A 48,933-nucleotide genomic window follows, 5' to 3' on the forward strand; every position below is an offset into this window, starting at 1 on the left:
AGGTCGTAGATGAGCTGCGCCAGATCCTCGATAGAATAGATGTCGTGGTGCGGCGGCGGCGAAATCAGACCGACGCCCGGCGTCGAGTGACGGGTCTTGGCGATCGTCGCATCGACCTTGTGGCCGGGAAGCTGGCCGCCCTCGCCAGGCTTGGCGCCCTGCGCAACCTTGATCTGCATCATGTCGGAGTTGACGAGATATTCGGTCGTAACGCCGAACCGGCCGGAAGCAACCTGCTTGATCGCCGAGCGCTCGGGGTTCGCCCCACCGCCGGGCAGCGGCAGATAGCGATCCGGCTCTTCGCCGCCCTCGCCGGTGTTCGACTTGCCGCCGATCCGGTTCATCGCAACGGCCAGCGTCGTATGCGCCTCGCGGCTGATCGAGCCGAAGGACATGGCACCTGTCGAGAAGCGCTTGACGATGTCGGCAGCCGGCATGACGTCATCGAGCGATACCGGCTTGCGGCCGGTATCTTCGGCCAGCTTGATCTTGAACAGCCCGCGAATGCCCTGCGCGCGTGCCGTCTCGCTGTCGATCTGCGCGGAAAACTCCTTGAAAGTTTCCCACGAGCCCTTGCGCACGGCGTGCTGGAGGCTGGCCACCGCATCCGGCGACCAGATATGAGCCTCGCCGCGCATGCGATACATATATTCGCCGCCCACTTCGAGCGCGTTGCGCAGCACGGGGTCGTCGCCGAAGGCATCGGCATGGCGGCTGACCGTCTCGGTCGCGACTTCGTCCAGCCCGACGCCCTCGATGAGGGTGGCAGTGCCAGTGAAATACTGCTCCACGAAGTCCGACCTAAGCCCGATGGCGTCGAATATCTGTGCGCCGCAATAGGACTGATAGGTCGAGATGCCCATCTTGGACATGACCTTGAGGATGCCCTTGCCGATCGACTTGATGTAGCGCGTCACGACCTCGGAAGCGTCCACTTCCGCCGGCATGTCGCCACGCTTGTGCATATCGAGCAGCGTATCGAAAGCGAGATACGGGTTGATCGCCTCAGCACCATAACCGGCCAGGCAGCAGAAGTGATGCACTTCGCGCGGCTCGCCCGATTCCACCACGAGGCCGACCGAGGTGCGCAGACCCTTGCGAATGAGGTGGTGGTGCACGGCCGCCGTCGCCAGCAGCGCGGGTATGGCGATGCGGTCCGGCCCGACCTGACGGTCGGACAGTATGATGATGTTGTAGCCGCCGGCAACTGCCGCCTCGGCACGCTCGCACAGCCGCTCGATGGCGCCCTGCATGCCGGCGGCATCCTCGGCAGAGCCGTAGGTCATGTCGATCGTCTTGGTGTCGAAACGATCCTCGGTGTGGCCGATGGAGCGAATCTTTTCCAGGTCGCCATTGGTCAGGATCGGCTGGCGCACTTCCAGCCGCTTCTTGCGCGACGAGCCCACGAGATCGAAGATGTTCGGCCGCGGCCCGATGAAGGAGACGAGGCTCATCACCAGCTCCTCGCGGATCGGGTCGATCGGCGGGTTAGTGACCTGCGCGAAGTTCTGCTTGAAATAGGTGTAGAGCAGCTTCGACTTGTCCGACATGGCCGAGATCGGCGTGTCAGTGCCCATCGAGCCGACGGCTTCCTGACCCGTCGTCGCCATTGGCGACATCAGGAGCTTGGTGTCTTCCTGCGTATAGCCGAAGGACTGCTGGCGATCGAGCAGCGAAACATCCTTGCGCAGCGCGCGCGGCTCGACCGGCTTCAGCTCTTCGAGGATGAGCTGGGTGTTATGCAGCCAGGTCTTGTAGGGATGCTTGGTCGCAATCTCGGACTTGATTTCCTCGTCCGAGATGATGCGGCCCTTTTCAAGGTCGATCAGCAGCATCTTGCCGGGCTGGAGCCGCCACTTCTTGACGATCTTTTCTTCCGGCACGGTGAACGCGCCGGCCTCCGACGCCAGGATGACGCGGTCATCGTCGGTGACGACATAGCGCGCCGGACGCAGGCCGTTGCGGTCCAGCGTCGCGCCAATCTGGCGGCCATCGGTGAAGGCGACTGCTGCGGGACCGTCCCACGGCTCCATCAGGGCCGCGTGATACTCGTAGAATGCCTTGCGGTCGGCATCCATCAGCTTGTTGCCGGCCCAGGCTTCCGGGATCAGCATCATCATCGCGTGCGCCAGCTTGTAGCCGCCCTGGAACAGGAACTCGAGCGCGTTGTCGAAGCAGGCCGTATCCGACTGGCCTTCGTATGAGATCGGCCACAGCTTCGAGATGTTGTTGCCGAACAGCTCACTGTCGACCGACGCCTGACGCGCCGCCATCCAGTTGTTGTTGCCGCGCACCGTGTTGATCTCGCCATTATGCGCGACCATGCGGTAGGGATGCGCCAGCTTCCACGACGGGAAGGTGTTGGTCGAGAAACGCTGGTGAACGAGTACCAGCGCCGTCTCGAAACGCGGATCGGCAAGGTCCTTGTAATAGGCACCGACCTGATAGGCGAGGAACATGCCCTTGTAGACGATGGTGCGCGCCGACAGCGACACGCAGTACGCGCCGATGTCCTTGTTGTCGTTCTCGGCATAGATGCGGCCGGAGATGACCTTGCGCAGCAGATAGAGCCTCGCCTCATACTCCTCGTCGTCTTCGATGTCGGGCGTGCGCCCGATGAAAACCTGGCAGTGATAGGGCTCGGCAGCGGAAATATCCGGCGCCTTGGAAAGCGACGAATTGTCGACCGGCACGTCGCGGAAGCCGATCAGCGGCAATCCTTCGGACTGCGCCGACTCGCGGATGACATCATAGATATGCGCGCGCAGATCGGCATCCTGCGGCATGAACCAGTGGCCAACGCCATATTGTCCCGGAACCGGCAGCTCGATGTCCTGCCTGGCCATCTCTTCACGAAAGAAACGATCCGGAATCTGCACCAGCAGGCCGGCGCCATCGCCCATCAGCGGGTCTGCGCCCACCGCACCGCGATGCGTCAGGTTCTCGAGCATGAACAGCCCGTCCTTGACGATCTGGTGCGACTTCACGCCCTTCATGTTGGCGATGAAGCCGACGCCGCAGGCGTCGTGCTCGTTGCGCGGATCGTAGAGGCCCTGCGCGGCCATGCCGTTGGGAGTTCGCAAGTTGGCGCGTTTGACGGCAACGGCTTTCGTCTGCACGGGCGCCTGGAATTGCGTCGTCACAGATGTCGTCATGTCCGTCATCGTCCTTCCCTTCCGTTTCCAGCCCTTTCGGGCGTCTCTCCATTGTCTGGCAGCCTTGCGGCACATCCATCAAATCGCCTGCACGTCTTGTCGAATTTCCGCGGAAAAGCATACTGCCCGGGCGGTATACAGTCCTTGGGGTGCGCGAGTCACTGCCACTTTCGCGGCATTCCCGGCATCGGTCGCAGTGATAGCCGGACAGGCGTCGATCATACGCCAAATCCGGCACACATTGCGCAGATAAAATAAGACAGCACTACTGTCCTAATTTTCTTATTGCAGAATTTTAGGAGCCGCACAAGACCGATTCACAAAAAAACGGCACAAAGCGCGTAATAATCTTGCGCCACATTGTCGCGATGCGAAACTTTCAACCTCCTGGTGTTTTCGGTCAACGTGCCGAGCGCAGAAGATTTTTTCTCACTGGCCCTTGATGCTGCCCATCAAAACCGGCCAAGGTCGCGCGCTTTCAACGCGTATCCTGCGGAACCGAAACATGTTTTTTGCTTCAGACAATTGGGCCGGCGCCCATCCCAAGATCGCCGCCTCGCTTTCCACACACGCATCAGGTTTCAGCACCGCCTATGGTGACGGCGACCTCGACCGCGCCGTCTACGAAAAATTCAGCGAAATTTTCGAGCGCGAGGTCGCCGTCTTCTTCGTCGCTACCGGAACGGCGGCGAATTCGCTGTCATTGGCCGCCTATAACCGCCCAGGCGGCGTCTCCTTCTGCCATCGTGAGGCGCATGTGATGGAGGACGAATGCGGCGCGCCGGAGTATTTTTCCGGCGGTGCCCGTCTGCGTGCTGTTGACGGGCCGCTCGGGCGGATGACGCCTAACAATCTCGAAAAGGCGATTTCCCATTTCGAGCCGGAATTCGTCCATGCCGGCCAGCCTATCGCCGTGACGATCACGCAAGCCACGGAGGTCGGCGCCGTCTACAGCCTGGCCGAAATCGATGCGATCTCGGCCGTTGCTAGGAAGCGTAACCTGCCGCTTCACATGGACGGCGCGCGCTTTGCCAACGCGCTGGCATCGCTTGAGACGACGCCCGCCGAAATGACCTGGAAGCGCGGCGTCGATATCGTCTCCTTCGGCGGCACCAAGAACGGCTGCTGGTGCGCCGAAGCGGTCGTGCTGTTCGATACCGGCAAGGCCCGCGAATTCGGCTTCCTGCGCAAGCGCGCCGCTCAGCTTTTTTCGAAGTCGCGCTTCATCGCCGCCCAGTTCGATGCCTATTTCACCGACGGCCTCTGGCTCGAAACGGCCCGACACTCCAACGCCATGGCCGCGCGGCTGGGCAAGGTCATCGAAGCGTCCAGCAAGGCCCGTCTCGGCTGGCAGCCGCAGGCCAACGAGGTTTTCGCGATCATGGGCAAGGACACGATGAAAGCGGCAACCGACGCAGGCGCGGTCTTCTATCCTTGGAACGCGCCGCATGGATTCGCCGAGCCCATCTCCGAAAACGAAACGCTATGCCGGTTCGTCACCAGCTTTGCGACAACGGTAGAGGATGTCGACCGATTCGGCGATTTGATCGCCTGACCGTCCAGGCAGAATCTGTCGCGCAATAAAAAACGGCGCCCGAAGGCGCCGTTTTCGCTCGGGAGGAGCGTGAGTTTAGTTCGCAGTCTTGGCTTCGATCTGCTTGGCGGATTTGTCCGAGGGGGCCGAAATCGCGATCTTGCGCGGCTTGAGCTCTTCGGGAATGGTCCGCTTGAGATCGATGTGCAGCAGGCCATTCTTCAGATTGGCGCCGGTGACATCGACATGGTCGGCAAGCTGGAATCGGCGCTCGAAAGCACGCGAGGCAATGCCGCGATAGAGCAACTCGGAGCCTTCGCCGGTGCCCTCGTCCTTGCGCTCACCCTTGATGCTCAAGACGTTGCGGTGGGCTTCGATGGCGATATCGCTATCGGAAAAACCCGCTACCGCCATGGAGATGCGATAGGAATCCTCGCCGGTCCGTTCGATGTTGTAGGGTGGATAGGTCTGCGCGCCTTCCGGCTGGGCAAGGGAATCGAGCATCGTGAAAAGTCGGTCGAAGCCGACGGTAGAGCGATAGAGCGGGGAAAAATCAACATGACGCATGGTTCTGTTCTCCAGTTGAGCAACATTGTTCGCGTGTGACCTGCCTTACCCATGATGGCGTTTCGGCGTGATCAGCGGCCCCATTCCGTGGCGACCGCAAGAAGTCATTTGGGTGCCCCCTTCGGGCATTTCAAGACTTTTCCCAACGCGAAAAAATCCGCGCCGATGAACGCAGGATGAACCGGCGCTTCGGTTAGCGTTCAGAACCGCCCTGCTAGATTGGCCTCAATGTGAAAGTTAGCGGTGCGTATCCTGCCGCAACGGGGCCGAACCGGGTGTAACGTCCCTTCCACTCGGATCGACAAAGGGCCGGAAGTCAGCGAAAGCTGCTTCCGGCCTTGCTTCTTTTACCGCTGCCGGCGGTCTAAATTTATTTGCATTTCATCGCTACGCTTTTATCAGTTTCAGGGCCGGCCTTCGGCGCGCATGAGAAAAAGCCGAAGATGACCGACTATTTCTACGACATTCCCGGAAACCCGAAGCCTGAACGGGCGACCTCCGGCTACATCACCGCCTTCGACCAGAAAAAACTGCGCTATGCGCTTTTCCCGGCAACGTCGCGTCCGCTCAAGGGCACGGTCATAATCCTGCCCGGCCGCAACGAGTGCATCGAAAAATACTTCGAAACCGCCCGCGACCTCGCAGCGCGCGGCCTAGGTTCGGCCAGCCTTGATTGGCGCGGCCAGGGCGCTTCCGACCGGCTGATTCGTGACGCAGGCCGCGGCCACGTCCGCGGCTTCTTCGACTACACGCGCGATCTCGAGCAGTTCTTTGCCGAAATCGTCCTGCCGGACTGCCGCGGCCCCTATTACATCCTTGCCCATTCGATGGGCGCTTTGATCGCGCTTCTGGGCACGCCGGCGATGGTCAACCGCGTGCGGCGAATGGTGCTGATCGCCCCGTTTTTCGCCCTGCACAAGTCACCGCTGTCGATGCCCGCGATCAGGCGCATGGGCAACGCGCTTTATTATAGCGGGCTCGGCCAGCTATATGTCTCGGGCGGGCGTCAGGGCCAGATCGAACCCTTCGCCACGAACAAGCTTACGACCGATCCTGAACGCTACCGGCGCAATTGCCTGCTCTATGAGACCTATCCGCATCTCGGCCTCGGCGGCCCCACCGTCGCCTGGATTCGTGCAGCCGCCGAAGCCGCTGCTACCGTGCAGAACCCGGAATTCATGGCGAAGGTCCAGATCCCGACGCTTTTCATCGTCGCCGGGGCCGACGAAGTCGTTTCGAACCGCGCGATCGAGGATTATTCCAGACGCTTGCGCATCGGCTCGCTGCTCACCATCGACGGTGCCCGCCACGAAATTCTTCAGGAAGCCGACATCTACCGCGAACAGTTCCTCGCCGCCTTCGACGCATTCATTCCCGGTAGCGATGCGCCGGTGATATAGCGCGGTCGGCTTCAGCCGTTGAGAATTTCCATCGCCGCAGCATGAAGCTCGGGCGTGGCTGCAGCCAGTATGTCGCCGCCGTTCTCCGCCGGCCCCCCGCTGAAGGTGGTGACCACGCCGCCCGCCTTCTCGATGATCGGGATCAGCGCGACGATGTCGTAAGGCTGCAGGCCAGGATCGGCCACGATATCGGCATTGCCCGACGCCACCATGGCAAACGCATAGCAATCGGTACCGTAGCGGGCGAGCCGGACCTGGCTTTCCAGCCGGTCGTAGAGCGCACGTTTTTCACCCTTGAACAGCGCCGGCGTGGTGGTGAACAGCGTCGCGTCGGCCAGTGCCGTCGTCTTGCGGGTCGAGAGTTTTCGCGAACCTCCCGGACCTTCGTAATGCGAGCCCGACGCGTTGGCGTAGTACAATTCGCCGGTGAAAGGCTGGGACATCAGCCCGGCGACTGAGTCGCCATCGACAGTCAATCCGACCAGCGTTCCCCAGACCGGAAGGCCCGAAATATAGGCTCGCGTGCCATCAATGGGATCAATCACCCAGACGTGACTGCTCGAAGCGTTCTCGATGCCGTGTTCCTCGCCGAGAATGCCGTGATCCGGAAATTCGGCACTGATCAGCGCGCGAATGGCGCGCTCGGCCTCGCGATCGGCCTCGGTTACCGGGTCGAATCCGCCGGAAAGCTTATTGGAAACAGCACCTTGCTGGCGGAAGCGTGGCAATGTCTCGGCCGCTGCGGCTTCAGCGATCCGCCGCATGAACTGAACGGTGACGGGCAATCGTATCTCCCGGATGTTGCGTGAATGGCACTAGCGTTTCCAAACGGGGAATTGCCACATCACTCTGAATTAAAAAAGCATAAAGTCGCTTGACATTTGTGCAGCGCACAATAACTTTGTTCACAGACGGGTTCGCCTGTCTATGCCCTCCTTGGGCGTTTCCTCCCTAGACTTCGACCGCGTTGTGCGAACAGCGCGGTTTTTTTTGAGAGGCCGCCGCAGGCGTTCGGAATTATTCGGCGGCAAGCGGCAGATCGCCGATATCGCTGTCCGGGATGGCCATCAGGTCGGCGCAGAACCGCGTCAGGTCGTCGGCGAGCGCATCGAAGCCGGCAGACTTCTGGAACGTCCTTTCATTCATATAAAGGCCGCGGTTGATCTCGATCTGCAGGGCGTGAAGATTGCGCGCCGGGCGACCGTAATGTTCGGTAATGAAGCCGCCGGCATAGGGCTTGTTGTGGGCAACCGTGTAGCCCATCGCGATCAGCAGCCCGATGGCATTTTCAGTCAGCGCCCGCGAAGCCGAAACGCCGAACCGGTCGCCGATGATGAAATCCGGCCGCATGCCGTTTTCACCGATGCGGATGCTGGCCGGCATCGAATGGCAATCGATCAGAACGCCAAAGCCGAAGCGCGCATGCGTGCTTGTCACAAGCCGCTTCAAGGTCGCGTGGTAAGGCTTGTACACCGCCTCTATGCGCGCGAGCGCCTCGGCGAGCGGCAGGCGGCTGGGATAGATGTCGAGCCCCTCGCCCACCAGCTTCGGCACCGTGCCGAGGCCGCCGGCGACGCGGGCAGAACGGATATTGGCGAAGGATGGCACCGGCTCGACGAACATGCGCGGGTCGAGTTCCCAGGGCTCGCGGTTCACGTCGAGATAGGCGCGCGGAAAATTGGCAGCCAGCATCGGCGCGCCCAGCGCCACCGCCCCGCCAAACAGCTCGTCGACATAGCAATCTTCGGAACGGCGGATGGCATTGCCGTCGAGCCGCGTCATGGCCAGGAAGCGCTCGGGATAGTGGCGGCCACTGTGGGGAGAGTTGAAGACGAAGGGAACCCGCTGCTCGGCGCTGGTGCGAACCTCAAACGGTGCGACCACCGAGAAATCATCGGCCGCTGTCATGAACTCTGTCCAACCCGCAAAACCCACTGCATCATGATCATGAAAGTGCCATCTGCCAGGCATTCTGTCCAGCGCCTCGCAGGTTGACGGTATGTCAGGATATCGCGATGGACATCGACATTCACTTGATGTTTACCCTCCAAGCTTCATATACAGAATGGTTAACGGGGCCGCATTATTGCGGTTCACGTGAAGTGATTCGGACGGGACACGATGGCACGCATTCTTCTGGCGGAAGACGACGACGATATGCGTCGGTTTCTGGTTAAGGCGCTGGAGCGCGCCGGTTATGACGTCAGCGATTTCGACAATGGCGCTAGCGCCTATGAGCGGCTGCGCGAAGAGCCCTTTTCGCTCCTCCTGACCGACATCGTCATGCCGGAAATGGACGGCATCGAGCTCGCCCGCCGCGCCACCGAGATCGACCCCGACCTGAAGGTCATGTTCATCACCGGTTTCGCCGCCGTTGCGCTGAACCCGGATTCCAAAGCGCCCAAGGATGCCAAGGTGCTTTCCAAGCCCTTCCATCTGCGCGATCTCGTCAACGAGGTCGAGAAAATGCTGCAGGCCGCCTGAGCGGCTTTTTGGCCGCCGGGAAAGATAACTGTAAAAGGCCGATCTTTCCCAATTCCCGCTATTGACGCCCCTGTCAATTATGTGGTGTATGCGCGTCGTCGGATGGGCGTGTAGCTCAGCGGGAGAGCACTGCATTGACATTGCAGGGGTCACAGGTTCAATCCCTGTCACGCCCACCATCCTTTCAAATACTTGGCTGATTCAGCGTTTGTTGCCGTACGAATACCGCGCGGGTATTGTCGGCGGATAGGGCTCCATCGATCTCCCGATGGCCAGCTAAGATGCAGGGGACAGTTTACTTTTTTGCCCCTTGCGCGAGATCGCAACCGCCGCGCCCTTCCGGGGCAAGAAAGTAAACTGTCCCCGGTGCACGCTTCATCATCGCCACGCCCGGTTTTCACCGTCTGGCCATTGTCAAAGAGCCGGGAAGCGGGGCGCATGGCCGTGCCTTCCTAGTGTTTAGTATGTGGCGCAGCTTCCGCGCCCCGCTCGGTAGTCACTCGAAAAGCCAAATCGTTGGCTTTTCGTCCGCTGCGCGGACCGCTCCTAACCTGTCCCGAAGTCGGCCGGTCACAACGCCCGCTCCATGTACATTCCATGGACAAGACGCCGCGGGTTCTCCGCATGGTTTTGGGCAGTGGCATTTGCGCCGTGCTCGTTCCACGCCGGCCTGTGTCGGGCCCTCGGGTCCCTGGCTACCACACCAGGGCGGGAGGTCACCGCCACTCCCCCTTGATCCCGGTTCCAGACCCGGTCCCGCAGGAGCGATGGGAGGATTATGGATGCGTGCGAAAGGGTGTGGAAAAATCGAGGGTGAAAAAATGTGCGGTGTGAGCGAAAACAATGGGTTGGCAGGAAATCGGGTGAAAATCTTTCCACACCTTCGCAAGCTTCACCTTCGATGCACCGCAGTGAACTTCATTGATATTCCGGCATGGATTCCCGACACTCTCCGCTCGTTCCTCGCTCACGAGGTCGAGAATGACGAGCTTGTTGTTTGCCCGGGCGGCAACCCGCCGACGTTGGAGATGAGCCGAGCTTGTTGGTTGCCTGGCAACTCACTAATGCCGAAGATTGGCGGCAAGCCTAATTCGTCATTCTCGACCTCGTGAGCGAGGAACGAGCGGAGAGTGTCGGGAATCCATGCCTGAACGCAGAAGAGCTTCAACGGTACAGAATGCGCGTCAACACTAGGGCCGGGCCGCGCCTGACGATGCTGCGGCCAATAAATCCCGGATAACCTGCGCTTCGCTCCGGTTTCCGGGATGACGACCGCATGTTGCGCCGGTGCCAAACTCCAACGCCGGCACACGGCAGGCACGTCACCGGCAGTGCCGTGCCCTAATGCAGCACCAGAACATCCCCGGCGGAGAAGCTGATTTCCGTCTCTTCGCCGACGACCGGCGGTGGGCTCGTCGGGCTGTTGAAGGTGTCGAGCGAGACGGCGTTCTTGCCGACGCCGACGCGCACGCGGATGACAGAACCCAAAAAGCTGACATCGGAAATCTTGCCGCCCAAGGTGGAATCCCGTCCGGCCTGTTTTCCCAGCACGATGGCTTCGGGGCGCAGCGCCAGAGAAAGCGTATCGCCGGCCTTGGCGCCGTTCAGAGCGCCCTTCTTCAACGTGATTTCACGATCGTTGACACGCACCGTTGCCGTTGCCGGGTTGGAAACGACGCCGTCGAGCACATTCAGCGTGCCGACGAAATTGGCGACGAACTTCGTCGACGGGCGATTGTAGATCTCGAAGGGCGAGCCGACCTGTTCGGCGCGGCCGTCATACATGACGACGATGCGGTCCGACATCGACAGCGCCTCTTCCTGGTCGTGGGTAACGAAGATGGTGGTGATGCCGAGTTTCTTCTGGATGGAGCGGATTTCCTCGCGCAGCGAGACGCGCACCTTGGCGTCCAGCGCCGACAGCGGCTCGTCGAGCAGCAGGAGCTTGGGCTTGGGCGCCAGCGCGCGGGCGAGTGCTACGCGCTGCTGCTGGCCGCCGGAGAGCTGGTAGGGATAGCGTTCTCCGAAATCCGGCAGCTTGATGATGGCAAGCATTTCGGCCACGCGCGCGTCGGCTTCGGCCTTGGGCATGCCGGCGACCTTGAGCCCGAAGGCGACGTTCTGCGCCACGGTCAGGTTCGGGAACAGCGCATAGGCCTGGAACACCATGCCGATGTTGCGCTGGTTGGGCTTGAGGTTGGTGACATCCTTGCCCCCGATCATGATGCGGCCGGCGCTCGGCTCCTCGAAGCCCGCCACCATGCGCAGCATCGTCGTCTTGCCGCAGCCGGAAGGCCCGAGGAAGGAGATGAATTCGCCGCGGTCCACGTCGAGGTTGAAATCCGTCACCACAGTGGTCTGGCCGAAAGCCTTGCGAACACCCTGGATGCTGAGAAATGTTTCGGACATGTGCGTCGTTTTCTTTCAGCTCAATTCGGGTTGTTTGCCGACTTCGGCGCGAAGCGGGACAGGACCTGTATGACCGACATGCAGCCCCATGTGATGGCGAAGGCGATGACGGCGAGTGCTGCCGGCTCATAGGCCCGGTTCGCGCCAATGTTCTGCAGATACGGGCCGAAGGCAGGCCGGTTGAGCAGGCTTGCCATGGTAAACTCGCCGATGACGATTGCAAAGGTAAGGAACGCGCCCGACAGTACCGCAATCAGCACATTGGGCAGGATGATGCGGGCGATGATCGTCGTCCAGCCGGCACCATGAACCTGCGCGGCCTCGGTCAGTGTACGCACGTCGATGGTTCGCAGGCCGGTGTCAACCGCGCGATACATGTAGGGCAGCGCCAGCGTGGCATAGCCGATGATGAGCAGGACGTCGGTGCCGCGCGTCGAACCGAGGAACGGTATCGGCGAGTTCGAGCCATACATGCGGATGTAGCCGAAGACGATGACGATGGCCGGGATGATCAGCGGCAGCAGGGTGATGAACTCGACCACGGGCCGAAGATGCGGCATGCGCAGCCTGATCCAGTAAGCGGTCGGCACCACCAGCACCACGCCGAGAACAATGGTGAAGCAGGCGATGATGACCGAATAGCCAAAAGTTTCCTGGAAACGGATATCGCCCAGAACGACCCTGTAGGCGTCGAAGGAATATTCGCCGCGCCGCATGCGCAGGGAAAATTCCAGCGTCGCGATCAGCGGGATGAAGAAATAGGCGGCACCGACGATGAAGGTCGCCCACGCCCAGAAGCGGCTTACCTTCATTTGAGCCACCTCTCACTGCGCGTCCGGAACCAGATGTAGAAGATGTTGGCGAGCCCGGTGATGAAGATCATGCCAAAGGCCAGCGCATAGCCGAGATGCGGATTGTGCAGCACGTCGCCGCGGATCTGCGCATAGAGCAGGATCGGCACAATGTTGAGCGACGAGCCGGTCAGCGCGTAGGCGGTGGCGATGGCCCCGAAGGCGTTGGCGAAGAGCAGGATGACCGTGCCGAGAAAGCTCGGCCACAGCACCGGAATGGCGACCATGCGCCAATACTGGAACTGGGTGGCGCCAAGCGTGGAGGCAGCCTCGCCCCATTCCTTCTTCAACCCGTCGATAGCCGGCGTGATGATGACCACCATCAGCGGGATCTGGAAGAACAGATATGTCAGCGTCAGGCCCCAGAAGGACAGGATGTTGAAGCCGAGCGCATAGATGTTGATGCCGAGCACGTCGCGCAGCAGGATCGTGACCAGACCGAGCCGGCCGAGGGTGGCCAGGAAGGCGAAGGCCAGAGGTACGCCGGCAAAGTTCGAGGCCACGCCCGAAAACGTCATGGTGGCGGAGCGCACCCAGCGCGGCAGCCCGCCGCGTACGATGGCAATCGAAATGGCAATGCCGATCAGCGCGCCGAGGATGGCCGAGGCGAAGCTCACCTTGATGGAAATCCAGTAAGCGGCGAGGATCGACGGCTGGAACAGCGAAGCAATGTTTTCAAGCGTGAACTGGCCCTGATCGTTCTGGAAGGCACCGACAACCAGATAGAAGGTCGGCAGGATCAGGAACATCAGCGCGAAGATGAAGAATGGTGCGACGCCCAGCCAATGAAGCGGCAGCCGCATGCCGCGCGCCTGCGCGGGCGGCCCGGATTGCCGGACAGCGGCGGGATCGGAAATGGTGGCGTCGGTCATGCAGCGGAACCCCGGAAGGGAAACCGGGCGGCTATTGCAGCCGCCCGGCATAGTGTTTCAAGCTTTACTGGACGTTGGCGCCGACGACCGCGTCCCAGCTCTTGGTGATGGCTTCCTTGGAGGCAGCCTGCTCGTCGAGCGTCGGGAAGACGGCGGCTTCATAGGCGGCTGCCGGCGGCAGCTTGTCGAGCAGGTCCTTCGGGATCGCGCCCTTCTTGGCGAGATCGTTGAAGCGGATCGGGTGGCAATAGCCCTTGAGCCAGCCGAGCTGACCTTCGTCGGAATAGAGATACTCCATCCACAGCTTGGCGGCGTTCGGATGCGGCGCATAGGCGCTGATCGCCTGGACATAGACGCCGGCGACGACGCCGGTCTTCGGCACGATGACTTCGACCGGCGGATTGCCGTTCAGCGTGTCGCGGCCCGCAAGGGCGTTGTAGTCCCAGGTGATGAGGATCGGGGTCTGGCCCTGCGCGAGCGTGGCCGACTTGCCGATGACCGGCACGAAATTGCCCTTGGCGTTGAGTTCCTTGAAGAACTCGAGGCCTGCTTCGCCAGCCTTGGCACCGGCTTCCGCACCCTTGGACAGGCCGGCGGCATAAACGCCCTGGATGGCCTGGTTGGAGGCGCGCGGATCACCCGCTAGGGCGACCGAGTTGGCGAATTCCGGCTTCAGGAGATCGGCCCAGTCGGCCGGGGCTTCCTTGACCAGATCCTTGTTCACCTCGAAGGCGAGCACGCCGTAGTAATCGCCGTACCAGTAGCCTTCGGCATCCTTGGCGCTGTCGGGGATCGAATCCCAGGTCGAGACCTTGTAGGGCTGGATCAGGCCATCGGCCTTGGCCTGCGGGCCATAGGAGAGGCCGACGTCGATGACGTCAGGCGCCTGCGGGCCCTTGTTGTCCTTGTTGGCCTTGATTGCCTCGACTTCGTCGCTGGAGCCGGCGTCGGGGTTGAGTTCGTTGACGGTGATTTCCGGATATTTCGCCTTGAAGCCGGCAATGACGGCGCCATAGCCGCACCAGTCATGCGGCAGCGCGATCGTGGTAAGCTGGCCTTCCTTCTTGGCCGCGGCGACCAGCTCGTCCATCGACTGTGCCGAGGCGATTGCCGACGTCACCATCAGTGACGCTGCGGTAAGGGAAAGCACTTTTCCCGTGAAACTGAACATGTGTTCTCTCCGTTGAACTGACGCCCAAGCGCGCCTGTGATGCGGTTACCGATACTCGATGACAGTCGTGTGAAAAGTAATGCCTCCCGACCCGTCCGCGATCTAAAAATCTAACTACTTTTACAAAGGGCTGGCAATCGCCGGCGTTCGTTTTCCGGCTAATGATTTCGATTGGTGTTTCCCCGTCTTTCGTTCTCCTTTCCTTATTCGACAAAGGCTGTTCCAGCCCCGCCCTGTCATGTCGCAAGATGATAGGGCGAGGCCGGGAATGCCTTTCAGAGCGTGCCTTCGATGGCGCTTTCGAGCAGCGCCAGTGCTGCCTTCTTCGTCAGCTTGACCGGGTTGCCGCCGGCGGTCGGATCGACGATCGCCATGTCGGCGATCAGGGTCTTGTGCTTCTTGTCCATGTCCAGCCCCTTGATGAGGCCCGGCAGCGTGTTCGGGACCTTCAGTTCCTTGCGCAGCTTGATGACGGCTTTGGCGAAGCCATCGAAGCCGCCCTTGATGCCGCAATAGGCGGAAAGGCGCGCGATCTTCTCCTCGATCGCATCGCGGTTGAAGGCGAGCACATAGGGCATGAAGACAGCGTTAGTCATGCCGTGATGGGTGTCGTAGAGCGCGCCGACCGGATGCGACAGCGAATGGATGGCGCCGAGGCCCTTCTGGAAAGCGGCAGCACCCATGGCGGCGGCGCTCATCATATGGGCGCGCGCTGTGAGATCCTTTCCATTGGCAAAGGCTTTCGGCAGGTTCTCGAAGACGAGCCGGATGCCCTCGACGGCGATGCCGTCGGCCATCGGGTGATAGCCCGGCGCGCAATAGGCTTCGAGGCAATGTGCGAGCGCGTCCATGCCGGTGCCGGCGGTGATGAAGGGCGGCATACCGACCGTCAGTTCGGGATCGGCAATCACGATCTCCGGCAGCAGCTTCGGATGGAAGATGACCTTCTTGGTGTGGGTCGCCTCATTGGTGACCACAGCGGCGCGGCCGACCTCCGAACCGGTGCCGGCAGTGGTGGGCACGGCGATGATCGGCGCGATCGTGTCGGAATTCGCCCGCGTCCACCAGTCGCCGATGTCTTCGAAATCCCAGACCGGGCGTGTCTGGCCGGCCTGGAAGGCGATCAGCTTGCCGAGGTCGAGGCCCGAGCCGCCGCCGAAGGCGATGACGCCGTCATGCTTGCCCTTCTTGAACACGGCGATGCCGGCGGTGAGGTTCGATTCCACCGGGTTCGGCTTGACGTCGGAGAAGACGCCATAGGGGATTTTAGCATCGTCAAGCAGCTTCAGCGTCTTGGCCACGACCGGCAGCTTGGCCAGCCCCGGATCGGTGACGAAGAGCGGCCGCTTGATGCCGGTCGCAGCCAGCACCTCCGGCAGCTCCGAGATGCGCCCTGCGCCAAAGCGGACGACGGTGGGGTAGTTCCATTTGGAGATGAGTTTGGACATGGAAGGGTCTTTCGAAAACGAGAACTTGTTGTAGTGCTGCGGAAAACGACGGCGTCATCCCGGAAACCGGAGCAAAGCGAAGGTTATCCGGGATCTATTGAGCAGCACGGCCGGTCTGCGGATACGTGCAACGCTTCTGACAGACGCAATATTAAGGACCGGGCCGCGCTCGTCGATTTTCGGGCCAATGGGTCCCGGATAACCTTCGCTTCGCTTCGCTCCGGTTTCCGGGATGACGCTCCTCAACAACATTGCGGCTCATCTTGACCTCTAAATCTGTTCACGCAGATGATAGCTCTTCGGCCTGGTCAGGTTGTCGTAGCCGATCTGCGACAGGCCGGCGCCCTTGCCGGTGTCCTTGACGCCGGTCCAGACGAGCGCCGGGTCGAGATAGTCGCAGCGGTTCATGAACACGGTGCCGGTCTGGACCCGGTCGCCGATGGCGATGGCGCGGTCGGTGTCGGCGGTCCAGATCGAGGCGGTGAGGCCGTAGGGGCTGTCGTTCATCAGCGCGATGGCGTCCTCGTCGCCGCGCACCTTCATGATGCCGACGATAGGCCCAAAGCTTTCCTCGCGCATGACACTCATCTGGTGGTCGACATTGGTCAGCACTTCCGGCGCCAGATAGGGCGAGCCGGCCTTGTCCTGATCGACCTTCATGTTGATATGCGCGGTGGCACCCTTGCGCAGGGCTTCCGCCTTCTGCTCGCGAATGAAGTCGGCAAAGCGTGCCTGCGCCATCGGCCCCATGGTGGTAGCCTGCTCCAGCGGATTGCCGACGACGTAGTTCTTGGTCTCGGCGATGAAGCCCTCGACGAAATCGTCATAGACCTTCTCGTGGACGTAGACGCGCTCGATGCCGCAGCAGCACTGGCCGGAATTGTAGAAGGCGCCGTCGACCAGATTGGCGATGGCGTGGTCGAGCTTAGCATCGGGCAGCACATAGGCCGGGTCCTTGCCGCCGAGTTCGAGGCCGAGCGTCATGAAGGTGCCGGCCGCAGCCTTCTCGATTGCCTTGCCGCCGGCAACCGAGCCAGTGAAATTGACATGGTCGATCTTGCCGGAGCCGAGCAGCTTCTCGGTCTGGGCGTGGTTGAGCACGATGTTCTGGAACACGCCCTTGGGCAGGCCGGCCTTCTCAAAAGCCTGGGCGAAGCGTTCGCCGACAAGGATCGTCTGGGCGGCGTGCTTGAGGATCACGGTGGAGCCGGCCATCAGCGCCGGGACGATGGTGTTGACCGCCGTGAGATAGGGATAGTTCCACGGCGCAACGACCATGACGACGCCGAGCGGCTCCTTCTTCACATAGCGGCGGAAACCATCCTTCGGATTGGAGGCCATCACCGGCTTCAAAGCCTGCTCGGCGATCTCGACCATGTAGTTGGTGCGTTCCCTGACGCCGCCGAACTCGCCGCCATAGCGCACGGGACGCCCCATCTGCCAGGCGATCTCCGGCACGATCTCGTCGCTCATGGCGACCAGCGCCTCGAGCATGGCCAGCATATACTTGCCGCGCTCGGCGATCGAAGTCTGCGCCCAGTCGACCTGCGCGGCACGTGCGCGTTCGACGGCAGCATTGACGGCCTGATCGGTCGCGATGGGCCGCTCGACATAGATCGAGCCATCGATGGGGGATATGAGTTTGACCGTCTCGGTCATGATGTCAGTCCTTTTTCAAAATAACATTCGAGGTCGCGTCGCCCCTCACCCTCCCTCTCCCCGTAAACGGGGAGAGGGTGCCGGCAGGCGGATGAGGGGCGACGCAAACGTTGCGGTCGAGCCTTAATACCGCTCAAATCCCCTGTGCAGCTCCCAGTCGGTGATGCGGCGGTCATATTCCATCTGTTCCCAGCGGGCGGTGTGGACGTAGTGCTCGACCACTTCCTCGCCCAGCGCCGTCTTCAGCATCTTCGATTTCGCCAGCGTCTCGGTCGCTTCACGCAAGGTCTTGGGAATCTCGGGAAGGCGCGAGGCCTGATAGGCGTCGCCGACGAAAGGTTTCTGCAGTTCCAGCTTCTCGTCGATCCCAGCAAGGCCCGCCGCGATCAACGCGGCAAAGGCGAGGTAGGGGTTGAGGTCGGCGCCGCCGATGCGGCACTCCATACGGATGCCCTTGGTGCCCTCGCCGCAAAGACGGAAGCCGGCGGTGCGGTTGTCCTCACTCCACATGATCTTGGTCGGCGCGAATGTGCCAGCCTGGAAGCGCTTGTAGGAGTTGATGTAGGGCGCCAGGAACCAGGTGAATTCCTTGGCATATTTGAGCTGGCCGGCGGCCCATTGCTGGCCGAGCTTGGAAAGCGTCCAGTCGGCGTTTTTATCGTAGAACAGCGGCGTCTTGCCGTCCTCGCTCCACAGCGAATTGTGGATGTGGCTGGAATTGCCGGCGAGGCCGTAATTGTACTTCGCCATGAAGGAGATGGACTTGCCCATGCTCTCGGCGATTTCCTTGGCGCCGTTCTTCAGGATGACATGGCGGTCGGCCATTTCGAGAACTTCCGCATAGCGGACGTTGATCTCTTCCTGGCCCGGACCCCATTCGCCCTTGGAGTTCTCGATCGGGATGCCGGCGGCTTCCATGTCGTTGCGCAGCCGGCGCATCACGCCCTCTTCCTTGGTGGTGATGCCAATCAGATAGTCGCCGATATAGGGCGAGGCGGTTTCGAGGTTCTGCCAGTGCTTGGCGCGGGCAGAATCGTAGGTCTCGTTGAAGAGATAGAATTCGAGCTCGGAGGCGAAATAGGCGAGATAGCCCCGCTCCTTCAGCCGGGCGACCTGCTTGCGCAGGATGGCGCGCGGCGAATGCGGAAGATCGCCATGGGTGTGATGGTCGAGCACGTCGCACAGGACCAGTGCTGTCTTTTCCAGCCACGGCACACGGCGCAGCGTGGAAAGGTCGGGCTTCATGACGAAGTCGCCATAGCCCTTCGACCAGCTTGCCGCCTTGTAGCCCGGCACCGGCTCCATATCGATGTCGTTCGCCAGCAGATAGTTGCAGCCATGCGTCTCGTCATAGGCGGATTCGACGAAGTATTTCGCCAGGAACCGCTTGCCGACGAGACGGCCCTGCATGTCGACTGAACATGCGAGAACCGTATCGATCTCGTCGCCTGCCACTGCTTTCTTCAACTGATCGAACGAGAAACTTACGGCCATTCTTTTCCTACTCCGGGTGGTGAATTCTCAGCAATGAGGTTGAGGATATAGACGAACCGTGGCCGGCGTGACGCCGGCCACGGCAGGATGAACAATGGCTCAGCGCCCGGTTTCGCCGACCGCGCGCTCGGCGGCAGCGATTTCGGCGGCGCGCTTTGCAACCTGATCACCGATCGGCGGACCCTGGAACCGGCCGCGCTCGAAGCCGAACCAGACAATGCCGGTGACGATCAGGAAGCCGACGGTGATGTACAGCGCCCAGTCATTCGGCGGCTGGATGCCGAGGATGAAGATCAGGATCATGGCGATGATCGACAGCACGGCAAAGAGCTTGAAGGTGCCTTCGCCGAGATTGAACGGACCCATCTTGTCCCACTTCGACGTTCCCCACGCGAACAGCCCGAGGGCAATTGGAATGGTGAAGGAGAAGAACAGGAAGATGACCGTGCAGGCGACGACGATGGTGTAGACGGGCGTCTCGCCGATCGAGACCAGCGACGAACCCCAGACGAACAGCACCGCAAGGACCGACCCGGTCCAGATTGCCGCCACCGGCGTGCGATAGGTCGGGCTGACCTTGGCCAGCGCCTTCGAACCGGGCAGGCCGCCGTCACGCGAGAAGGCGAAGATCATGCGCGACACCGACGTCACCGTCGCCAGGCCGCACAGCCACTGGCTGACGAAGATGGCGAAGTAGAGGATGTCCTTCACGACCGGATGGACCTGCGTGTCCATGGCCCAGAAGAAGACGTTCCAGCCCTGCTTTGCCGCTTCGTCCATGCTTGGCAGCATGAGCACGAAGGCGCACAGCATGATGTAGCCGAACAGAGCCGACCACAGCACCGAACCGATCATCGCCCGCGGCACCGAGTGCGCCGCCTTCAGCGTTTCTTCCGAGGTATGGGCCGATGCGTCATAGCCGGTGATCGTGTAGATCGGCAGGAGCAGGCCAAGCAGGAACACCCACATCGACGAGTTTGCCGGCCAGACATTGCCACCCGCCTCGCCCGAATAATTGGCGAAGGTGAAGAGGCGGCCGATCTCGTAGCTGTCGGCCGCAGCCAGGCAGACGAGCGCCAGCACGATCGCGGTCGCGAAGATGAGGTAGCCGGAGAAGTCGGTGAGCTTGGCGGTGAGGCCGATGCCCATATGGTTCACCAGCGCCTGCAGCCCGGTGATGATCGCGAGGAAGATGATCCGGGTCGTAGTCGTGTCCTCGAGCCCGAGATAGGTCGTGCCGAAGGCGCCCATGAAGAAGTAGTAGGTGCCGACATTGATGGCGCCGAGAACGGTGACGAGGCCGAGCAGGTTGAACCAGGCGGTCAGCCAGCCGGTGAACTTGTTGCCGAGGATCGAACCCCAGTGATAGAGGCCGCCCGCCGTCGGATAGGCCGAGCTGATCTGCGCCATGGCGACAGCGAAGACGAGTGATACGAAGCAGCCGAGCGGCCAGCCGATGCCGATCGCGGCACCGCCCGCTCCCGATGTCGCCTGTGCCAGCGAGTTGATGCCGCCGGAAAGGATGCAGATGATGGAAAAGGAAACCGCGAAATTGGAGAACTGGCTCATTCTCCGTTCGAGTTCCTGGGCGTAGCCCATGCCGTGGAGGACCTTCATGTCCTCGCTTTTGTCATTTTCGGAGTAACCAGGCGCAGTCATGTGAAAGTTCCCCTGTTTCAGCTAGACAACTTTTTAGCTAGACGACTTTCTGATTTACCTTCTCGGCCACATGGCTTTTTCCCAGCCGTGCGGACGCCTTGGTCCCCATCCCTGGTTCCAAGCCGGCAAAGATGCCGGCCAGGAGATCCGCCCATTTGCATTGCCCGGTTTCATCCCGGATCTCATCGTTGCGGATTTCGATCATGGCGCAGGCAAGCCCGCGCGCGCGGCCATGCCGTTCCAGCGTGAAATAGACGCGGTCGGCCGGCGAATAGGGTTCGTTGACGCCGACGGTCATGCCGTCGACCGCCTTCAGCGCATCGATCATCGGTCCGGCCAGGCTGTCGTCCTCGTCGTGGATGATGCCGATGTGCCAGGGCCGCGAAACGCCCTTGTAGACCGGCGTGAAGGAATGGACGGAAACGAGCCGCGTCTCCATGCCCCTCACCAGCCGCTCGGCAATGACTTCCTCGATGGTGTCGTGGAAGGGCTGCCAGGACAGCGCGATGCGCTCCTGCCGCTGTTCTTCGCTCAGGTTTTCATTGCCCGGCACCACTGTTGTCTCGCTGACCGCTGAGATCAGGTCGGGGGCGTCGAGCGACCGGTTGCAGTCGATGACAAGCCGCGAAACGCAGGATTCGACCAGCGTAGCGTCCAGCACTTCGGCCATGCGGCGAATGACCGGAAGCGCGCCGGGGTCCCAGGCGATGTGGCGCGAAAGCTCGGAGTTTTCGAGGCCGAGCGTGCCGAAACGAGCGGGAATGAAATTCGATGCGTGATCGCAGACCAGCAGATAGGGGCTGGCGCCATCCCGGCTGCTGACCCGGACGGCTTCATACGCCTCCTCTGCTGCGGAATACGCAGTCTCCATTCTCTTGCAGTCCCCTGAAAACGCCGTATCGTATGTTACGTATTTTGTTTCTTTGCGTCTCAATGAATGATTTCATACGCATTGCGAGACTTTGTCAAACGGCTTTGTGCAAGTGCCGGACGGCAGGGCGAAAAGGTTTGGGGACAAGCATCCCGCCAAGTGGCGGGATCGAAGCGGGAGTGGAAATGGCGCTAAGCATCGCGGAACTGATTTCGGATCGCATAGATACGATGCCGGCCGGCGAACGGCGTGCAGCACAGACGCTGATCGCCAACTATCCGCTGATCGGGCTGAAGACGGTGGCGGATTTTTCGCAGCAGGCCGGCGTCAGTTCGCCGACCATATTGCGCTTCGTTTCGCGCCTTGGCTTCCAGAATTACCCCGAGTTCCAGGCCACGCTTCAGGACGAACTGGCTGCCCAGCTTCAGTCGCCACTGACGCGAACCGTGGCGCGGCCGACACCCGAGAGCGGCAAGACCTCCCCGGTGCTGGAAGCGACGCTGGAGAATATCCGCGAGACCTTCCGCCACGTCTCCGACAAGCAGATCGCCGACATCGTCGCCCGCCTCGCCAACCCGCGCGCCAAGATATTCCTCATCGGCGGGCGCTTCACCGATCCCATTGCGCGCTATATGGCAGCCCATCTCACCATCGTGCGTCCGAACGTGTTCCACCTGACCGGCCAGGAAAGCACGTGGCGCGACCGGCTGATCGACATGGGCAAGCGCGACGTGCTGCTGGTCTTCGACATTCGCCGCTATCAGGAAAGCCTGATCCGCTTCGCCGAAAAGGCGCATGCGCGCGGCGTCGACGTCATGCTTTTCACCGACCAGTGGCTGTCGCCGATCGCCCGCGTCGCCCGCCATGTCATAGCAGGCCGCACCGCGGTGCCCTCTTCGTGGGATTCGTCGGCGGCCCTGTTCGTCGTCGCCGAGACGCTGATCGGCGAAATTACCCGCTCGATGGAAAAGGAGAGCGCAAGGCGCATCCGCGAGATGGAAGACCTGCGATAGCTGGCCTTGCCCAAACATTGGGCAGTGAACCCGAATGATTACCGATATTTAAGGTGCCAAGCCGTCCGCGAATTGACATAAAGGCGCGATACTGACTTTCGGGTGCTTTGCGCCTAAAATGCATGCCCATTTCGCTGTCTCGGGGACGGTGGAGAGCCGGGCAGATACGAAATCAAGTGGCGATGTATCGCCCCGACGCCCGGAGTGCCGATGGCCGCCTGGAAACAGATCGTCTTTACCCTGGTCATCCTCGTGGTGGCCGCTGCCGCTTGGGCTCGTTTTTATCCCGGCGCACCGGATATTCTGGCCCGCTGGGGCATCGACTGGGCCTATGGCGCAACAGCCAAGACCGAGGGAACCGCTTCGGCCGCCGGCGGCAACCGCCAGCGCGGCCCGCAGACGGCGGTCATCACGGCGCCTGTCACTTCCGCGACGATCAATGACCGGCTGCAGGCGATCGGCACCGGCCGCGCCAACGCCTCGGTTGCAATCAATCCCTATTCTTCCGGCCGCCTTACCGAACTTGTGGTAACGCCGGGAAGCAAGGTCGAAGCCGGAGCGGTGATCGCAAGGCTCGATTCGGACGGCGAGAAGATCGCCGTCGACCGCGCGAAGGTCGCGGTGGCCGACGCACAGTCCAAATCCGATCGGGCCAAGACGCTGCGCGGCACCAACACCGTGACCGCCGTTCAGGTCTCCGATGCACAGCTTGCGCTCGACAACGCACAGCTGGCGCTGCAGGAGGCGCAACTTGCACTTGAACGCCGCGCCATCGTCGCGCCCATTTCCGGCATCGTCGGCATCCTGCCGATCGAGGCCGGCAACTACGTAACAACGACAACGACCGTCGCCACCATCGATGACCGCTCTTCGATCATCATCGACTTCTGGGTGCCCGAGCGCTTTACCACCGCCGTTGCAGTGGGCCAGCCACTGACGGCGACGCCCATCGCCATGCCGGGCCAGACATTCAAGGGAACGGTCAGTGCGGTCGACAACCGGCTGGAAGAGGCAAGCCGCACGCTGCTGGTGCGCGCGAAAATCGAGAATGTCGGCGACAAGCTGCGCGCCGGCATGTCGTTCCAGGTCGCCATGGGCTTTCCCGGCGACACCTATCCTTCCGTCGACCCGCTCGCGATCCAGTGGGGCACCGATGGTGCTTTCGTCTGGGCGATCCAAGGCGGCAAGGCAAAACGTACCCCTGTCCGCATCATCCAGCGCAACAGCGAGAGCGTCCTCATCGACGCGCCGATCATGGCTGGCGACATCGTCGTCACCGAGGGCGTTCATGCGGTCCGCGAAGGCGCGGACGTGCTGATTGCCGGCGCAGAGCCGAGAACCGCGACGCCGGCACCCGCTGCCGGCAGCGGCTCGTAAGCGGCGCGGGGGGCCGGCATAGTGGAAACGCATAATGGCGGCAGCGAAAAGGGCATGACGGCGCTTTTCGTGCGCCGCCCGATCATGGCCTTCGTCATCAACACGCTGATCGTGGTCGCGGGGCTTGCCGCCTTCTTCGGCGTCGAGGTGCGCGAATTGCCCGACGTCGACCGCCCCGTCATCACCATTACCGCAGACTATTCCGGCGCCGCCGCCGAAACCATCGACCGCGAACTGACGACCATACTGGAGGGCGCGGTTTCGCGCGTCTCCGGCGTCAAGTCGATCTCGTCCAGTTCGTCCTACGGACGCAGCCGCGTCACCGTGGAATTCGCCGACGGCGTCAATCTGGACGTGGCCGCAGCCGACATGCGCGACGCCGTCGCCCGAGTCACCAACCAGCTCCCCGACGACGCCGACCCGCCCCGCATCGTCAAGGCGGACGCCAATTCCGATGCCGTGCTGCGCCTGGCGGTGACCTCGGACCGCATGTCCGTCGAGGACATGACCATCTTCATCGATGACCAGATCATCGACACGCTTTCGGCCGTGCCGGGCGTCGCCGACGTCCAGATTTTCGGCGACCGCGACAAGATCTTTCGCATCGACATCGACCAGACCAAGCTTTCCAGCCTTGGAATGACCGTTGCCGACATCAGCAATGCGCTGTCGACCGTTTCGCTCGACACGCCGGCCGGCGCACTGACGAGCAAAGACCAGAACATCATCGTGCGCGCGACCGCTTCGGTGACCACGCCGGAAGCCTTCGAGAGCATCGTCATAAAAGGCCGTACCCGCATCGGCGATGTCGCCACCGTGACGATCGGACCCGACATCGGCCAGTCGTCGCTGCGCTCCAACGGCCAGCCCGGCATCGGCCTCGGCATCATCCGGCAGGCGCAATCCAACACGCTGGACATTTCCACCGGCGTGCACGCCGCCGTTGATAAAATACAGGCGACGCTGCCCGAAGGCATGAACATACGCGTGACCAGCGACGATGCCGTCTTCGTCAATGGCGCGGTCCACGAGGTTGAGATCGCGCTGGTGCTGTCGGTATCGATCGTGCTCCTGATCATCTATCTGTTCCTGCTCGACTGGCGCGCGACACTCATCCCCGGCCTCGCCATGCCGGTGGCGCTGATCGGCACGATCGCGGCGATCTATCTCGCTGGCTTCTCCATCAACATCCTGACGCTGCTGGCGCTGGTGCTGGCGACAGGCCTTGTCGTCGACGACGCCATCGTCGTGCTCGAAAACATCGTGCGCCGCCGCAACGAAGGCATGGGGCCACGCGCTGCCGCAGTGCTCGGCACGCAGGAAGTGTTCTTCGCGGTCGTCGCGACCACCGCCACGCTCGCCGCAGTGTTCATCCCCCTCTCCTTCCTGCCCGGCCAGACCGGCGGCCTGTTCCGCGAATTCGGCTTCGTTCTGGCCATGGCCGTGCTGCTGTCGTCCATCGTCGCGCTGTCGCTGTGCCCGATGCTCGCCTCACGTATGCTGAAGGCGGGCGGCACGGAAGCGGACCACGGCCACCACGGCATCATGGGGCGCATCGGCACTTTTCTCGCCGCCCTTTATCGCCGCTGCCTGCATGCCTGCCTCGACGCGCCAACCATCGTCATCATCGTTTCGGTCCTGTTCGCGGCCGCAGCCTATGGCGCATTCGGCCTGATCCGCCAGGAACTGACACCCAACGAGGATCGCTCGCTGGCGCTGCTGCGGGTTACTGCGCCGCAGGGCGTGAGCCTGGAATACACCACCCAGCAGATGCGCCGCATCGAGCAGTTGATCCAGCCGCTGCGCGATTCCGGCGAGATCGAGAACACCTTCGCCAATGTCGGCCAGGGCGGCTCGGTCAACAGCGGCTTCATGGTCATGTCGCTTGCGCCGTGGGACAAGCGTGAGCGCTCGCAACAGGAGATCATGGCCGACATCAGCAAGGCGGTCGCCAATGTTCCCGGCGTGCGCGCTTTCCCGGTTTCGCCCAACAGCCTCGGCATTCGCGGCGCCGGCAACGGCCTGCAATTCGCCATCGTCGGCTCCAACAGCTATGCCGATCTCGGCGTGGCCGCCAACAAGGTCGTCACTGAGATGGAGAAGGACCCGCGCTTCCAGCAGCCGCGCCTTTCCAACGATGCGACCCAGCCGCAGCTTGCCGTCGAGATCGACCGCGAGCGCGCCTCCGACCTCGGCATCGACATAACCGGGCTGGCCAACGCCGTGCAGGCGATGTTGGACGGGCGCGAAGTGGACGAGGTTTTCATCAACGACCGCGCCTACAAGGTGAAGCTCGTTTCGACGACCAATCCGATCAACGACCCGACCGATCTCGAAAACATCTTCATGAAGACCACGGACGGGCGCTTCGTGCCGATGGCGACGATCGCCACGCTGACCGAGCGCGCCGTGCCGCCGTCGCTGACCCGCGAGCAGCAGTTGCGCTCGGTCGCCGTCACCGCGAACCTGCGCAGCGACTTCGCGCTTGGCGACGCGCTGAAGGCGGCGCAGGAAATCGCCGGTCCGCTGCTGCCGCCAGGTGCCCGCATCATCCCGCTCGCCGAAGCCGCCACGCTCGGCGAAAGCAGCGGTAGCATGTTGACCATCTTCGGCTTCGCGCTGGTCATCATCCTGCTGGTTCTGGCGGCCCAGTTCGAAAGCTTCGTCAGCGCCGTCATCATCATGGCGACGGTGCCGCTCGGTCTCGCCTGCGCGGTCTTCGCGCTTCTGCTGACGGGCACCAGCCTCAACGCCTACAGCCAGATCGGGCTGGTGATGCTCGTCGGCATCATGGCCAAGAACGGCATCCTCATCGTCGAATTCGCCAACCAGCTGCGCGATCGCGGCATGGGCGTGCGCGAGGCGATCGAGGAAGCCTCCAACATCCGCCTGCGCCCGGTGATGATGACCATGATCTGTACCGTGCTCGGCGGCCTGCCGCTGGTGCTGGCCTCAGGCGCCGGCGCCGAAGCGCGCATCGCACTCGGCTGGGTTATCGTCGGCGGGCTGGGGCTGGCGACGGCCTCGACGCTGTTCCTGACGCCCGTCGCCTATCTGCTGCTCGGCCGCTGGGTCACGCCCAAGGTCGAGGAAGAGGCGAGGCTGAAGCGCGAGCTCGAGGAAGCTGCCTATACGAATGTGGAGCCGGCGGAATAATTCAGCCTCCTTCTCCCCGTTCACGGCATGCCGATCGCATATGAAGCACCCCCACCCCTAACCCCTCCCCACAAGGGGGAGGGAAATCCGAAGGGATCCGCGCAAGGCGCCAATCATTGACGGTTTCGTGAGGCATGGCGGCAGCAAAGTCCCCCCTCCCCCTTATGGGGAGGGGTTAGGGGTGGGGGTCTTTCCCTAGACCCATCAGAGAGCCGATAGGCGAGAACTCTGCCCCGGTGGGGAGAAAAAATAGCAGCCCCTCAAGGCTTGATAAAAACCTTCCCGTTCGGTTTTGCCAGTTCCGCCGGCACCCGCGCCATCGCTTCCGAGAGCGGCACCACGGCCGTCACGTCGGTCGCCCAGCGCCCGTCCGAAAAGCGCTTCTGTGCCTCCATCACCGCGCGGCCCTTGCGCTCGATGGGCGTGTCGCGCATCCACTCGACCAGCCAGAATCCCTCGATCTTCTTGTGCATGAAGATGAGTTGGGCGGGCTGGACGATCGGCGTGGTGGCAAGGTCCATCCTGCCATAGACGATCCAGCGCGCGCCATTGGGCATCGCGTTGAAGATCGCGCCGGCGAGCGGGCCGGTGACGGCATCGAGGAAGATGCGCGGCTGTTCGGCCTTCATCACTTCTTTCAACGCATTGTCGAAATCCGGCGCTTCGGCATTGAGCACATGCGCGGCACCCGCCTCCTTCAGCAGCGGGATCTGGTCGTCGCGCCGCACGATGGCTATGGGGCGGTAGCCTTCGTCCCTGGCCACGCCCATGATCAGCTTGGACAACTGGCTGGCGCCGGCCGTCAGCACGAAGGCCTTCTCGCCCTCTTCCCGAATGATATCGAACATGGCTAGAGCGGTCAGCGGATTGACGATCATCGCGGCGGCATCCTCGTCGCGCACGCTGTCGATCACCGGGATGCAGGCAGAAGCCTCGGCCATCGCATACTCGGCCCAGGCGCCCCAATTGGTGTAGCCGGTGGCAAACGCGACGCGCTTGCCGAGCATGTTCTGCGCGGCAGGATCGTCGCCGGCAGCCGCGACGATGCCGACACCCTCGAAACCGGCAGGCTGCCCGACGAAGCGCGGCTGGCCATACTGACCCTTGATGAACATCACGTCTGAAGGGTTGATCGAGGCGAGGCTGACCTTGATCAGAACCTGCTTCGGCTTCGGCGCAGGCACCGCAATGCGGCCGGGCACGACATAAGGCTCCATCGCTTCGAGCACGCTTCCCGAAGGCGTCTTGGTATAGCCGTCATTGGTCAGAAGCAGTGCGTTCATCTCGGATGGGATGGCCATGGAAAACTCCATTCACGGCTTGAGGATAAGCTTGCCGGACGCACCGCGCCCGATAACGCGTTTCAGTATCTTCGCTGCGTCGGCAAGTGGATAGGTGCCTTCGATGACGGGCTTGACCTTGCCGGCGCGATACCACTCGATCAGCTCGCTCATATTCTCGGCATAGACCTTCGGTTCCTTGGCGGTGAAGGCGCCCCAGAACACGCCGACCACGGAAAACCCTTTGACCAGCGCCAGATTGACCGGGAATTTCGGGATCGTGCCGGAGGCAAAGCCGATGACCAAAAGCCGCCCGCCCCAGCCCATCGAACGCGACAGTGCATCGAAGGCTTCACCGCCGACCGGATCGAAGGCGACATCGACACCCTTGCCGCCGGTCGCTTCCTTCAGGCGATCCCTAAGGTCTTCATAGCCAAGCACGATATCGGCGCCCGCTTCCTTTGCGATCTGCCGTTTCTCCTCGGTCGACGCCACGCCGATGACGGTCGCGCCCATAGCCTTGCCGATCTGGATCGCCGCGATTCCGGTAAGCCCCGACGCGCCGAGCACGCAGAGCGTTTCGCCGGGCTTTATCTTCGCACGCTGCTTTAGCGCATAGTGCGAGGTGCCATAGCCGCAGATCAGCGCGCAGGCGTGACCGGCGTCCATGCCGTTCGGCAGCTTCATCGCCGCCGGCTCCGGCACTGCGACCCGCTCGGCGTAACTGCCATGGGTGGAGAGGGATGCGACGCGATCGCCGACCTTCAGCGACTTCACCTCCGGCCCGACCGCAATGACCTTGCCCGCCACCTCCATGCCCGGCACGAAGGGAAGCTCCGGCTTCATCTGGTAGAGACCCTGCACCAGCAGACCATCGGGAAAATTGACGCCGATAGCTTCCGCCTCGATGACGACCTGATTGCCCTTGGCTTCCGGCTCCGGCCAGTCCGCATAGGCGATCTTGTCGATCGGGCCGTAGTTGTTGACGACGATTGCCTTCATGACGGTCAGATCTTTTCCTGCGTGTATTTTCTAAGCTCGTTGCGGGCGATCTGGCGGCGGTGCACGGCGTCCGGCCCATCGACGAGACGCAACGTCCGAAGATGCGTCCAGATGCGCGCCAGTTCGGTGTCCTGGCTGATGCCCTTCGCGCCGAACATCTGCACTGCCTCATCCGCCACCTTGAGTGCGATGCGCGGTGCCGCAACCTTGATCTGGCTGATCCAGGGAGCGGCAGCGCGGGCGTCACCCTGATCGATCATCCAGGCAGCCTTGAGGCAGAGCAGCCGCGCCATTTCGATCTCCATGCGCGCTTCGGCGATGATGTCGAAATTGGCACCGAGTTCGGCGAGCTTCTTGCCGAAGGCCTCGCGCCGCAGGGCACGCGTGCACATCAGCTCCAGCGCCCGCTCGGCCTGGCCGATAGCGCGCATGCAGTGGTGGATACGCCCGCCGCCGAGCCGGCCTTGCGCGATCTCGAAACCCCTGCCCTCGCCTAAGATGAGATTGGATGCCGGCACGCGGACATTGGTGAAGCGGATGTGGAAATGGCCGTGCGGCGCGTCATCCTCGCCATAGACCTGCATCGCCCGCAACTTCTCGACGCCCTCGGTGCCGGCAGGCACCAGGATCATCGAATGCCGCTTGTGCTTCGGCGCATCATCGCCGCCGGTCTTGACCATGACGATGTAGATCTTGCAGCGCGGATCGCCGGCGCCCGACGCCCACCACTTCTCGCCATTCAGAACATAATCGTCGCCGTCGCGCTCACAGCGCAGGGAGATGTTGGTGGCATCCGACGAGGCGACATCCGGCTCGGTCATCAGATAGGCAGAGCGGATTTTTCCTTCGAGCAACGGCCCCAGCCAACGCTCCTTGTGCTCGGCAGAACCATAGCGCTCCAGCACTTCCATATTGCCGGTGTCGGGTGCCGAGCAGTTGAAGGTTTCGGCGCCCAGATGCGCCTTGCCCATTTCCTCGGCGAGATAAGCATATTCGACGGTGGAAAGCCCGTAGCCGCGGTCGGAATTGGTCAGCCAGAAATTCCACAACCCGCGCTCGCGCGCCTTGGCCTTCAGCCCTTCGAGAATTTCTGTCTGGCGTGGCGTGTAGGCCCAGCGATCGCCGCCCTTGCCGATCTCGGCCAGGAATTCAGCGTCGAGCGGCGCGATCTCCTCGCGCACCATGCGGGCGACGCGCTCGTGGATGGGCTTCAGCCGCTCCGTCATGCCCAGGGCCATATCCGACATTGAATTTCTTCCTCCAACTTTTGCTTGAATGCAATCAATCTCACGGCGGCGGCTCGGGATCAGGAAGCCCCGAGACCCCGCGCGGCACAGGTAACGATCTGCCCGACGAGACGGTCGATATCGCCTTCGGTTTCGTCGGGGCGCGGCGAATACCAGAAGATAGGCGAGTTGAGTGTCATGAACATGAGTTCTGCGGCGATGCCGAGATTCTCGAAATCCATCGCGCCGGCATCGCGCGCCTCTTCGATGGTCTTGCGGAAAATCAGCCCGTATTCGGTGCGGTATTGCAGAAGCCGGGCAAAAACCTCGCGCTGTTCCGGCGTGGTCGCGCCGCGCAGATGCAGTTCGACGCCCTCCCACACCACGCGCTGGAACGGCTTGGTGCGGATCATCTGGCCGGTGTGGATGGTGGCGAGATGACGCCAGCGCATCACCGCGGGAATGTCCTTTTCGCGATAGGGTTCGATCGCCGTGTAGTTCATCTCCATACCAGTGCGGAACACTTCCGCGAACAGATCGGCCTTGGACGGAAAGTGATGATAGACGCGGCCCTTGGTCGAGCCGAGGCTGCGCGCGACATCGTCGATCGAACTCGCGTGATAGCCGCGTTCCATGAAGCACTGCGCTGCCGCGCTCAGGATGTCGAAGCGGGAATCGTCCGGCATGGTCCTTGCGGTGCTTTCTGACATCCGTCTGTCATCCTGGTGATATCGCGGCGGTCTACCTCCCGCAGCCATGCAGCAACACATGGTCTTTACGAGCGCTGAAAATATGAACATACTACTCGGTATGTTGTCAACGCGGCAAGCTTGAAGCCGCAGCTTGGAGGAGCGATGTCCTATCTGGAGGAGCTGTTTTCGGTAACCGGCAAGACCGCGCTGGTGACAGGCGCGGCGACCGGCATCGGCCGCATGGCCGCCACCGCGCTGGCGCAGGCCGGGGCACATGTGCTGATCGCTTCGCGCAAGGGCGATGAGTGCGAGCGCGTCGCTGCCGAGATCAATGCGCGGGGCGGCCCCGGAAAGGCCGAGGGCTTTGCCGGCGATGTCAGCACCGAGGCCGGCATACTGGCGCTGGCCGGCGCGGTGAAAGAACGAACCGGCAAGCTGAACATCCTGATCAACAATGCCGGCATTTCCTGGGGCGAGCCGTTCGAGACATTCCCCTACGCCGCCTGGGCCAAAGTGATGAATGTCAATGTCACCGCCATCTTCCACCTGACCCGCGAGTTGCTGCCGCTGCTTGATACGGCAGCGAGCGACGAGGACCCGGCCCGCGTCATCAATCTCGGCTCGATCATGGGCACGCAACCTTTCGCCGACAACGCCTATTCCTACACGGCGTCGAAGGCCGCCGTTCATCACCTGACCCGCACGCTGGCGATCGAGTTCGCCGGACGCCGCATCACCGTCAACGCTTTCGCGCCCGGTCCCTTTCAGAGCAAGATGATGGCCTTCGCCGTCGGCACTGACGACAAGGCAAAACGCATGGGCGCCAACATTCCCTTGGGGCGGATCGGCGCGCCCGATGACATTGCGGGTGCAACGCTGTATCTGTGCAGCCGCGCCGGCCGCTATGTCACCGGCGCCATAGTGCCCATCGACGGCGGCCAGTCGGTCCAGCACGGCCTGCCGCCCTTTACCCAATGACGAAAAGGCGAACCGCTTGACAACTTCCAGCCTGAAACCCGTAAGCCTCGAACAGCTTCTGTCCGGCGTCGGCAAGGAGGTCGGTGTCTCCCCTTGGCGTGAAGTCACGCAGACGATGATCGACCAGTTCGCCGACGCCACCGACGACCACCAGTTCATCCATTGCGACCCGGAACGGGCAGTGCGCGAGACGCCTTTCGGCGGCACCATCGCCCATGGCTTCCTGACGCTGTCGCTATTGTCGGCGATGACCTACGAGACCATTCCGCCTTTGGAAGGCGGCGACATGGGCATCAATCAGGGTTTCGAGAGCCTTAAATTTGTCGCCCCGGTGAAGACCGGCGCGCGCATCCGCACCCGTTTCGTCCTCGCCGATGTGAAGGCGCGGCCCTCCGGCTGGGTGCAGGTGGCGCACGACGTGACCATCGAGATCGAGGATTCGAAGAAGCCGGCGCTGACCGCGCGCTGGCTGACGCTGACCTATGTCGAACCGGCAAAGGAAGCTGGATGAGCGATCCGAATAGTCTCGATCGCGCAGCACTCGCCCCTTATCTGGAGGCCGAGGTTCCCGGATTTTCCGGGCTCGAGGCAATCGAGAAATTCAACGCAGGGCAATCGAACCCGACTTATCTGCTGGCGGCCAAAAGCGGGCGCTACGTGCTACGCGCCAAGCCGCCGGGTCAGTTGCTCAAATCGGCGCATCAGGTCGATCGCGAATACCGGGTGATGAAGGCGCTAGCCGGCACTGCGGTTCCAGTGCCGAGGATGCTGCATCTGGCGCCGGAAGAATCGCCCATCGGCCGCATGTTCTATGTGATGGAGCATGTCGAGGGCCGAATCTTCTGGGACCCGGCGCTGCCGGAAGCATCCTCGAACGAAGAACGCGCGGCGATCTACGATGCCATGAACGCCACGCTGGCGGCCCTGCACGATGTCGATGTTGAAGCCGCAGGCCTCGCCGACTACGGCCGCCCCGGCAATTATTTCGAGCGCCAGCTCGCACGCTGGACCAGCCAATACCGTGCTTCCGAGACCGGCAGCATCGCCGACATGGACCGGCTGATCGCCTGGCTGGAAACGCATATGCCGGCAGATGACGGCATCGTCTCGCTGGTGCATGGCGACTACCGGCTCGACAACATGATCTTCGCACCGGACCGGCCGCAGGTGCTGGCCGTGCTCGACTGGGAACTGTCGACGCTCGGCCATCCCTTCTCCGACATCGCCTATCAGTGCATGCAATGGCGCCTGCCGCACCAGTCCGGCTTTCGCGGGCTGGGCGGCATCGACCGTGCAGCGCTCGGCCTGCCGTCGGAGGAAGCCTATGTCGCCGCCTATTGCGAGCGGCGCGGGCTGCAGGATATCCCGCGCTGGACCTTCTTCCTCGCCTTCTCCTTCTTCCGCCTCGCAGCGATCTGCCAGGGCGTCTACAAGCGCGCGCTGGATGGCAATGCGTCGAACCCGGAAAAGGCGAAGATGTATGGCAAGGCCGTAAAACTCCTGTCGCATCTGGCGGCGGAACTCATCGACAAGGACAAATAAAGCATGAGCCGTTTTGACGGGATGACCGTGTTGATAACCGGGGCGACGGGCGGATTCGGCCGCCGTGCCGCCGAGCGTTTCGCAGCCGAAGGCGCGCGGCTCATCCTCTCGGACATGGACGAGGGCGTCCTGTCGGCCTTTGCCGAGACGCTCGATGTCGAGACAGCCATTCTGGCCGGAAACGTCGCCGACGAAGAGCTTTCGGAAAAGCTGGCGGCACTGGCCGTCGAACGCTTCGGGCGTCTCGACATCGCCGTCAACAATGCCGGCATCGCCCAGAGCTTCGTGCGCCTGCCGCAGGTTCCCTCCGACGAGGCGCGGCGGATCATCGAGGTCGATCTGCTCGGCGTCTTCTACGCCCTGAAGGCGCAGCTTCCGGTCATGGAGCGGCAATTCCGCAAGACCGGCAAGGGTGGCGCCATCGTCAACATCGCCTCCGTCGCGGGCCTTGGCGGCGCGCCGAAACTCTCGGTCTATTCGGCAGCCAAGCACGGTGTCGTCGGCCTGACACGCTCGGCTGCCGCCGAATACGCATCCAAGGGCATTCGCGTCAACGCGGTCTGTCCCGCCTATGCCCGGACGAAAATGGTCGACGATTTCGTCAAGATCACGCGCGCCACCGAGGCCGAGGCGATCACCGAATTGACGCGCGGCGTGCCGATGAAACGCGTCGCCGAAGTGGACGAGGTCATCGAGGTGATCATGTTTGCCGCTGACCCGAAGAACTCCTTCATGACCGGCCATACGCTGGCGGTCGACGGTGGCATTTCGGCCATCTGAACAGACCTTTTGATAATTCTACTCCGGCGGGCATCTGACGCAGTTTTCTCCGCTTCCGGTGCTCACGGACCCGAAAGTCCGCTCCGCTCCGGTTCTCGAAAACCACCCCAGCTGCCTCGCCCGAGCGAATTCTCAAAGAGGTCTTGGAAATCGTCAGCCGGCTTGGGCCTGCAACCTCTTAGACGAAAGTCATAAAACCAAAGGATCGATGGTCCTCGACCTTTCGCACGCGTAACTTTCACCCGCCGAATTGGGTTGGTTGGCCTACGCTTGTCTGCCCGTGTCGGCGGGATCTTTGGGAGGACACATCAATGGCAATGGCAGCAAGCGCGGGCTCAGCCACGCGCGGCATGACCCGTGAGGAAAAGAAAGTCATCTTCGCTTCCTCGCTCGGCACGGTTTTCGAATGGTACGATTTCTATCTCTACGGTGCGCTTGCTGCCTTCATCGGCGCGGCCTTCTTCAGCGAATATCCTGAAGCCACGCGCAACATCTTTGCGCTTCTGGCCTTTGCTGCCGGCTTCCTCGTGCGCCCCTTCGGCGCGCTCATCTTCGGCCGCGTCGGCGATCTCGTCGGCCGCAAATACACCTTCCTCGTCACCATCATGATCATGGGCACGTCGACATTCCTCGTCGGCCTGCTGCCCGGCTCGGCCACCATCGGTATTGCCGCCCCGATCATCCTGATCATCCTTCGTATGCTTCAGGGCCTGGCGCTCGGCGGCGAATATGGCGGTGCTGCGACCTATGTCGCGGAGCACGCGCCCGACGGCAGGCGCGGCTTCTACACCTCCTGGATCCAGACGACGGCCACGCTCGGCCTGTTCCTGTCGCTGGTCATCATCCTGATCATACAGGCCTCGATGAGCGCCGACGACTTCAAGGCCTGGGGTTGGCGCATTCCGTTCCTGATCTCGGTCGTCCTGCTCGGCATTTCCGTGTGGATTCGACTGTCGCTGAGCGAATCGCCGGCTTTCCAGCGCATGAAGGAAGAAGGCAAGGGTTCCAAAGCGCCACTGTCGGAAGCCTTCGGACAATGGAAGAACGCCAGGATCGCGCTGCTTGCCCTGTTCGGCCTCACCGCCGGCCAGGCCGTGGTGTGGTATTCCGGCCAGTTCTACACGCTGTTCTTCCTGCAGAACGTGCTCAAGGTGGATGGCGTCTCGGTCAATATCATGATCGCCATCGCGCTGGCGCTCGGCACCGGCTTCTTCGTCTTCTTCGGCTGGCTGTCGGACAAGATCGGCCGCAAGCCGATCATCATGGCCGGCCTTGCGCTCGCCATCGTCACCTACTTCCCACTGTTCAAGGCGCTTACCTGGGCCGCAAACCCGGCACTCGCCAGCGCACAGCAGAACGTTCGTGCAACGGTGACGGCTGCTCCGGGGGACTGCAAGTTCCAGTTCAACCCGGTCGGCACCAGAAAGCCGCTGACCTCCTGCGACGTCGCAACGGACTTCCTGGCAAAGAGCGCAGTTCCCTACGACATCGTGGCGACGGCTCCCGCCGGCACGCCTGCGAGCGTGAAGATCGGCGAGGAAACCGTCGAATCCTACGACGTGGTCGCTGCCGGAGCCGATGCTGCCGCCAAAGACGGCGCCTTCAAGAAGGGCATCAACATCGCTCTTCAGGACGGCGGCTATCCGCTGGTTCGCGATCCTGCGAAGGTCGCGGATTCGAAGCTCGACGCATTGGTCGCCGCCAACCCGAAACTGGCGCTTGACGCAGCCGCTATCCGCGGCGGCGAAAAGGCCATGGTTCCGGTCGACAAGGCCATCGCCGACAAGCTGGTGACGGCCGAGGAAGCGGCAGGTGCTACCGAAGTGCCGGTTTATACCGTTCCCGGCGCCGGCGCGTTCAAGATGGTTGCCGATCCGGCCGCCGTCAGCTGGCCGAAGATCATCGCCATCCTGTTCGTGTTCGTCGTTTATGTGACGATGGTCTACGGGCCGATCGCGGCGATCCTGGTCGAGATGTTCCCGACCCGCATCCGCTACACCGGCATGTCGCTGCCTTACCACATCGGCAACGGCTGGTTCGGCGGCCTGCTGCCAGCAGTCGTGTTCGCCATGAGCGCGGCCAAGGGCGATATCTACTACGGCCTCTGGTATCCGATCGTGATCGCGGCGATGACACTGATCATCGGCCTGATCTTCGTGAGAGACACCAAGGACACCGACCTCGACGCCATCAAGTAAGGCTGACAGAAACAAAACACCCGCCAGGCTTGACCGCCTGGCGGGTGTTTCTTTTTTGACTGAAAATCGAAGCGTCAGATTACTTCTTCAGCTTTTTCGGGCCGCCCGATATAGACGTAGACGTCACCGAAATCGGGTCGCTGGCCGGAAACGTATCCTCCAGCCCCTCTTCGAGCTCTTCTTCCGCCGTCTTGTTTTCAATTTCCTTCTTGCGCTGCTCACGTTCGAGCGAGCGCACGGCCGGCGATCTCTTCGCTTTGGCGTCAGGCGTTGGCGTCGGTTTCGACATGATGCTTTCCCTCAATCTGCTTCAGGCAAACGCCGCCTGCAATCGAAGGTTCCACCCTTCAGGCGGCAGCGTCAACAGCCGCCTGCGACAGGAACGCGAAGGCATAATCCGAGAACGAACGCCAGCATTCCAAGCGGAAAGCATCTTCCGCCGTGCGCAGGATAACCACCTCGATTTTGCCGAGAATCGTACGCGAGCAGGCGCCCACCGGAAACGCCGCAAGCGACAGATCCTGCGGGCAGCCGGCATTGAGCGTGGCAGCCGCTGCCGGCCCGGTGACGGAGAAGCCGACATTGCGATGCGAGACGCCGACCGCTGAATGCAGCGCCTTGACGCCGGCGCAATCGGCCAGCGGATCGCCACCTGCCTCGTCGATGACAAGCCACTCGTCCGGCCCGAGCCAGAGTGCGGTACGCCCATCCTTCGAAGCCGATGTCTTCGGCGCCTTGGGCAAGGTTACACCGAGCGCCTTTGACAAGGCGGCGACGGACGCGGCGGGCGCGCGCAGCGAAATACGTTCGGCAGGCGCCAGCACGGCAAGCTTGACGCCCGTCGCGGAGAAATCACGCCCGGCAAGCGCCGGTGCGCGCGCAGCGGTCGCAGTTTTGACAGCAGCTTTAGCCATTGAGGCGCTCTCCCTTCTCGTCGAAGAATACAGGCGAGCAGACCTCGACCTCGATCACGCTATCAGGCATCGGCACATGAAGCGTCTGCCCCATGCGGTCGCGCCCGTCGATCACCACGGCCAGCGCGATGCCCCGGCCGCAATTCTCCGACCAGTAGCTCGACGTGACATGGCCGATCATCGTCATCGGGATCGGCTGCCTCGGATCGGCGACGATCTGCGCGCCCTCTTCCAGCACCACTTTCAGGTCCTTCGCCTTCAGGCCGACAAGCTGCTTGCGGCCCTTGGCGACCAGATCCGGCCGCGTCAGGCCGCGAATGCCGACGAAATCGGTCTTCTTCTTGCCGATCGCCCAGTCGAGCCCGGCATCGTTCGGCGTCACCGTGCCGTCCGTGTCCTGGCCGACGATGATGTAGCCCTTTTCGGCGCGCAGCACGTGCATCGCCTCGGTGCCATAGGCGCAGGCGCCGTGCTTCTGGCCCTCGGCCCACAGCGCTTCCCACACCGCCTGGCCGTAGTCCGCCGGCACGTTGACCTCGAAGCCGCGGTCGCCGGTGAACGACATGCGGAACAGCCGAGTCGGTACACCGCAGATCTTGCCTTCGCGCACCGACATATGCGGCAGCGCCTCGTCCGACATGTCGATGCCCTCGACCAGCGGCTCGATGATTTTTCGCGAGTTCGGGCCCTGTACGGCAATCACCGCCCATTGCTCGGAAATAGAACTCAGCCAGACATTGAGATGCGGGAACTCGGTCTGGAGGTAATCCTCCATGTGGTTCATGACGCGGGCGGCACCGCCGGTCGTCGTGGTTACGTGAAAGCGGTCCGCCGCCAGCCTGCCGACGACACCGTCGTCATAGATAAAACCGTCCTCGCGCAGCATGATGCCGTAGCGGCAACGGCCGGGTTCCAGCTTCTCCCACGGATTGGTGTAGAGCAGTTCCATGAACTTCGCCGCATCCGGCCCGACAACCTCGATCTTGCCCAGCGTCGAGGCATCGAACAGGCCGGCGGATTTGCGCACGGTGACGCATTCGCGGTTGACCGCAGCATGCATGTCTTCACCCGGCTTGGGGAAATACCAGGCGCGCTTCCACTGGCCGACATCCTCGAACACAGCGCCGTGGGCTTCTGCCCAGCCATGCATCGCCGTCTTGCGGGTCGGGTCGAACAGCACGCCGCGACCGTGATTGACGATGGAGCCGAACGTCACCGGCGTATAGGGCGCGCGGAAGGTGGTGAGGCCGACGGCGGGAATGTCCTTGTCCAGCGTCTCGGCGGCAATCGCCAGCCCGTGCATGTTGGAGGTCTTGCCCTGGTCGGTCGCCATGCCGTTGGTGGTGAAGCGCTTGACGTGCTCGATCGAGCGCATGCCTTCGCGCACGGCAAGGCGGATGTCCTTGGCGGTGACGTCATTCTGGAAGTCGACGAAGGCCTTCACGGTAGTATCAGCGCCAGCGCCCGGCCCGGCACCGAGCATGCCGCCAGCCCAGCTTTCGGAAGTCTCGGCCTTCGGCTTGGCCGACTTGCCGGCCTTCGCGCCGGCATCCTTCGCCGCCTTCTCGCCTGCCGCATAGGCTTCGTCGAGCGTCGCGGAAATACCGTCCGTGCCATTGCAGGCGCCAACCGAGACGCAATCCTGCGCGTAGGTGCCCGGCAGGAAGCGCTTGGTGGCGTCGTCAAAGGCGACCTTGCCGCGCGACTGCGAGAACAGATGCACCGACGGCGTCCAGCCCGACGACATCAGCAGTGCATCGATGGGGATATTGCGCTCGCCGCCGCCATTCTTCGGCTGGATCGTCATGGAGGAAACGCGCAGACGCCCACCGGTCTTGATGACGGCGCGGCCATGGTTGATCTCGATGCCGAGCGCGCGCGCCTCATCGACGAGAGCGCCTGCTGGATTGTCGCGCAGATCGACGATGGCCGCGATGTTGACGCCGGCCTTCTTCAGGTCGATCGCCGCCGCATAGGCCGTGTCGTTGGCGGTGTAGACGCCGACATTCTGGCCGACGGCGACGCCGTAATGGTTGAGATAGGTGCGCGCCGCCGAAGCCAGCAGGATGCCCGGCCGGTCGTTGTCGGCAAACACCATGTGACGCTCTATGGCGCCGGTGGCGAGGATGACGCGTTTGGCGCGCACCTGCCACAGCCGCTCGCGCGGCAAATCGTGGCCAGGGCTGGCGAGATGCTCGCTGACGCGCTCTGTCAGGCCGACGAAATTTTGCGCGTAGTATCCGAAGGCCGTGGTGCGCGGCAGCACGCGGACATTGTCCATCGCCGCCAATTTCGCCGCAGTCGCCTGCGCCCATGACCAGCCATCGGCCCCGTCGATGCTTGTGCCGGCCTCGAAGTGCAATGCGCCGCCGAGTTCGGCCTGCTCGTCGCAGATGATGACGCGCGCGCCGGTCTCAGCGGCGGCAAGTGCTGCGGCCAAGCCTGCTGCACCGCCACCCAGCACCAGCACGTCGCAATGCTCGAAGCGCGCGGAATAATGGTCCGGGTCCGGCTGGTCGGGTGAAACGCCAAGACCGGCAGCGGCGCGGATTTTCGGCTCGTAAAGGCTCTTCCAGGCAGCCTTCGGCCACATGAAGGTCTTGTAGTAGAAGCCGGCCGAAAACATCGGCGAGGCCAGATCGTTGACCGCGCCGACATCGAAGGACAGCGACGGCCAGCGGTTCTGCGAACTGGCGCTAAGGCCGTCATAGAGCTCCTGCACCGTGGCGCGGACATTGGGCGTGCGGCGCGCCGCGTCGCGCTCGACAGATACCAGCGCGTTCGGCTCTTCCGCACCGGCAGAAAGAATGCCGCGCGGCCGGTGATATTTGAACGAGCGGCCGACGAGATGGACGCCATTGGCCAGAAGCGCCGAGGCCAGCGTGTCGCCAGCGAGCCCTGAATAGGACTGCCCGTCGAAGGTGAAACGCACGGTCTTTGCCGGCGTGAGGCGGCCGTGGCCGGAAATGCGGTGCGTGGCGGCCATCACGCGTCTCCCTTGCTGGCCGGCGCGCGCTTTGCCGCCGGTTTCTTCACATTGAGTTGGTCCGGCGGGCGGTTGGCATAGGCTGCCGGCCCGCTCTCCTTCTTCAGCTTGGAGATGTCGGGCTTCGGCTCGCCGGCCTTGTAGGTCATGACGAACTTGTCGGTGACCGTGTCGCGCACCGCGTTGAAGAAGCGCGCGCAGCCGTGAATATGCCGCCAGCGCTCATAGATGATGCCCTTGGGATTGGAGCGGATGAAGAAGAACTTTTCGAAATCCTCGTCGCTTACCGCCGCGATGTCGGCAGCGCGCGCGATGTGGGCTTCGCCGGCGTTGCGGAATTCGAGTTCCGGACGCTCTTCCTCGCAATAGGGGCAGCGGATGAGAAGCATGTCTTGTTCCTAAAGTTCGCCTTGGCGGATTTTTGAACCCTGGGGCTGGTCGCAGAGCCGTTCGCCGAGTGCCGCGAAGGGCGCCATGCGCTTCACCAGTGCCTCGACGGAATCCATCGGCACGATGAGGTCGCGATCGGCCATGTTGCCGAGGGTGAGTTCGAAGGGATTGACCGAGACGAACACCTTTCGCATCCGCGCAGGTTCCGCCTCGTCCTTTGCCGGCTCTTCGAGGAACATCACCATCCTCTTGCCGGCACTCCAGACGCAGGCGAGATAGCCGGAGCTGACCGTGAAAGGCCATTCCTGTTCATTGTCGGCGCGGCTGAGCTTCTGCAACCGCACTTCGTCGGCGCCGGGGAAATGAAACAGTCCCTTTTCGCCGGCCAGAACCAGCGGCGCCACGACGGCAAGTGTGGCCGCAATCGCCGGCATCAGTGCGCCACCGCCGCCGCTGCCGCCTCGTCGATCAGGCGTCCGGTGCGGAAACGCTCGATGGTGAAGGGCGCGTTGATCGGATGCGGTTCGTCGCGGGCGATAGTATGGGCAAAGACATTGCCCGAACCGGGCGTGGCCTTGAAGCCGCCCGTGCCCCAGCCGCAATTGACGTAAAGCCCCTGCACCGGCGTCTTGGCCAGGATCGGCGAGCGATCCGGCGTCACGTCGACGATGCCGCCCCAGCTCCGCAGCATCTTCATGCGCGTGAAGATCGGGAACATCTCGCAGATGGCGTCGAGCGTGTGGTTGAGGATGTGCAGGCCGCCGGTCTGCGAATAGGAGATATACTGATCGGTGCCCGCGCCGATGACCAGCTCGCCCTTGTCCGACTGCGAGATATAGGCGTGCACCGTGTTGGACATGACCACGCAGGGAACCACCGGCTTGACCGGCTCCGACACCAGCGCCTGCAAGGGATAGCTTTCCAGCGGCATGCGCACGCCTGCCATGTCCATCAGCACCGATGTGTGGCCGGCGGCAACGACGCCGACCTTCTTCGCGCCGATGAAGCCGCGCGAGGTCTCGACGCCCATCACGGCACCGTTCGGCGCGCGCTTGATGCCAGTAACTTCGCAATTCTGGATGATGTCGACGCCGCGCGCGGAGGCTGCACGCGCATAGCCCCAGGCGACCGCATCGTGACGGGCCGTGCCGCCGCGCCGCTGAAGGGATGCCCCGACGACCGGGTAGCGCGCGTCCTTGGAGATGTTGAGCGGCGGGCAGAATTCCTTGGCCTGTTCGGGCGACAGCCATTCATTGTCGATGCCGTTCAGGCGGTTGGCATGAATGTGGCGCTTGAGCACCTGCACGTCGTGCACATTATGCGCCAGCATCATGACACCGCGCGCCGAATACATGACGTTGTAGTTGAGATCCTGCGAAAGCCCGTCCCACAGCTTCACGGCGTGGTCGTAGATGCCGGCCGATTCGTCATAGAGATAGTTCGAGCGGATGATGGTGGTGTTGCGGCCGGTGTTGCCGCCGCCGAGCCAACCCTTTTCCAGCACCGCGACATTGGTGATGCCGTGTTCCTTGGCCAGATAATAGGCCGTCGCCAGCCCATGTCCGCCCGCACCGACGATAATCACGTCGTATTCGGCCCTCGGCTCGGGCGAGGACCATTGCTCATCCCAGCCCTTGTGGCCGCGCATCGCCTCGCGGGCGAGGGCAAAAACCGAATATTTCCGCATGGGCACTGGCCTCTTGGATGTCGGAAGGTCTCGTCTCTGAATTCAGAGCGCGAGGTGTATCACTAGCGAAAAGCGACAGCCAGCTTTGCACTGTTTGCGACGGCTATTGCCGTTTTGCGCCAGTGCCTGCCAGCCGCGACAAATCCTCTCAACCGCCGGCAGGTATCGGGTGGCTCGCACCGGCCTCATTTGCGACGACGGCGCATCGATGCGGACCGCTCCGGTTCGCCGCTCCACAGAGGAAACGCCAATCATGTCCGCTCTCGTCAACAAGGTCGCAATCGTTACCGGAGCCAGTTCCGGCATTGGCCGCGCCGCCGTAAAACTCTTCGCCGAGGAAGGTGCGAAACTCGTCGTCGCGGCACGGCGTCAGGCCGAACTCGACAAGCTGGTCGCAGAAATCGTCGAGGATGGCGGCACGGCAATCGCACTTGCCGGCGACGTCCGTGACGAGGCCTATGCAAAAGCACTGGTTGATCTGGCGACCGGCGAGTTCGGCGGCCTCGACATTGCCTTCAACAATGCCGGCGCGATCGGAGAGATGGGTCCTGTCCCGGACATGTCCCTCGAGGCGTGGAATGCGACGCTGGACACCAATCTGACCGGCGCCTTTCTCGGCGCAAAATATCAGATCCCGGCCATGCTGGAGCGCGGCGGCGGCTCGCTGATCTTCACCTCGAGCTTTGTCGGCCACACCGTCGGCATGCCCGGAATGGCGGCCTATGCCGCCGCCAAGGCCGCGCTGATCGGCCTGACTCAGACGCTTGCAGCCGAGTACGGGCCACGCGGCCTGCGGGTCAATGCGCTCCTGCCCGGCGGCACCGACACGCCGGCGGCAACGTTCAAGACGCCAGAGGAATGGGCCTTCGTCGAAGGTTTGCATGCGCTGAAGCGCGTCGCAAAGCCCGAAGAAATTGCCCGTTCAGCCCTTTTCCTCGCCTCGGATGCTTCGAGCTTCACCACCGGCACGGCCTTGTTTGCCGATGGCGGCGTTTCGATCAACCGGGTCTGACAGCTGTTTCGTTGACCGGTGGCTTCTTCAGGTTTATTCAGGCGGAAATGCGTTGCGCGGCAGATTGCGCGTGCATTTTCACATTTGAGAGAGGGATACGCGCCTTTTGCGCACTCTGCTCTCGACAACGCCGCTTGATTCTGCTATCAGCCGCCGCAATTCGCGGTGGTGACCGCTGCGAAAGCCAGTGGCTATTCGCCCCGCTCTATTGATTCGAACCCGAAAGACAGGATTGCCCGTGCAGGTACTCGTCCGCGACAACAATGTTGATCAGGCGCTTCGCGCGCTCAAGAAGAAGATGCAGCGCGAAGGTATCTTCCGTGAAATGAAGATGCGCGGCCACTACGAGAAGCCGTCGGAAAAGCGCGCCCGTGAAAAGGCTGAAGCCGTTCGCCGCGCCCGCAAGCTGGCCCGCAAGCGCGCTCAGCGCGAAGGCCTGCTTCCGATGACCCCGCGTCCGGTTCCGGCCGCAGGTGCAGCGCGCCCGGCGCGTTGATCTGGCCAATATTTCGTCCTTTTGCGAGGATACGGAAGGTGGGGTGATGAAGAATCACCGCCACCTTTTTGTTTTGTTCCGATTGCGCGCTATATGCTGCCGCGGAGCCTCCGCCGTATAGTTCGGCCGACCACAAGGGAAGAGCAGAGATGGAAGCATTGATCGGCGGGCGCAATCATTCCTGGCGCAACGCGGCCTTGGCGGCAGCGCTGCTTTCGGGTGTCGCGCTCACCGCCTGCCAGAGCGGCCCGACAGGCGAACTCACTTCCGTCGAAACAGCTCAGGGATCGAGCGAGAACATCTCGTCGCTTTCGGCGGTCATCTCCCGCAATCCGCAGGATCCCGAAGGCTACAATGTGCGCGGCTCGGCCTATGGCCGCGGCGGCAAGTATCGCGAAGCCCTGAAGGACTTCGACAAGGCGATCGAGCTTAAGCCGAATTTCTACCAGGCCTACGCCAACCGCGCCCTCATCCAGCGCTTTCTCGGCGATCAGGGGAAAGCGCTCGCCGACTACAACCAGGCCATCCAGCTCAACGCCAATTATGACGCCGCCTATATCGGCCGCGGCAATCTCTATCGCAAGGCAGGCCGCACGCAGGACGCTTTCAACGATTTCCAGAAGGCGATCCAGCTCGATACGACCGATGCGCGCGCCTATCACAATCGCGGCCTGATCTATCAGAGCCAGGGCCAGCACGCCTTCGCCATCGAGGATTTCTCGACCGCAATCTCGCTGTCGCCCGACGCCGCCGAACCCTATAACGGCCGCGGCCTCTCCTACCTCGCCACCAATGACGAGGACAACGCCTTCGCCGACTTCAACATGGCGATCAAGCTCGACGGCAATATCGCCGAAAGCTGGGCCAATCAGGCGCTGATCTACGAGCGGCGCGGCGACAAGGCTCGGGCGGCTAAATCCTATGCGCGGGCCGCACAGCTCGATCCCAACTACAAGCCGGCGACCGAAGGCCTGGCACGCACGCGCGGCTCATAAAGCCAACCGTTCCAGCAAGTGCAGGCCGATTGATTCCGCAATGGAACCGAACGGCACCCCAATCGGTTTTAAAGACACGATCCTGCGTTGAAAACGGCAAAAATTTGCCGTGTTTGCGGCCTAGATCGTGCTTGTAAGGCTGGGGGTTCTGTTTGCTTTCCCAAGGGATTGGATCGGGGCTTGGCTCAGCACGAATTGCTGGAGTTGAATCATGAAGAAATTTGTTCTCGCCGCGGCTCTGTTTTCCGCCGTCTCGACCCTTCCCGCACATGCCGGAAGCGTACAGCTCGGCATTCTCGATTGCGTCGTCGATGGCGGCACGTCCTACATCATCGGCTCGAACAAGGGCTTGGCCTGCACGTTCAAGCCCTACAACAAGGCCTATGGCCCTGACGTCTACAGCGGCGTCATCTCCAAGCTCGGCGCCGACCTTGGCATGACCCATCAGTCGTCGATCAGCTGGGCGGTTCTGGCCACCGACTGGGACGGCTATGGCAGCGGTGCGCTCGCCGGCAAATATTTCGGCGCATCCGCCGATGCCAGCCTTGTCACCGGCGGCGGCGTGAATGTCCTGCTCGGCGGCAACAGCCGCGCCTTTACGCTGCAGCCGCTCAGTGTCCAGACCCAGACCGGCGTCAATGTCGCGCTGGCTGTGACGCAGCTCGAGCTCTACAAGTCGCTGAAGTAATTCGCCGCTGCTCGCGGTCGAACTGAGAAAGCCCGGCCGATCTATCGGCCGGGCTTTTTGCTGTTTCCACCATTGCGCCACGCGCGACAACCACCTGATCCAGACCATGCGGCTCATTGCCGATCAGCCTTGCTTAATTTAGAAACCAAATAGTTTCTTTATTAGCGAGGCAGTTGCCGTGCGGCAAACAAGTCCAAGCGAAGACCGTATTCTGCGGCGCATAAAATTTCACGGCGCGCAGACGACCGGCGCGATCGCCGAGCATCTCGACATCACCACGCCGGGCGCGCGCAAGCATCTCACTGCCCTTCTCGATGCCCGCCTCGTTGTCTTCGAAGATCGCGGCGGCAAGGTCGGACGGCCGGAACGCTACTGGCTGCTCACGGCAGAAGCACAAAAGCTGTTTCCCGACAGCCATGCCGTGCTGACGGTCGAGATGCTGGACTCAGTGCGCTCGCTTTTCGGCGAAGACGGCCTCGACCGGCTGATCACCGACCGCGAACGGCAGATGCTCCGGCGCTACGATACCGCTCTTGCCGGGCTGGAGGGGCTAGCCGAGCGCGTCGCCAAGCTTGCCGACATCAGAAGCCAGGAAGGCTATCTCGCCGACGCTGCCCCCCTGCCCGACGGCGCATGGCTGCTTGCCGAAAACCACTGCCCGATCTGCGCTGCCGCAAGCATCTGCCAGGGCTTCTGCCGTTCGGAGCTGGCGCTGTTCCGGCAGGTGCTGGGCGACGACGTCAGCGTCGAGCGCACCGACTACATACTGGCCGGCGCGCGGCGCTGCGCCTACCGCATATCCCCAGCATCGGAGACAACAAAATGAGCGTGGCTTCAAACCGCGTCGACTGGCATGCCTTGTGGGCAAGCGGCGATCTCGCCCGCTTCTGCTTCATCTGCCTCGGCATCCTCCTTCATGCCACCAACGAAACCATGGTGGCGACCATCATGCCGGCCATGGTCGGCGATCTTTCCGGCGTCCAGCTGGTCGGCTGGTCGCTCGCCATCTACGAGGTCGGCGCCATCGTTGCCGGTGCCGCCGCCGGCAGGCTGGTCAGCTATGTGCCGCTGCGCACCAACATGGTGGTTGCCGCCCTGCTCTATTCCACCGGCGCGCTACTCTGCGCCACCGCTTCCTCCATGCCCTGGTTCCTCACCGGACGCCTGATCGAAGGGTTCGGCGGCGGCGCGCTGGTGTCGCTCGCCTTCGTTTCGGTGGAACGCCTTTTCCCGCGCAAGATCTGGCCGCAGCTTTTCGGCGTCATGTCGGCCATCTGGGGCGTGGCGGCCTTCAGCGGCCCGCTGCTCGGCGCACTGATGGCGCAGGCGTTCTCCTGGCGCTGGGCCTTCGGCGTGTTCTTTCTCGGCGGCATCGCCATGGCGCTGGCCTGCTTTGCCGTGCTGCGCAGCCCGGAGGCGACGCGCCGCACGGCGGGACTGGGCACGCTGCCGCCCTTCCCCTTCCTGGCGCTAGGCGCGCTCGCGGCAAGCGTCATCCTGATCGCGCTTGCCGGCGTGAAGATTGACCTGCTGCGCTCGTCGCTGTTTCTCGTGCTCGGCATTGCAGCGCTTGGCATGTTCTTCGTGCTGGATGCGAGAAAACCGCTGTCGCGGCTGTTCCCGTCACGCCCCTTCGACTGGCACTCGCCGGTCGGCAACGGCATGATCATGATAGCGGCCTTTTCGGTCGCGACGGTTTCCTTCGCCGTCTACGGGCCGCTGCTGCTCACCAGCCTGCACGGCATATCGCTGCTCACCACAGGCTACATCATTGCAGCCGAATCCATCGCCTGGTCGGTCCTGTCGATCCTCGTCGCCAACGCACCGCCGCACCGCGAAAGACTGATCATCGTCACCGGCGCCTGCATGATCACAGCCGGCGTCGCAGGCCTCGCCTACGCAATTCCCCAGGGTTCGATCCCACTGGTGCTGTTGTGCGCGCTTTTGCAGGGCGGTGGCTTCGGCATCGCCTGGCCTTTCGTCACCCGCGTCATCGTTGCGGCCGCCGACCCGTCCGAAAGCACGGTCGCCTCATCCGCCGTACCGACCATGCAGCGCATCGGCTACGCCATCGGTGCAGCGATCAGCGGCATTATCGCCAATGCCAGCGGCTTTTCGCACGGCTTGAGCGGCGCGACTGCGCACAGCGTGGCGGTATGGCTGTACCTGGCCTTCGTGCCACTCGGCATCGTCGGCGTGGTGGCGGCGACACGCATTGTGCGCCGGCAGAAGTTTACTGCTGATTCCAGGCGAGCGGCGGAGGCAGACGGTCCGGGCTGAAGTCGACATGCAGGACGCGACGCCTCGACGGATTTATCAACCGTTCCGACCTGTGGAGCGTCACGAGCCGCATCGCCAGCACATCCCCTGCCTTGGCCGTGCACCGCACCGACGGTACGCGCTTCGCGACATCAATCACCTCGGCAGCTGGAATCCGGCCCAGCGAATGCGATCCGGGCACGATGTCGAGCGCGCCGTTGTCGATGCCGGCGTCGTCGAGATGCAGCCTCAGCGTCACCATCCGCATCAGCAGGTCGATAGGCGGCTCGACATGCGCGACGCCGTCCTTGGTGTTCCAGTTGCTGAAGCCAACGACATCGTGGCGCGCCTTCACCGCAATGGTCCGGTCCTGATGCCACGGCACGCCCCAGTTGGTTTCCGGCGTCTTGTCGAAGAAGACGATGCGCACCGGTTCCATGGCCGCCGCGTCGTCGGGCCGAAACGACTGGGCAATCCGTCCCAGAGGTCCCGCCGCAGCGACGATCCTGACGATCTCAGCTGGAACCTGCAGCGAGCGGACGCCGGGACGTCCGTCGATGGTATCGCCGAAGGCATCGATGACTTCGCCGATCACCGATGCGGAAACGGCGCCGCGAAGGATCTCGGCGCCGTCTTTGTCGAATTGCAGCTGTTCGCTCAAATCGGCGCTCAGTGATCCATGGCCTTA

The 48,933-nt window shown here is 62.5% G+C and carries 42 protein-coding genes and 1 tRNA gene (1 of these 43 only partly in view); 19 read left to right on the top strand and 24 right to left on the bottom strand.

Annotated features, from left to right (window positions below):
• Nucleotides 1-3,164, bottom strand: the 5' portion of a protein-coding gene (gene gltB, locus G6N74_RS24805) for a glutamate synthase large subunit (RefSeq protein WP_165120687.1). 1,567 nt of this gene lie to the left of the window's left edge; only the first 3,164 of its 4,731 coding nucleotides appear in the window; its start codon is at nt 3,162-3,164; the stop codon falls past the left edge of the window.
• A gap of 496 nt (nt 3,165-3,660) precedes the next feature.
• On the opposite strand from gltB, the gene G6N74_RS24810 reads away from it, so the two are divergent.
• Nucleotides 3,661-4,710, top strand: a complete 1,050-nt coding sequence (locus G6N74_RS24810) for a threonine aldolase family protein (RefSeq protein WP_165120688.1) — start codon at nt 3,661-3,663, stop codon at nt 4,708-4,710.
• Nucleotides 4,711-4,785: 75 nt separating this feature from the next.
• On the opposite strand, the gene G6N74_RS24815 is transcribed toward G6N74_RS24810, so the two are convergent.
• Complete coding sequence (locus tag G6N74_RS24815; protein WP_165120689.1) at nt 4,786-5,256, bottom strand: Hsp20 family protein; 471 nt, start codon at nt 5,254-5,256, stop codon at nt 4,786-4,788.
• Nucleotides 5,257-5,699: 443 nt separating this feature from the next.
• On the opposite strand from G6N74_RS24815, the gene G6N74_RS24820 reads away from it, so the two are divergent.
• A complete protein-coding gene (locus G6N74_RS24820; RefSeq protein WP_165120690.1) occupies nt 5,700-6,656 on the top strand; it encodes an alpha/beta fold hydrolase in 957 nt (318 codons plus the stop codon).
• Nucleotides 6,657-6,667: 11 nt separating this feature from the next.
• Here the strand turns inward: G6N74_RS24820 and hisN are convergent, their stop codons facing one another.
• Nucleotides 6,668-7,420: a histidinol-phosphatase gene (hisN, locus tag G6N74_RS24825; RefSeq protein WP_376767749.1), complete on the bottom strand. Its 753-nt coding sequence runs from the start codon at nt 7,418-7,420 to the stop codon at nt 6,668-6,670.
• Nucleotides 7,421-7,673: 253 nt separating this feature from the next.
• Nucleotides 7,674-8,564: an N-formylglutamate amidohydrolase gene (locus tag G6N74_RS24830; protein ID WP_165120692.1), complete on the bottom strand. Its 891-nt coding sequence runs from the start codon at nt 8,562-8,564 to the stop codon at nt 7,674-7,676.
• A 213-nt stretch (nt 8,565-8,777) separates the two neighbouring features.
• Here G6N74_RS24830 and cpdR point away from each other — a divergent pair, with 213 nt between their 5' ends.
• From cpdR to G6N74_RS24845, 3 genes are all read left to right on the top strand, one after another.
• Complete coding sequence (gene cpdR, locus G6N74_RS24835; RefSeq protein WP_008835384.1) at nt 8,778-9,140, top strand: cell cycle two-component system response regulator CpdR; 363 nt, start codon at nt 8,778-8,780, stop codon at nt 9,138-9,140.
• 104 nt (nt 9,141-9,244) lie between these two features.
• Nucleotides 9,245-9,319: transfer RNA gene (locus G6N74_RS24840), tRNA-Val, on the top strand.
• A 603-nt stretch (nt 9,320-9,922) separates the two neighbouring features.
• Entirely contained in the window at nt 9,923-10,252 is a 330-nt protein-coding gene (locus G6N74_RS24845; RefSeq protein ID WP_165120693.1) for a hypothetical protein, read from the top strand.
• Nucleotides 10,253-10,481: 229 nt separating this feature from the next.
• Here G6N74_RS24845 and G6N74_RS24850 read toward each other — a convergent pair whose 3' ends face one another.
• The 9 genes from G6N74_RS24850 to G6N74_RS24890 all read right to left on the bottom strand — a co-directional run bounded on the left by G6N74_RS24850 (nt 10,482) and on the right by G6N74_RS24890 (nt 21,574).
• Nucleotides 10,482-11,549 carry an ABC transporter ATP-binding protein gene (locus tag G6N74_RS24850; RefSeq protein ID WP_165120694.1) on the bottom strand — a complete coding sequence of 356 codons (1,068 nt, stop codon included), beginning with the start codon at nt 11,547-11,549 and terminating at the stop codon, nt 10,482-10,484.
• Nucleotides 11,550-11,569: 20 nt separating this feature from the next.
• On the bottom strand, nt 11,570-12,361 hold the full coding sequence (locus tag G6N74_RS24855) for an ABC transporter permease (RefSeq protein WP_165120695.1): 792 nt from the start codon (nt 12,359-12,361) through the stop codon (nt 11,570-11,572).
• Nucleotides 12,358-13,203, bottom strand: coding sequence for an ABC transporter permease (locus tag G6N74_RS24860; RefSeq protein WP_205826854.1), 846 nt, complete (start codon nt 13,201-13,203; stop codon nt 12,358-12,360). Before G6N74_RS24860 ends, G6N74_RS24855 begins: the two co-directional genes overlap by 4 nt.
• A 133-nt stretch (nt 13,204-13,336) precedes the next feature.
• Nucleotides 13,337-14,443, bottom strand: coding sequence for an ABC transporter substrate-binding protein (locus tag G6N74_RS24865; RefSeq protein ID WP_165120697.1), 1,107 nt, complete (start codon nt 14,441-14,443; stop codon nt 13,337-13,339).
• A 275-nt stretch (nt 14,444-14,718) separates the two neighbouring features.
• Nucleotides 14,719-15,891: an iron-containing alcohol dehydrogenase gene (locus G6N74_RS24870; protein WP_165120698.1), complete on the bottom strand. Its 1,173-nt coding sequence runs from the start codon at nt 15,889-15,891 to the stop codon at nt 14,719-14,721.
• Between the two features lie 270 nt (nt 15,892-16,161).
• A complete protein-coding gene (locus G6N74_RS24875) occupies nt 16,162-17,550 on the bottom strand; it encodes an aldehyde dehydrogenase family protein (RefSeq protein ID WP_165120699.1) in 1,389 nt (462 codons plus the stop codon).
• A 123-nt stretch (nt 17,551-17,673) separates the two neighbouring features.
• Entirely contained in the window at nt 17,674-19,044 is a 1,371-nt protein-coding gene (locus G6N74_RS24880; protein WP_165120700.1) for a glutamine synthetase family protein, read from the bottom strand.
• A gap of 99 nt (nt 19,045-19,143) precedes the next feature.
• Nucleotides 19,144-20,703, bottom strand: coding sequence for an amino acid permease (locus tag G6N74_RS24885; protein ID WP_165120701.1), 1,560 nt, complete (start codon nt 20,701-20,703; stop codon nt 19,144-19,146).
• Between the two features lie 37 nt (nt 20,704-20,740).
• A complete protein-coding gene (locus tag G6N74_RS24890) occupies nt 20,741-21,574 on the bottom strand; it encodes an N-formylglutamate amidohydrolase (protein ID WP_165120702.1) in 834 nt (277 codons plus the stop codon).
• Nucleotides 21,575-21,759: 185 nt separating this feature from the next.
• Here G6N74_RS24890 and G6N74_RS24895 point away from each other — a divergent pair, with 185 nt between their 5' ends.
• The 3 genes from G6N74_RS24895 to G6N74_RS24905 all read left to right on the top strand — a co-directional run bounded on the left by G6N74_RS24895 (nt 21,760) and on the right by G6N74_RS24905 (nt 27,120).
• Complete coding sequence (locus G6N74_RS24895; protein ID WP_165120703.1) at nt 21,760-22,587, top strand: MurR/RpiR family transcriptional regulator; 828 nt, start codon at nt 21,760-21,762, stop codon at nt 22,585-22,587.
• Nucleotides 22,588-22,797: 210 nt separating this feature from the next.
• Nucleotides 22,798-23,964 carry an efflux RND transporter periplasmic adaptor subunit gene (locus G6N74_RS24900; protein ID WP_165120704.1) on the top strand — a complete coding sequence of 389 codons (1,167 nt, stop codon included), beginning with the start codon at nt 22,798-22,800 and terminating at the stop codon, nt 23,962-23,964.
• A gap of 54 nt (nt 23,965-24,018) precedes the next feature.
• On the top strand, nt 24,019-27,120 hold the full coding sequence (locus G6N74_RS24905; RefSeq protein ID WP_165120728.1) for an efflux RND transporter permease subunit: 3,102 nt from the start codon (nt 24,019-24,021) through the stop codon (nt 27,118-27,120).
• A gap of 260 nt (nt 27,121-27,380) precedes the next feature.
• On the opposite strand, the gene G6N74_RS24910 is transcribed toward G6N74_RS24905, so the two are convergent.
• From G6N74_RS24910 to G6N74_RS24925, 4 genes are read right to left on the bottom strand one after another with little or no spacing between them, the layout of a single operon-like run.
• Nucleotides 27,381-28,421 carry a zinc-binding dehydrogenase gene (locus G6N74_RS24910; protein WP_165120705.1) on the bottom strand — a complete coding sequence of 347 codons (1,041 nt, stop codon included), beginning with the start codon at nt 28,419-28,421 and terminating at the stop codon, nt 27,381-27,383.
• Nucleotides 28,422-28,433: 12 nt separating this feature from the next.
• The gene (locus G6N74_RS24915) at nt 28,434-29,402 is read right to left on the bottom strand and encodes an NADPH:quinone oxidoreductase family protein (RefSeq protein WP_165120706.1); all 969 of its coding nucleotides are present in this window, start codon (nt 29,400-29,402) and stop codon (nt 28,434-28,436) included.
• Between the two features lie 5 nt (nt 29,403-29,407).
• Nucleotides 29,408-30,649: an acyl-CoA dehydrogenase family protein gene (locus G6N74_RS24920; RefSeq protein ID WP_165120707.1), complete on the bottom strand. Its 1,242-nt coding sequence runs from the start codon at nt 30,647-30,649 to the stop codon at nt 29,408-29,410.
• A 59-nt stretch (nt 30,650-30,708) separates the two neighbouring features.
• Complete coding sequence (locus G6N74_RS24925) at nt 30,709-31,338, bottom strand: TetR/AcrR family transcriptional regulator (protein WP_165120708.1); 630 nt, start codon at nt 31,336-31,338, stop codon at nt 30,709-30,711.
• A gap of 144 nt (nt 31,339-31,482) precedes the next feature.
• Between G6N74_RS24925 and G6N74_RS24930 the strand changes: the two genes are divergently transcribed.
• The 5 genes from G6N74_RS24930 (at nt 31,483) to G6N74_RS24950 (ending at nt 36,818) form a co-directional block, all read left to right on the top strand.
• Nucleotides 31,483-32,298 (top strand): SDR family oxidoreductase, encoded by an 816-nt coding sequence (locus tag G6N74_RS24930; protein ID WP_165120709.1) that lies wholly within the window; start codon nt 31,483-31,485, stop codon nt 32,296-32,298.
• Nucleotides 32,299-32,329: 31 nt separating this feature from the next.
• Nucleotides 32,330-32,809, top strand: coding sequence for a MaoC family dehydratase (locus tag G6N74_RS24935; RefSeq protein WP_165120729.1), 480 nt, complete (start codon nt 32,330-32,332; stop codon nt 32,807-32,809).
• Entirely contained in the window at nt 32,806-33,840 is a 1,035-nt protein-coding gene (locus tag G6N74_RS24940; RefSeq protein WP_165120710.1) for a phosphotransferase family protein, read from the top strand. Before G6N74_RS24935 ends, G6N74_RS24940 begins: the two co-directional genes overlap by 4 nt.
• 3 nt (nt 33,841-33,843) lie before the next feature.
• Nucleotides 33,844-34,620 carry an SDR family NAD(P)-dependent oxidoreductase gene (locus G6N74_RS24945; protein WP_165120711.1) on the top strand — a complete coding sequence of 259 codons (777 nt, stop codon included), beginning with the start codon at nt 33,844-33,846 and terminating at the stop codon, nt 34,618-34,620.
• A 311-nt stretch (nt 34,621-34,931) separates the two neighbouring features.
• A complete protein-coding gene (locus G6N74_RS24950) occupies nt 34,932-36,818 on the top strand; it encodes an MFS transporter (protein WP_165120712.1) in 1,887 nt (628 codons plus the stop codon).
• A 79-nt stretch (nt 36,819-36,897) separates the two neighbouring features.
• Here G6N74_RS24950 and G6N74_RS24955 read toward each other — a convergent pair whose 3' ends face one another.
• The 6 genes from G6N74_RS24955 to G6N74_RS24980 are packed head-to-tail and all read right to left on the bottom strand — an operon-like array spanning nt 36,898 to nt 42,795.
• The gene (locus G6N74_RS24955; protein ID WP_165120713.1) at nt 36,898-37,107 is read right to left on the bottom strand and encodes a hypothetical protein; all 210 of its coding nucleotides are present in this window, start codon (nt 37,105-37,107) and stop codon (nt 36,898-36,900) included.
• A gap of 58 nt (nt 37,108-37,165) precedes the next feature.
• The gene (locus tag G6N74_RS24960) at nt 37,166-37,732 is read right to left on the bottom strand and encodes a sarcosine oxidase subunit gamma (protein WP_165120714.1); all 567 of its coding nucleotides are present in this window, start codon (nt 37,730-37,732) and stop codon (nt 37,166-37,168) included.
• Entirely contained in the window at nt 37,725-40,718 is a 2,994-nt protein-coding gene (locus G6N74_RS24965) for a sarcosine oxidase subunit alpha (RefSeq protein ID WP_165120715.1), read from the bottom strand. The genes G6N74_RS24960 and G6N74_RS24965 overlap by 8 nt, the downstream gene beginning before the upstream one ends.
• A complete protein-coding gene (locus G6N74_RS24970; RefSeq protein WP_165120716.1) occupies nt 40,718-41,107 on the bottom strand; it encodes a sarcosine oxidase subunit delta in 390 nt (129 codons plus the stop codon). The genes G6N74_RS24965 and G6N74_RS24970 overlap by 1 nt, the downstream gene beginning before the upstream one ends.
• Before the next feature lie 9 nt (nt 41,108-41,116).
• Nucleotides 41,117-41,542 carry a hypothetical protein gene (locus G6N74_RS24975; protein WP_165120717.1) on the bottom strand — a complete coding sequence of 142 codons (426 nt, stop codon included), beginning with the start codon at nt 41,540-41,542 and terminating at the stop codon, nt 41,117-41,119.
• The gene (locus G6N74_RS24980; RefSeq protein WP_165120718.1) at nt 41,542-42,795 is read right to left on the bottom strand and encodes a sarcosine oxidase subunit beta; all 1,254 of its coding nucleotides are present in this window, start codon (nt 42,793-42,795) and stop codon (nt 41,542-41,544) included. The genes G6N74_RS24975 and G6N74_RS24980 overlap by 1 nt, the downstream gene beginning before the upstream one ends.
• A 253-nt stretch (nt 42,796-43,048) precedes the next feature.
• On the opposite strand from G6N74_RS24980, the gene G6N74_RS24985 reads away from it, so the two are divergent.
• The 6 genes from G6N74_RS24985 to G6N74_RS25010 all read left to right on the top strand — a co-directional run bounded on the left by G6N74_RS24985 (nt 43,049) and on the right by G6N74_RS25010 (nt 48,266).
• Complete coding sequence (locus G6N74_RS24985) at nt 43,049-43,807, top strand: SDR family oxidoreductase (protein WP_165120719.1); 759 nt, start codon at nt 43,049-43,051, stop codon at nt 43,805-43,807.
• Nucleotides 43,808-44,045: 238 nt separating this feature from the next.
• A complete protein-coding gene (gene rpsU, locus G6N74_RS24990; RefSeq protein WP_091915561.1) occupies nt 44,046-44,303 on the top strand; it encodes a 30S ribosomal protein S21 in 258 nt (85 codons plus the stop codon).
• A 149-nt stretch (nt 44,304-44,452) separates the two neighbouring features.
• The gene (locus G6N74_RS24995; protein ID WP_165120720.1) at nt 44,453-45,298 is read left to right on the top strand and encodes a tetratricopeptide repeat protein; all 846 of its coding nucleotides are present in this window, start codon (nt 44,453-44,455) and stop codon (nt 45,296-45,298) included.
• 211 nt (nt 45,299-45,509) lie between these two features.
• Complete coding sequence (locus G6N74_RS25000) at nt 45,510-45,986, top strand: DUF992 domain-containing protein (protein WP_205826850.1); 477 nt, start codon at nt 45,510-45,512, stop codon at nt 45,984-45,986.
• Between the two features lie 178 nt (nt 45,987-46,164).
• Nucleotides 46,165-46,812 carry a helix-turn-helix transcriptional regulator gene (locus G6N74_RS25005; RefSeq protein WP_312857917.1) on the top strand — a complete coding sequence of 216 codons (648 nt, stop codon included), beginning with the start codon at nt 46,165-46,167 and terminating at the stop codon, nt 46,810-46,812.
• The gene (locus tag G6N74_RS25010) at nt 46,809-48,266 is read left to right on the top strand and encodes an MFS transporter (RefSeq protein WP_165120721.1); all 1,458 of its coding nucleotides are present in this window, start codon (nt 46,809-46,811) and stop codon (nt 48,264-48,266) included. Before G6N74_RS25005 ends, G6N74_RS25010 begins: the two co-directional genes overlap by 4 nt.
• Here G6N74_RS25010 and G6N74_RS25015 read toward each other — a convergent pair.
• Nucleotides 48,220-48,906 (bottom strand): phytanoyl-CoA dioxygenase family protein, encoded by a 687-nt coding sequence (locus G6N74_RS25015; protein ID WP_165120722.1) that lies wholly within the window; start codon nt 48,904-48,906, stop codon nt 48,220-48,222. The genes G6N74_RS25010 and G6N74_RS25015 overlap by 47 nt on opposite strands.
• Between the last annotated feature and the right edge of the window lie 27 nt (nt 48,907-48,933).

The sequence above is a fragment of the Mesorhizobium zhangyense genome (assembly GCF_011045115.1).
Taxonomy (GTDB): Bacteria; Pseudomonadota; Alphaproteobacteria; order Rhizobiales; family Rhizobiaceae; genus Mesorhizobium_M; species Mesorhizobium_M zhangyense.

Excerpts from the sequence above, each read along its gene's own strand:
- G6N74_RS24810 (WP_165120688.1), top strand. The coding sequence starts at position 3,661 with ATGTTTTTTGCTTCAGACAATTGGGCCGGCGCCCATCCCAAGATCGCC.
- G6N74_RS24815 (WP_165120689.1), bottom strand. The coding sequence starts at position 5,256 with ATGCGTCATGTTGATTTTTCCCCGCTCTATCGCTCTACCGTCGGCTTC.
- G6N74_RS24820 (WP_165120690.1), top strand. The coding sequence starts at position 5,700 with ATGACCGACTATTTCTACGACATTCCCGGAAACCCGAAGCCTGAACGG.
- hisN (WP_376767749.1), bottom strand. The coding sequence starts at position 7,420 with ATGCGGCGGATCGCTGAAGCCGCAGCGGCCGAGACATTGCCACGCTTC.
- G6N74_RS24830 (WP_165120692.1), bottom strand. The coding sequence starts at position 8,564 with ATGACAGCGGCCGATGATTTCTCGGTGGTCGCACCGTTTGAGGTTCGC.
- cpdR (WP_008835384.1), top strand. The coding sequence starts at position 8,778 with ATGGCACGCATTCTTCTGGCGGAAGACGACGACGATATGCGTCGGTTT.
- G6N74_RS24845 (WP_165120693.1), top strand. The coding sequence starts at position 9,923 with ATGCGTGCGAAAGGGTGTGGAAAAATCGAGGGTGAAAAAATGTGCGGT.
- G6N74_RS24850 (WP_165120694.1), bottom strand. The coding sequence starts at position 11,549 with ATGTCCGAAACATTTCTCAGCATCCAGGGTGTTCGCAAGGCTTTCGGC.
- G6N74_RS24855 (WP_165120695.1), bottom strand. The coding sequence starts at position 12,361 with ATGAAGGTAAGCCGCTTCTGGGCGTGGGCGACCTTCATCGTCGGTGCC.
- G6N74_RS24860 (WP_205826854.1), bottom strand. The coding sequence starts at position 13,203 with ATGCGGCTGCCGCTTCATTGGCTGGGCGTCGCACCATTCTTCATCTTC.
- G6N74_RS24865 (WP_165120697.1), bottom strand. The coding sequence starts at position 14,443 with ATGTTCAGTTTCACGGGAAAAGTGCTTTCCCTTACCGCAGCGTCACTG.
- G6N74_RS24870 (WP_165120698.1), bottom strand. The coding sequence starts at position 15,891 with ATGTCCAAACTCATCTCCAAATGGAACTACCCCACCGTCGTCCGCTTT.
- G6N74_RS24875 (WP_165120699.1), bottom strand. The coding sequence starts at position 17,550 with ATGACCGAGACGGTCAAACTCATATCCCCCATCGATGGCTCGATCTAT.
- G6N74_RS24880 (WP_165120700.1), bottom strand. The coding sequence starts at position 19,044 with ATGGCCGTAAGTTTCTCGTTCGATCAGTTGAAGAAAGCAGTGGCAGGC.
- G6N74_RS24885 (WP_165120701.1), bottom strand. The coding sequence starts at position 20,703 with ATGACTGCGCCTGGTTACTCCGAAAATGACAAAAGCGAGGACATGAAG.
- G6N74_RS24890 (WP_165120702.1), bottom strand. The coding sequence starts at position 21,574 with ATGGAGACTGCGTATTCCGCAGCAGAGGAGGCGTATGAAGCCGTCCGG.
- G6N74_RS24895 (WP_165120703.1), top strand. The coding sequence starts at position 21,760 with ATGGCGCTAAGCATCGCGGAACTGATTTCGGATCGCATAGATACGATG.
- G6N74_RS24900 (WP_165120704.1), top strand. The coding sequence starts at position 22,798 with ATGGCCGCCTGGAAACAGATCGTCTTTACCCTGGTCATCCTCGTGGTG.
- G6N74_RS24905 (WP_165120728.1), top strand. The coding sequence starts at position 24,019 with ATGACGGCGCTTTTCGTGCGCCGCCCGATCATGGCCTTCGTCATCAAC.
- G6N74_RS24910 (WP_165120705.1), bottom strand. The coding sequence starts at position 28,421 with ATGGCCATCCCATCCGAGATGAACGCACTGCTTCTGACCAATGACGGC.
- G6N74_RS24915 (WP_165120706.1), bottom strand. The coding sequence starts at position 29,402 with ATGAAGGCAATCGTCGTCAACAACTACGGCCCGATCGACAAGATCGCC.
- G6N74_RS24920 (WP_165120707.1), bottom strand. The coding sequence starts at position 30,649 with ATGTCGGATATGGCCCTGGGCATGACGGAGCGGCTGAAGCCCATCCAC.
- G6N74_RS24925 (WP_165120708.1), bottom strand. The coding sequence starts at position 31,338 with ATGTCAGAAAGCACCGCAAGGACCATGCCGGACGATTCCCGCTTCGAC.
- G6N74_RS24930 (WP_165120709.1), top strand. The coding sequence starts at position 31,483 with ATGTCCTATCTGGAGGAGCTGTTTTCGGTAACCGGCAAGACCGCGCTG.
- G6N74_RS24940 (WP_165120710.1), top strand. The coding sequence starts at position 32,806 with ATGAGCGATCCGAATAGTCTCGATCGCGCAGCACTCGCCCCTTATCTG.
- G6N74_RS24945 (WP_165120711.1), top strand. The coding sequence starts at position 33,844 with ATGAGCCGTTTTGACGGGATGACCGTGTTGATAACCGGGGCGACGGGC.
- G6N74_RS24950 (WP_165120712.1), top strand. The coding sequence starts at position 34,932 with ATGGCAATGGCAGCAAGCGCGGGCTCAGCCACGCGCGGCATGACCCGT.
- G6N74_RS24955 (WP_165120713.1), bottom strand. The coding sequence starts at position 37,107 with ATGTCGAAACCGACGCCAACGCCTGACGCCAAAGCGAAGAGATCGCCG.
- G6N74_RS24960 (WP_165120714.1), bottom strand. The coding sequence starts at position 37,732 with ATGGCTAAAGCTGCTGTCAAAACTGCGACCGCTGCGCGCGCACCGGCG.
- G6N74_RS24965 (WP_165120715.1), bottom strand. The coding sequence starts at position 40,718 with ATGGCCGCCACGCACCGCATTTCCGGCCACGGCCGCCTCACGCCGGCA.
- G6N74_RS24970 (WP_165120716.1), bottom strand. The coding sequence starts at position 41,107 with ATGCTTCTCATCCGCTGCCCCTATTGCGAGGAAGAGCGTCCGGAACTC.
- G6N74_RS24975 (WP_165120717.1), bottom strand. The coding sequence starts at position 41,542 with ATGCCGGCGATTGCGGCCACACTTGCCGTCGTGGCGCCGCTGGTTCTG.
- G6N74_RS24980 (WP_165120718.1), bottom strand. The coding sequence starts at position 42,795 with ATGCGGAAATATTCGGTTTTTGCCCTCGCCCGCGAGGCGATGCGCGGC.
- G6N74_RS24985 (WP_165120719.1), top strand. The coding sequence starts at position 43,049 with ATGTCCGCTCTCGTCAACAAGGTCGCAATCGTTACCGGAGCCAGTTCC.
- G6N74_RS24995 (WP_165120720.1), top strand. The coding sequence starts at position 44,453 with ATGGAAGCATTGATCGGCGGGCGCAATCATTCCTGGCGCAACGCGGCC.
- G6N74_RS25000 (WP_205826850.1), top strand. The coding sequence starts at position 45,510 with ATGAAGAAATTTGTTCTCGCCGCGGCTCTGTTTTCCGCCGTCTCGACC.
- G6N74_RS25010 (WP_165120721.1), top strand. The coding sequence starts at position 46,809 with ATGAGCGTGGCTTCAAACCGCGTCGACTGGCATGCCTTGTGGGCAAGC.